The sequence below is a fragment of the Ralstonia sp. Ralssp110 genome, from assembly GCF_047325135.1.
GTDB lineage: Bacteria > Pseudomonadota > Gammaproteobacteria > Burkholderiales > Burkholderiaceae > Ralstonia > Ralstonia mojiangensis.
The window spans coordinates 1,245,323-1,300,804 of record NZ_CP168610.1 but is presented as its reverse complement, the minus strand read 5'-3'; the positions used below and the strand labels follow the sequence as shown (position 1 = coordinate 1,300,804).

Sequence of the window (55,482 nt, the reverse complement as noted above, 5' to 3'; positions counted from 1 at the left end):
TCAACGCCCCAGATAGGATTCGATCACCCGCTCATCGCGCTTGACGGCATCGAGCGTGCCTTCGGCCAGGACGCTGCCTTCAGCCAGCACGGTCACGCGCCCTTCTGCTCCCGCCAGCGCGGCGACAAACTCCATGTCGTGCTCCACGACCATGATCGAGCACGTGCCGCGCAAGCCATTGAGCAACGTTGCAAGCTGCATCGTCTCCTCATCCGTCATGCCGGCGACCGGTTCGTCAAGCAGCAGCAGTTGCGGTTGCTGCATCAGCAGCATGCCGATCTCCAGCCGCTGCTTCTGGCCGTGCGAGAGCAGCCCGGCGGGCCGATAGGCCTCCGCTTCCAGGTGGATGCGGCCGAGCGTTTCTTCGATGCGCTGGCGGCCGTCGTTCAGCAGACGCGCGCGCAGCGACACCCACCAGCGCTTGTCGGCCTTCATGGCCAGTTCCAGGTTTTCCCACACGGTGTGCTGCTCGAACACGGTCGGCTTCTGGAACTTGCGGCCGATGCCGATCTGCGCGATGCGCGGCTCGGTCAGGCGCAGCAGGTCGATGGTCTGGCCCAGGAAGACGCGGCCGGTGACGTCTGCATTGCGCGGCCCGGTCTTGCCGGTAATCACGTCCATCATCGTGGTCTTGCCCGCGCCGTTGGGCCCGATGATGCAGCGCAGTTCGCCGTGGTCGATCGACAGCGTGAGCGCGTTCAATGCGCGAAAGCCGCCGAAGCGCACCGTCACGTCTTCGAGATACAGGATGGCGCCGTGCGAGACGTCGATCGTGTCCGGCTCGACCAGGTGGCCCATGCCGGTGGCGGTGCCGGTCTCCGCGCGGTCGGGGAGTTCAGTGAACGTGCTCATGCGTGGTCTCCGGTGACGGTCGCGGCTTCATGCGCCTCGGCTGGCGTGGGCGCGCGCTTTTTCATGCGCAGCTTGCCCAGCAGCCCCAGCACGCCGTTCGGCAGATACAGCGTCACCAGCACGAAGATCGCACCGAGCACAAACAGCCAGTACTCCGGCACCCATGCGGTGAGCAACGTCTTGGCGCCGTTGACGAGGAACGCGCCGATGATCGGGCCGATCAACGTGCCGCGCCCGCCCACGGCCACCCACACGGCCATCTCGATGGAGTTGCCCGGCGACATCTCGCCTGGGTTGATGATGCCGACCTGCGGCACGTAGAGCGCGCCCGCAATGCCGCACAGCACGGCGGAGAACGTCCAGACGAACAGCTTGTAGCCGAGCGGGTTGTAGCCGGAGAACATCACGCGCGCTTCGGCATCGCGAATGGCGGTGACCACGCGGCCGAACTTGGACGTGACGATGGCGCGGCAGGCGATGAACGCCACCACGAGCGCCACGAACGTCGCCACGAACAGCACGGTGCGCGTTGGCAATGCGGAGATCGGGAAGCCCAGGATGCGCTTGAAATCCGTAAAGCCGTTGTTGCCACCGAAGCCCGTCTCGTTACGGAAGAACAGCAGCATGGCCGCGTACGTCATCGCCTGCGTGATGATCGACAGGTACACGCCCTTGACGCGTGAGCGGAACGCGAAGAAACCGAACAGCCACGCGAGCACGCCGGGCACCAGCACCACCAGCAGCGCGGCCCACGCAAAGTGCTCGGTGCCGTGCCAGAACCAGGGCAGCTCCTTCCAGTCGAGGAAGACCATGAAGTCCGGCAGATCGCTCTTGTACACGCCTTCGCGGCCGATGGAGCGCATCAGGTACATGCCCATCCCATAGCCACCCAATGCGAAGAACAGGCCGTGACCGAGGCTGAGGATGCCGCAATAGCCCCACACCAGATCGAGCGCCAGCGCCGCAAGGGCGTAGCACATGATCTTGCCGACGAGCGTGAGCGCATACGCCGACAGATGCAGCGGGCTGCCCTCCGGCACGAGCAGCGCGCACACCGGCGCGCCAATGCACACGATGAGCGACACGAGCACCAGCGCAGACCACCCGCGCCGCGACAGCAGCGGCATACGCGCCGGAATATCGAGAGAGAACTTGGTCGTCGTCATATCAGGCCTCGGCGCTGCGGCCCTTGAGGGCGAACAGGCCCTGCGGACGCTTCTGGATGAACAGCACGATCAGCACCAGCACGATGATCTTCGCCAGCACCGCGCCATAGAACGGCTCGATGAACTTGTTGATGAGGCCCAGCCCGAACGCACCGATGATCGTGCCGGCCAGCTGCCCCACCCCGCCCAGCACCACGGCCATGAACGAATCGATGATGTAGCTCTGGCCGAGGTCCGGCCCGACGTTGCCGATCTGCGAAAGCGCGCAGCCGCCCAGTCCGGCAATACCGGCACCGAATGCAAACGCGTAGCTGTCGACCTTCCAGGTGCGCACGCCAACGCAGGCGGCCATCGTGCGGTTCTGCGTGGTAGCACGCACGAACAGGCCCAGGCGCGTTCGGTTGAGCACCGCCCATGCAATCGCGACCACGGCCAACGCAAACAGCAGGATGACGAGCCGGTTATACGGCAGCACAAGGCCCTGCGTAAGCGCAACGCCACCGCTCATCCAACTCGGGTTGGCTACCTCCACGTTCTGCGCACCGAAGATCGAGCGCACTGCCTGCATCAGCAGCAGGCTGATCCCGAACGTGGCGAGCAGCGTTTCGAGCGGACGGCCATACAGGTGACGCAGCACCAGCCGCTCCAGCGCAAAGCCGACGACGGCTGCGGCCAGGAACGCTGCAGGCAGCGCTGCCGGGAGATACCAGTCAAACGCGTTCGGAAAGTAATTGCGGAAGATCGTTTGCACCACATACGTGGCATACGCGCCGATCATCAGGAACTCGCCATGCGCCATGTTGATGACGCCGATCAGGCCATAGGTGATGGCCAGCCCGAGGGCCGCGAGCAGCAGCACGGAGCCCAGGCTCAGGCCGGCAAACAGGTTGCCGATCAGTTCAGATTTGCGTTCCTGTGCGGCCAGACTATCGAGCGCTTGCTGTGCGGCGGCGCGCAGCTCGCCATCCGCCCCGCTGTCTTTCGCGAGCAGCGGTGCAATGCGTTGCCGGGTCTGCGGATTGGTGTCGCCGGCAAGCAGCTTCAGCGCTTCCAGCTTCTCGGCATGTGTGCCGTCGTCGAGTGCGAGATTGGCCCACAGCAGATGCAGCTTGCCGCGCAACTCCGGATCGGTTTCATGCTTGCGTGCGGCGTCGACAATGGGGCGCGACGCCGTCTCCGGATGTGCGAGCAGCGTATCGACGGCCTGCGCGCGCACGGCGCGATCGGGCGATTGCAGCACAAAGCCGCTCGCCGCGCTGTCCACCTGGGCACGCAAGGCATTGTTCAACGTGAGGGATTGCAGGTCATCGGCCTTGACGGTCACGGGCTGGCCAGTGATCGCATCGAGGTAGCGCTCGCCGTCCTGGCGCACCATGCCGGCGGCAGGCGCAAAGAACAGCGCGTCGTTCTGCAACGCTTGCAGAATCGGGCCGGCCTGTTCGGCAGGCGCTGCGGTGAGCGCGTTGAGCGTCTTTACCTTGGCGTCGAAATCGTCTTCGGCCAGGGGCTTGAGATCCGCCTGGGTCAAAGGTTGTCCGGCCGCCCACGCAGATACCGCGGGCATCGCAGCCAGACAGACCGCGCACAGCAGCGCGGCAAAGAATCGGGACAAGCGCATCATGGCAATCCGATACGTGGCGGCCGATGTCGAAACCGGTCCGCCACGTCGTACAGCGTCGTTCAAAGGACCGGCTACGTCAGACACATGGCCGGCCCGCCTGACCACATCACTTGCTTGCAACCATGTCAGGCTTGCCCTCGTTGCCGGGGATGTACGGGCTCCACGGCTTGGCGCGGATCACCGTCGGCGTTTTCCACACGACGTTGAACTGACCATCGCCGCGCACTTCGCCGATCATCACGGGCTTGCTCAGGTGGTGGTTGTTGTTCATCACCAGCGTGAAGCCGGACGGCGCCTTGAACTGCTGGCCGTACATCGCCTTGCGGACCTTGTCCACGTCGGTGGAACCAGCCTTTTCCACGGCCTGCTTCCACATCATGATGCCGACGTAAGTGGCTTCCATCGGGTCGTTGGTGACGCGCTTGTCACCACCCGGCAGGTTGTTGGACTTCACCCACGCAGCCCACTTCTTCTTGAAGTCATCGTTGACGGGGTTCTTGACCGACATGAAGTAGTTCCACGCTGCCAATTGGCCGGCCAGCGGCTTGGTGTCGATGCCGCGCAGTTCTTCTTCACCCACCGAGAAGGCCACCACCGGTACATCCTTAGCCTTCAGGCCAGCGTTGCCGAGTTCCTTGTAGAACGGCACGTTCGAATCGCCGTTGATGGTGGAAATGACAGCGGTTTTGCCGCCCTGCGAGAACTTCTTGATGTTGGCGACGATGGTCTGATAGTCGGAGTGACCAAACGGGGTGTAGACCTCTTCGATGTCGCTGTCTTTCACGCCTTTGCTGTGCAGGAACGCGCGCAGGATCTTGTTGGTCGTGCGCGGATAGACGTAATCGGTACCGAGCAGGAAGAAGCGCTTGGCGCCGCCGCCTTCCTTGCTCATCAGGTATTCCACCGCCGGAATGGCTTGCTGGTTGGGCGCCGCGCCGGTGTAGAAGACGTTCTTCGACATCTCTTCGCCTTCGTACTGCACCGGGTAGAACAGCAGGCCGTTCAACTCTTCATAGACCGGCAGCACCGACTTGCGCGACACCGACGTCCAGCAACCGAACGTGACGGCCACCTTGTCCTGCGTCAGCAGCCCGCGCGCCTTCTCGGCAAACAGCGGCCAGTTCGATGCCGGGTCCACCACCACCGGTTCCAGCTTGCGGCCCAGCACGCCGCCGCTCTTGTTGATCTCGTCGATCGTCATCAGCGCCACGTCTTTCAGCGACGTTTCGGAGATGGCCATGGTGCCCGACAGCGAATGCAGGATACCGACCTTGATCGGGTCCTTTGCCTGAGCAAACGCGAGGCTCGACACGGACAACAGCGTTGCGGCGGCGACGGCAGACAGCTTCAACAGCTCACGACGTTTCATTGCGGCTCCTTGGGTTTATTGGTGGCGAGAACGACTCCCCGGGGCCCAAAAGTGCAACTACCGTGCCATCGCATTTGGCTCATTCGAAGGGAAATCCGCGCCAAAACGGTGCCAAAGCCGCGCCAAGAACGCGCATTTGGCCCGCAGGATGCGCCCGCTTGGGGCGCGCGCAGACAAGCACAAAACAAGCTGAACGCAAGGGAAAGCCAAGGCAAAAGAAAGGCCGGCATTGCGCCGGCCTGGTGAACCTACGAAAAGCGAGACTCAGGAATAGCGGCGCGAAATCGATTCGGCCACGCACACCGGGCGCTCCTGCCCTTCGCGTTCGATGGTCACAGCCCAGGTCATTTGCGCGCCGGTCAAGGTGGGAGCATTGGGCAACGGCGGCAGCGCTTCCATTTCCACCAGCTTCACGCGGGCGCGCACACGGCTGCCCACCGGCACAGGTGCGGTGAATCGGACCTTGTTCAGGCCGTAGTTCACGCCCATCTTCACGTCGGACATCTCGATCGCGTTCGCCATCAGCATCGGCAGCAGCGACAGCGTCAGGAAGCCGTGCGCCACCGGCGCTCCGAACGGCGACTCGCGCTTGGCGCGCTCAACGTCCACGTGAATCCACTGGTGATCGCCCGTGGCCTCGGCAAAGAGGTTCACCTGCTGCTGCGTGATCTCTGTCCAGTCGCTCACGGCCACTTCCTGACCGATCAAGCCTTTGAGCTCGTCGAGCGATTCGATGATGCGCATCTGGGTTGTCTCCTTGTTGTGATGCGATGACGTGGAATCAAGCCTTTGGGCGACGGCCAAACAGGCCCATGCCCGTTACCGTGCAGACGAGTTCGCCGCGCTGATTGTGTGCCTCCCAGCGGTTGACGGCCACGCCGCGGTCCGGCTTCGACTGCGACGGACGCACTTCCATGCACGTGCTCGACACTGACAGCGTGTCGCCTGGATACACCGGCTTCATCCAGCGGATTTCATCCACGCCGGGCGAACCCATGCTGGCCGCCTTGCCGAGGAAGCCGGTCACCATCAACCGCATCATGATCGAGCACGTCATCCAGCCGCTCGAGATGATGCCCCCGTAGATGCTGTGCTTGGCGGCTTCCGCATCGATGTGGAACGGCTGCGGATCGTACTGCCGCGCGAAGGTCAGGATCTCTTCTTCGGTGACGGTGTAGGTACCCATCTGCAGCGTCCGGCCGACCTCGAAATCGTCGAAGTAGAACTCGTACGATCGTGGTGCTGCTGCCTTTTCGTTCTCCGCCATATCGTCTCCTCCAAATGACAACGCCCCGCACGAATGCGGGGCGTTCAGGTTTGCCGTTACGCCGCCTGCTGGAAGCCGGGCAGCGATGCGAAGCGTGCCAGGTGATGATCCACGTCACCCAGCGTCGTGTTGATCATCGTCAGCCGCTTGAACATGTGTGCGGCCGGCAGTTCGTTCGTGACGCCCATGCCGCCGTGCAACTGCACCGCTTCCTGGCCAACATCGCGCGCAGCCTGGCCGACACGTGCCTTGGCCGCCGACACATACCGCCGGCGTGCCTCGACATCGCCATCTTCAAAGTGCGCAGCGGCCAAGTACGTGATCGAACGCGCCTGCTCGCCATGGATGAACATGTCGACCATGCGATGCTGCAGCGCTTGGAAGCGCGCGATGGGCACGCCAAACTGCTGGCGGGTCTTGGTGTACTCCAGCGTTGCAGCGTTCAGCGCATCGATCAGACCGATCGCTTCAGCGCACAACAGCACGCAGCCGAGATCGGCGACGGCGTCGATGGTCTCCCACGCTTCACCGGCCTTGCCCAGCAGCGTTGCCGGCGCGTTGTCGAAGCGGATGTCCGCAGCGTGCAGGTTGTCGATCGTGCGGTAGTCCTTGACCGTCACGCCAGCGGCATCGCGGTCGACGACGAAGAGCGACAGGCCCGACGTATCACGCGCTTCGCCACCGGTGCGCGCCGAGACGATCAGCTTGTCTGCCTGCGCGCCATGCACCACAACCGCCTTCTCCCCCGTGAGCGTCCAGCCACTGCCCTGCTGCGCGGCACGCGTGGTGACATTGAAAAGCTCGTAACGCGATTGGGGCTCGCCGAATGCAATGGCCAGCTTCACGGCGCCGCCTGCGACTTCTTCAAGCAAGGCATCCTGCCCGCCTGCAAGCTTGAGCGCCTGCGCGCCAAGCACAGTCGCCTGATACGGCTCCACGACCAAGCCTCGGCCGAGCTCCTGCATCACCACCAGCAAATCCATTGCGCGGCCGTCAAAACCACCTTGTGCTTCCGGCACCGGCAACGCGGTCAAGCCAAGTTCAGCCAGCGCATCCCAATGACCCTGTGACACGCCCTCCGGCGAGTACACCACCTTGTTGCGCGCCTCAAAGCCGTAGTCCTTGTCGATGAAGCGGCGCACTGCATCAGCCAGTTGCTTCTGTTCGTCGGTGAACGAGAAATCCATGTTTATCTCCGCTATGTGTTTTGTCGCCGTTCTGCTCAGACGCCAAGGATCATCTGCGAGATGATGTTGCGCTGGATCTCGTTCGACCCGCCGTAGATCGAGGTCTTACGATAGTTGAAGTAGTACGGCGCAAGCGGCGCGGCATCGTTGTCGCCCGTCACGGCCTGCAAGGTGTCGCCTTCCAGGTAGCTCGGATCGAACGGCTGGGCATACGGCCCAACGGCCTCGACCATCAGCTCGGTCAACATCTGTTGGATCTGCGTGCCCTTGATCTTGAGCAGCGACGCCTCGGGGCCGGGGCCCTTGCCGGCGTTCTCGCTCGATACTACGCGCAGCACCGTCATCTCCAATGCCAGCAGTTCGATTTCCAGCGAGGCCACCTTGGCGCCGAATACCGGATCCTGCAGCAGCGGCTTGCCGTTCTTCTGGTGTTGCAGAGCAACGCGCTTGAGAAACGCCAGTTCGCGCTTGGAATTGCCCACACGTGCAATGCCCGTGCGCTCGTGGCCGAGCAGGTATTTGGCGTAAGTCCACCCGCGGTTCTCATCACCGATCAGGTTCTGGACGGGCACCTTGACGTTGTCGAAGAAGACTTCGTTCACCTCGTGCTCTTCGTCCAGCATGATGATCGGCCGCACGGTAATGCCCGGCGTCTTCATGTCGATCAGCAAGAACGAGATGCCTTCTTGCTTCTTCGCATCGGGGTCGGTGCGAACGAGGCAGAAGATCATGTCGGCGTGTTGGCCGAGCGTGGTCCAGGTCTTCTGACCGTTGACGATGTAGTGATCGCCTTCGCGCACGGCACGCGTCTTCACCGAGGCCAGATCAGAACCGGAACCCGGCTCCGAATAGCCCTGGCACCACCAGTCGGTGCAATCAACGATGCGCGGGAGGAAGTAGCGTTTCTGCGCTTCATTGCCGTACTTCATGATCACGGGCGCGACCATGCTAACGCCGAACGGCAGCACGCCAGGCGCGCCGACCTGCGCGCACTCTTCGTCCCAGATGTGCTTTTGGATGGGCGACCAGCCGGTGCCGCCCCACTCGACCGGCCAGTGCGGCACCGACCAGCCCTTGGCCGCGAGCGCCTTGTGCCAGCGCACAAAATCGTCGCGGTTCAGGCGGCGGTGGTTCAACACCTTGTCTTGGATGTCCTTGGGCAGATTGGCTTCCAGCCAGCCGCGGACTTCCTGGCGGAATGCTTCATCGGCCGCCGAGTAGTTCAGATCCATGCCTGTCTCCTGTGGTTGGCTCCCCACCGTGGCAAATCGGTGGAGAACGTTCTGTCGGACCGGCGCGGACCTGAATCGAGGCTGCTAGTGCACGGGCTGCTTGAGCGCGTCGGGCACCAACAGCGGCATCACGTCGATGCCTTCCTCCGCCAGTTCCTGCGCTTCCTCCCGAGACGTCGTCCCGCGAATGCCCCGCTCCGGCGCCTCGTTGTAATGCATGCGGCGCGCCTCTTCTGCAAACCGCTCGCCGACGTCCTCGGTATTGGCAAGGACATGGCGCACAGCTTTCAGGTAGAGCTGTTGCAGGGCCGCGGGCGCTCCGCCATCGCTTTCGCCCGTCTTGTCGGCACCGCTTTTCCGGGCGGTCTCCGCACGAGACGACGACAGATTCAGGCGCGGCGCACTCGGCAAGCGCTCAACCTCGTTATGGCCACAAACTGGGCACGTCAATAGCCCGCGCTCCCGCTGCGATTGCAGGTCGGCATCGGAGCCGAACCAGCCTTCGAAACGGTGGTCATTGGCACAGCGGAGGTCCAGCACTTTCATGATCGGTCCAGCGCATGGGGATGAGTGTATCCCCGATTCGAAAATTTGTGAACGGTCGTGCTAATTTTTTCGCACGACCGTTCGCCATGGTAGCGAAGACAGCAAAATCGTGTGATCAAGCGACGGCAGCAAGCGCCTCAGGCTGCACTTGGCGTCCACGTCCCAGACAGGATCTTCTCGAGCCAGAACGTGCCGATGATGGTCTTCACGTCCGAAATCTTGCCATCGCGCACCCAATCGATGAGCTGGCCAGCCGACGTGACAAAAGTCTCGAGAAATTCGCCTTCATCGAGCATCGCCTTGCCTTGCTTCAGATCCCGCGCAAGATAAATGTCGATGAATTCGGTGGAATACGAAATGACCGGGTGGATGCGTGTGAGGTAGTCCCAGCGCTCGGCCGTGTAGCCGGTTTCCTCCCGCAGTTCGCGCTTGCCGCATGCGAGCGCGCCTTCCTGCGGGTCGAGCTTGCCGGCTGGAAACTCGATCATCACCCTGTCGACTGGATAGCGAAACTGGCGCTCCATGAGCACGGTGCCATCGTCGAACAGCGGAATCATCATCACCGCACCGGGATGAACCAGATATTCGCGGCTGGCATTTCGGCCGTCAGGCAGACGGACGATGTCCTGCTTGAGCGTGAGGAATTTACCCTGGTGCATCAGCGCAGAGGCCACCCGCGTCTCGCGCAGGCCGGCATCCGAGTCCTGCGCAGTCTCAGAGGTTTCGTTCGGCGGGGTGTGATCGGACATGGCGCTCTCTCATGCCGAGACAGCGGGAACCTGCCCGGCGGGAATTAACGGGAATCGCGGGGATGGCGAACCAGGTATTGCCAAGTGAAGCCGGGAAACGCGAACACCAGCATCAGGCAAGCGGTGATCGCATAAAACTGCCAGCCTTGCGGGAACGCATTGCCCTGGCTCGATTCGATACCAAAGCCGATCAGCCCCACCACAACATACATGGCAATCAGCTCGGTGCCGCGCAGCCAGAACGGCTTGCGCGGCCAGCGTGCCGGCACCAGCGCCAGCACGCGTTGGTTGACGAACGGCAGGTTGGCACAGATCAGTGCCAACACGATGACAAACAGACCGCCCGTCGAAGTGCTCACGGTGCTCAGCTTATGAAGCCAGCGTCAGGCGGATTGCCTGATAGCACACGGCCATCAGACCGGCCGGGAAGATACCCAGCAACAACACCAACAGGCCATTGACCGACAGCAGCGAGCGCAGGCCAAAGGTGGCCTCCACGGGGCCATCGTCTGCCGGCGCATCAAAGTACATAACCTTGATGACGCGCAGGTAGTAAAACGCACCGACCAGCGAGAACAGCACGGCCACGACGGCCAGCCACGGCATACCGGCATCGACCACCGCACCCAGGACCGACAGCTTGGCGTAGAAGCCAACCGTCGGCGGCAAGCCGGCCAGCGACATCATGATGAACAGCATCAGCAGCGCAAACCACGGACTCTTTTTCGACAAGCCTTTGAGGTCGGCAATCTCTTCTGCCTCATAGCCCTTGCGTGCAAGCAGCAGGATCATGCCGAAGCCACCCAATGCGGTCAGCACGTAGGTGATCGCATAGAACATCGACGCGCTGTAGGCCTGGGCCGTCAAGTCCGGTTTGGCGGAGCTGACGCCCGACACCAAGCCCAGCAGCAGAAAGCCCATGTGCGAGACTGTGGAATAGCCCAGCAGACGCTTGAAATTGGTCTGAACAACGCCCGTGATATTGCCGATAGCCAGCGACACGACGGCCAGCACGATCAGCATGTTCTGCCAGTCAAATGCCAGCGGCAGCAAGCCTTCCACCAGAATGCGAAACGTCATTGCAAACGCAGCGACCTTCGGTGCGCCGGCAATCAGCAGCGTCACAGCCGTCGGCGAGCCTTGGTACACGTCGGGCACCCACATGTGGAACGGCGCCACACCCAGCTTGAAGCCCAGGCCAGCAACGATGAACACCACGCCGAACACGAGGATCGTCTTGTTGATCTCGCCGTTCTTGATCGCGTCAAACACCTTGCCCAGCTCCAGCGAGCCGGTCGCGCCGTACAGCATCGACATGCCGTACAGCAACAGGCCCGATGCGAGTGCGCCCAGAATGAAATACTTCATGGCCGATTCGGACGACACGTTCGAACGGCGACGCAGCGCTACCAGCGTGTACGACGCCAGCGACAGCAGTTCCAGGCCCAGATAGAGCACGAGGAAATTGTTGCCGGTGATCATCACCACCTGACCACCCAGCGTAAACAAGGCGAACATGTAGAACTCGCCTGCATACATGTCGCGGTCGGCGAGATAGCGGCGGGTGTACACCAGTGTGGCAAACAGCGTCAGCGCACAGAACGACGCCAGCACGTTGGCCATAGGATCGATCACGGCCATGTTGCCGAAGACGTAGTGGGTCTCACCGTTCGCAGCGTTCAACGCGAACCAAACGGCCAGCACCAGCGTAATCACCAACGAAACCGGATACGCCACGCTGCTTCGTTTCTGGCCGCGTGCCAAGTCAATCCAGTTGACGGCACCGATGCCTAGCGCGAGAAAAACGATTGGGGCAAAAGCCGCAATAGAGGAGGACGATTGCATAGTTTCTTCTCGCTGCTTACAGCTTCGACTGAGCCACGTGGGTCAGCAGGTTGACCACGGACGCATGCATGACATCGGTGAAGGGCTTCGGATACAGGCCCATGTACAGGGTGGCGATCGCGAGCACGCCCAACATGAAGAACTCGCGGCAATTCAGGTCCTTCAGCTCGGCCACATGCTTGTGGGTCACATCACCGAAGATCACGCGCTTGACCATCCACAGCGAATACGCTGCGCCAAAGATCAGCGCCGTGGCGGCCAACAGGCCAATCCAGAAGTTGAACTTGACCGAACCCAGGATCACCATGAATTCGCCGACGAAGCCCGAGGTTGCCGGCAGGCCGCAGTTGGCCATCGCAAAGAAGACCGACAGCGCCGCGAACTTCGGCATGGTGTTCACCACACCGCCGTAATCGGCAATCTGACGCGAGTGCACGCGGTCATACAACACGCCAATGCACAGGAACATTGCGCCTGAAATGAAGCCGTGCGAGATCATCTGAACGATACCGCCCTCGACACCGATCTCGTTGAAGATGAAGAAGCCCAGCGTGACGAAGCCCATGTGCGCGATCGACGAATATGCGACCAGCTTCTTCATGTCGGCCTGCACCAGCGCGACCAAGCCGATGTAGATCACGGCGACCAGCGAAATCGCAATGATGAATGCAGACAGGCTATGGCTGGCATCCGGGGCGATCGGCAGCGAGAACCGCAGGAAACCGTAGGCGCCCAGCTTCAGCATGATGGCGGCCAGCACCACGGAACCACCGGTCGGCGCCTCCACGTGAGCGTCCGGCAGCCACGTGTGCACCGGCCACATCGGCACCTTCACGGCGAAGGCCATGAAGAACGCGAGGAAGATCAGGATCTGCTCGTTCATCGACAGCTTGACCTGATGCCATTGCAGGATCTCGAACGTGCCGCTGTGGAAGTACAGATAAAGCAGCGCAACCAGCGTCAACAACGAGCCAAGCAGCGTGTACAGGAAGAACTTGAATGCCGCATAGACGCGGTTCGGACCGCCCCACACGCCGATGATGATGTACATCGGGATCAGCGTGGCTTCGAAGAACACGTAGAACAGCAGACCGTCGAGCGACGCAAACACGCCGATCATCAGGCCCGACAGGATCAGGAACGCGGCCATGTACTGCGCCACGCGCTCGGTGATCACTTCCCACGCGGCAATCACCACGATGACGGTGATGAATGCGGTCAGCACCACGAACCACATCGAGATGCCGTCGACACCTAGGTAGTAGCTGATGTGGAAGCGCTCGATCCACGACGATTTCTCGACGAACTGCATTGCAGCCGTCGTCTTATCGAAACGCGTGATCAGCGGCAGCGTCATCACAAAGCTGATCAGCGAGCCGATCAGCGACATCCAGCGGACATAACCGGGATTGCGGTCTGAGCCCGAGGCCAGCACCAGCACGCCGAAGAAGATCGGCAGCCAGATCGCAAAAGACAGAACCATTTTTGTAATCCCTTATTTGCCTGCCAGGAACACGAAATACGTCAGCAGCCCAACCGTGCCGATGATCATCGCGAACGCATAGTCATAGATGAAGCCGGACTGGAGCAGGCGCACGACAGTCGCGAACCAGCCCACCAGACGTGCGCTGCCATTGACGACAACACCGTCGATCACGCCCTGATCGCCGCCCTTCCACAGGCCACGGCCAAACTTGACCGCACCGTTGGCGAAGACGATCTCGTTGATCTTGTCCATGTAGTACTTGTTGTCCAGCAGCTTGTAGACACCGGAGAAGCGCTGGGCAATTGCTGCCGGAATATCCGGACGCTTGAGGTAGAAGAACCACGACAACACGACACCGGCCAGCAGCAGGATGAACGGGGCCGACGTGAAGCCGTGCAGCGCCATCTCGACCCAGCCGTGGAAGTCTTCGGCCAACACCTTCATTGCTTCGTGGTTGTCAGCATTGAAGATGACTTCCGAAAACACCACACCGTGCTTGAAGAACTCGCCGAACAGCATCGGCTGGATTGCCATTGCACCGATGATGACCGACGGAATCGCCAGCAGGACCAGCGGCACCGTCACCACCCACGGCGACTCGTGCGGCTTCTGCCCCGGGGCCAAACCGTGGTGATGGTCGGCGGTCTCTTCTTCATCCACGTGATTGCCTTCGTGATGCGAGTCTTCCTTGCCGAACCGCTCTTCACCGTGAAACACCAGGAAGTACATGCGGAACGAGTAGAACGCGGTCACGAACACACCGGCCAGTACCGCCCAGTAAGCGAAACCAGCGCCCGGCAGGTGCGATTCACGCACCGCTTCGATGATCGAGTCCTTCGAATAGAAACCTGCAAAGAACGGCGTGCCGATCAACGCCAGCGACCCCACCAGCGACGTCAGCCATGTGATCGGCATGTACTTGCGCAGGCCGCCCATGTTGCGCATGTCCTGATCGTGATGCATGCCGATAATGACCGAGCCCGCGCCGAGGAACAGCAGCGCCTTGAAAAACGCGTGCGTCATCAGGTGGAACACGGCCACTTGATAAGCCGATGCGCCCAGCGCGACGGTCATGTAGCCCAGCTGGGACAGCGTGGAGTACGCCACCACCCGCTTGATGTCGGTCTGGATGATGCCCAGGAAACCCATGAACAGCGCAGTGATGGCGCCGATGATCAGCACGAATGACAGCGCGGTGTCCGACAACTCGAACAGCGGCGACATGCGCGCGACCATGAAAATACCGGCAGTCACCATAGTGGCCGCGTGAATCAGTGCGGAAATCGGGGTCGGACCTTCCATCGAGTCCGGCAGCCATACGTGCAGCGGGAACTGCGCCGATTTACCCATCGCACCAATGAACAGGCAGATACAGGCGACCGTCAGCATGTGCCAATCGGTGCCGGGGAAGCCGACCGTGGCCAGGTTGTCGCGGGCGGCAAACACGTCGGCGTAGCTCAGGCTGCCGCTGTAGGCAAGCAGCAAGCCGATGCCGAGCACGAAGCCGAAGTCACCCACGCGGTTAACCAGGAACGCCTTCATGTTGGCGTAGATGGCCGTCGGGCGCTTGAACCAGAAGCCGATCAGCAGGTACGACACCAGACCCACCGCTTCCCAACCAAAGAACAGCTGCAGGAAGTTGTTGCTCATCACGAGCATCAACATCGAGAAGGTGAACAGAGAGATGTACGCGAAGAAACGGTTGTAGCCGTCGTCTTCCGCCATGTAGCCGATGGTGTAGATGTGCACCATCAGCGAGACGAAGGTCACCACGCACATCATCATCGCCGTAAGCGAATCGATGAGGAAGCCGACTTCCATCTTCAGCGAGCCCACCGTCATCCATTCATAGACGGTGCCGTTGTAACCGGCGCCATTGATGACGTCGGACAGCGTCAGCGCCGACAGAATGAAGGCGATCGCAACACCAAGGATGGTGACGCTGTGGGATGCCGTGCGGCCGATCTTCTCGCCAAAGAACTTGGTGCCGAACAGCCCGGCGATCGCCGCGCCGGCCAGCGGCGCGAGCGGGATCGCCAGCAGCAGGTTGGGATTGAGCGTGGTAGCCATGGAACGCTTCTTATAGGTGGATGCGGAGGTCAGCCCTTCAGGCTGTCCAGATCGTCGACGTTGATGGTGTCCAGATTACGGAACAGCACCACCAGAATGGCGAGACCAATCGCGGATTCCGCCGCGGCCACCGTCAGGATGAAAAATACGAACACCTGCCCCGCCAGATCGCCCAAGTAATGGGAGAACGCGACGAAGTTCAGGTTAACCGCCAGCAACATCAGTTCGATCGCCATCAACAGCACGATGACGTTCTTGCGGTTCAGGAAAATGCCGACGATGCTGATGGCAAACAGCACCGCGCCGAGCACGAGGTAATGGGCAAGGGATAGCGAAGACATATGAGTTCTCCCGGGGCTCAGCTCTTGGATTCAGCCGAAGCTGCGCCAGCCGACTTCTCAGACGGCATCGAGACCAGACGCACGCGGTCCTTGCGCTTCACGCGGATTTGATCGGACACGTTCTGGGCCTTGGTGTCCTTGCGGCGGCGGGCAGTCAGAGCCACTGCCGCAACAATAGCCAGCAGCAGCACTGCGCCAGCCACTTCAAAGGCATAGATGTAATCGGTATAGATAAGCTTCCCGAGCGCCTGCGTATTCGGACCGTTAAAGCCCTTCGGCAGCTCCTGCACGGGCTGTACGCGACCCATGAAGGTCTTGGTCAGCACGACGGCCATTTCCAGGATGATGACCACGCCCACGAAGGCTGCCATCGGCACGTAGGTCCAGAAATCGCGCCGCAGGTGCTCGATGTCGATATCGATCATCATCACCACGAACAGGAACAGCACCATCACTGCCCCCACGTAGACCAGCACCAGCGTGATGGCGAGGAACTCCGCCTTGAGCAGCATCCAGATCGCCGCCGCGGTAAAGAACGAGAGCACGAGGAACAGCGCCGCGTGCACCGGGTTCTTCGCGGTGATGACCTTCAGCGCTGCGAGCACCAGCACGAGCGCGAAACAGTAGAAGATGATCGTCGTGATTTCCATGATCCTGGCACGGGCCGTTTTGCGGCACGCGCTTGTCCAAAGCCGCGATGGCGTGATGCCATCGCAACTGGTTGGCTCTCGAAGAGCCGTTGTCCAACCGGGATGTCAACTGCACCGCCCGCCAACCGCACGGCGGACGTTCTGAATCAGCGGTACTTTGCGTCGGCCGCCTTGTTGGCCGCAATTTCCGGCTCGAAGCGATCACCCACGGCCAGCAGCATGTCTTTGGTGAAATACAGATCGCCGCGCTTTTCACCGTGGTATTCCAGGATGTGCGTCTCGACGATGGCGTCCACCGGGCAAGCCTCTTCACAGAAGCCGCAGAAAATACATTTGGTCAGGTCGATGTCGTAGCGCGTGGTGCGGCGAGTGCCATCGTCGCGCTGGTCCGACTCGATCGTGATGGCCAGAGCCGGGCAAACGGCTTCGCACAGCTTGCAAGCGATGCATCGTTCTTCGCCGTTCGGATAGCGACGCAGTGCATGCAGACCGCGGAAACGCGGCGACAGCGGCGTCTTCTCTTCCGGAAAGAGAACAGTGATCTTGCGCGCAAACAGGTAGCGCCCGGTCAGCGCCAGCCCCTTGAAGAGTTCCTTCAGGAGCAGGCTGTTAAAAAATTCCTTGATGGCAAGCAACATGGTGCCTTCCTATTGTCCCGTTACTTCCAGATATTCCACGGCGACACCAACCAGATGGCGACGACGACAAGCCAGCCCACAGTGAGCGGAATGAAGATCTTCCAGCCCAGACGCATGATCTGGTCATAGCGATAACGCGGGAACGATGCACGCAGCCAGATAAAGACCGACAGCAGCAGGAAAACCTTGATCAGCAGCCAGAAGAAGCCCGGAATCCAGTTCAGGACCGGTGCATCGATGGGCGAAGCCCAGCCGCCCAGGAACAGCGTCGCCGTCAGCGCCGAGATCACGATCATGTTGATGTACTCGGCCAGGAAAAACAGCGCGAACGCCATGCCCGAGTACTCGATCATGTGGCCGGCCACGATTTCGGATTCACCCTCAACCACATCGAACGGGTGGCGGTTCGTTTCAGCCACACCCGAGATGAAATAGACGCCGAACATCGGCAGCAGCGGCAGCCAGTTCCACGAAAGGATGTTGATACCGTGACCCGCAAAGAAACCGCGGTTCTGGGAGTTAACGATGTCCGACAGATTCAAGCTGCCCGTTACCATCAGCACCGTCACGAGCGCGAAGCCCATGGCGATTTCATACGAAATCATCTGCGCCGAGGCGCGCATCGCACCCAGGAACGCGTACTTGGAGTTCGAAGCCCAGCCGGCCAGAATCACGCCATACACACCCACCGAGCTGATCGCCATCACGTACAGCAGGCCGGCATTGATGTTCGACACCATGGCTTCAGCCTGGAACGGAATCACCGCCCAGATCGCCACAGCGGGCATCAGCACCATCAGCGGCGCAATGATGTACATGCCACGGCTGACCGCGCTCGGCACCATGACTTCCTTGAGCAGCAGCTTGAGCACGTCGGCAATCGGCTGCAACAGGCCCATTGGGCCCACGCGGTTCGGGCCCAGACGCACGTGCATCCAGCCGATCAGCTTGCGCTCCCACAGGATCAGGTAAGCCACGCACAGCAGCAACGGCAGAATGATGCAGACCGCGCGGACCAGCGTCCAGATCAGCGGCCACCACCCACCGAAGGTGGCGGTACCGAAAGAAGTAATCGACTCGATCATGTTGACCCTTACACCGTAGCCGCCAGCGCGGACGATTCAACCTTCTCAACGCTTACCGCGCCGAACATGGCACCCAGCTGAGCCGAAGCTTCGGTGGCAGCGGGCACCCGGATCACGCCGGAAGCCAGCGACTTGTCCAGCACGGCCGGCAGCACCACACTGCTCTGCCCTTGCGTCACGCGCACGGCGTCACCATTGGTCAGGCCCAGTTGCGCGTAAAGATCAGCCGGCAAGCCAGCACGCACGGCAGCGCGTGCTGCAGCCGTCAGTTGCAGCGAACCAGCGCGGCGGACGATCGGATCGGCGTGGTAGATCGGCACATCAGCCAGACGCTCGACGCCGGCGGTGGTGGCAGCGGGAGCAACGGTCTGCGCGATCGTCATATTCGACAAGCGGTCGGCGACCGGCTTGGCCAGAACTTCATCGCGCACCACTTCCGAGCTGTCGTATTCAAAGCCCGACACGTTCAGCAGATTGCCCAGCACGCGCAGGACCTTCCAAGCCGGACGAGAATCGCCCAGGCTACGCACAACGCCATTGAAGCTTTGCGGCAGACCTTCGCAGTTGACGAACGTGCCCGAAGTTTCCGTAAACGGTGCCGTCGGCAGCAGCACGTCGGCGTACTCGAGTGCAGCGCGGGAGGCAAACGGCGCCAGCACGATCACAGTGTCAGCTTGGTCTAGTGCTGCACGGGCCTGCACGGGATTCGCGGTATCGAACTCAGGTTCAGCGCCCAGGAGTACGTAAGCACGACGCGGCTGCGCCAGCATGGCGGCAGCGTCGAGGCCGTTGCCTTGCGGCAACGCACCGGCAATGTAGCCGCCAACGGTGTTGGCCGCTTCCGTCAGGAAGCCGAGCGTCGCGCCGGTCTGCTGCGCAACCCACTGAGCCAGCGCGTGCAGTTGCGAGAATTGCGGATGCGCCACAGCAGCGTTGCCGAGGAACACAGCCTTGCGCTCGCCCGAAGCGAGACTTGCGGCGATGCGCTTGGCAACGTCACCGGCTTCGATACCATCGGTGCCGCCCGGACGGGCAGCGTTGTTGGCAGCAGCCACGGCCACCGCCACTTGCGACAGCAGCGACAGCCATTGCGACGGTGCACCCAACAGTTGCGTGGCGGGCATCAGCAGATCTTCGCCGCCGGCACCGATCACGTTCAGTTGCGCACCCTTCTTGCCAGCCTGCCGCAAACGCGCAGCCAGCAGCGGATGATCCTTGCGCAGGAAGGCGCCCACCACCAGCGTGCGCTGCAGCAGCGACACATCGGCGATAGGCAGGCCCAGCCACGGAGCGCCCGTCGGCTTGACGGAGAAATCGGATTGGCGCAGACGGAAATCGACGTTGTCGCTGCCAATGCCACGTACCAGCTTTTGCAGCAAGAACAGCTCTTCCAGCGTGCTGTGCGGGCTGGCCAATGCACCGATCTGCTCAGCGCCGTGGTCGCGCTTGATTTCGTTCAGGCCGTTAGCAACGTATTCCAGCGCGGTGGTCCAGTCGACAGCCTTCCATTGACCGCCTTGCTTGAGCATCGGCTGCGTCAGACGGTCGTCGCTGTTCACGCCTTCATAGGCAAAGCGGTCCTTGTCGGAAAGCCAGCATTCGTTGATGGCTTCGTTGTCCAGCGGCAGAACGCGCATGACGCGCTGGTTCTTCGTCTGGACGATCACGTTCGCGCCCAGGCCGTCGTGGGGCGACACCGACTTGCGGCGTGCCAGTTCCCACGTACGGGCCGAATAGCGGAACGGCTTGCTGGTCAGCGCGCCGACCGGGCACAGGTCGATCATGTTGCCCGACAACTCGGAGTCAACGGTCTGCCCAACGAACGTCGTGATCTCGGAATGCTCGCCGCGGTTGAGCATGCCCAACTCCATCACGCCGGCAATTTCCTGACCAAAGCGGACGCAACGCGTGCAATGAATGCACCGCGTCATCTCTTCCATGGAGATCAGCGGGCCCACGTTCTTGTGGAACACCACACGCTTCTCTTCCTGGTAGCGCGATTCAGACTTGCCATAGCCCACGGCCAGATCCTGCAGTTGGCACTCGCCACCCTGGTCACAGATCGGGCAATCCAGAGGGTGGTTAATCAGCAGGAATTCCATCACGGACTTCTGCGCCTTCACGGCCTTCTCGGAGTTTGTGAAGACCTTCATGCCCGCGGTGACTGGCGTGGCGCAGGCGGGCAGCGCCTTGGGCGCCTTCTCGACTTCGACCAAGCACATCCGGCAGTTGGCCGCGACCGACAGTTTGCGGTGATAGCAAAAGTGAGGAATGTAGGTGCCCGTCTGGCGAGCCGCCTCCATCACCAGGCTGCCTTCGGCAACCTCGACTTTCTTGCCATCGATTTCGATTTCAACCATGTTCTGCCACGCTTAAATGTAGGTGGGCACCATGCACTGCTTGTGTTCGACGTGATACGCGAACTCATCCCAGTAGTGCTTGAGCATGCCGCGGACCGGCATCGCAGCGGCATCGCCGAGCGCACAGATAGTCCGGCCCATGATGTTTTCGGCCACGTTGTTCAGCAGGTCCAGGTCTTCCTGGCGGCCCTTGCCGTGCTCGATGCGGTCGACCACGCGATACAGCCAGCCGGTGCCTTCGCGGCACGGCGTGCACTGGCCGCACGACTCTTCGAAATAGAAGTACGACAGGCGCAGCAGCGACTTCACCATGCAGCGCGTTTCGTCCATCACGATCACAGCGCCCGAGCCCAGCATCGAGCCAGCCTTGGCGATCGAGTCGTAGTCCATGTCGGAGGCCATCATCAGGTCGGCCGGCACTACCGGCGCCGACGAACCACCCGGGATGACCGCCTTGAGTTTCTTGCCGCCGCGCATGCCACCGGCCAGTTCCAGCAGCTTGGAGAACGGTGTGCCGAGCGGAATCTCGTAGTTGCCCGGACGCTCCACGTCGCCGGACACAGAGAAGATCTTCGAGCCGCCGTTGTTCGGCTTGCCCATCTTCAAGTAGTTGTCCGGACCGATGGCCAGCAGGAACGGCACTGCGGCAAAGGTTTCGGTGTTGTTGATGGTGGTCGGCTTGCCGTACAGACCAAAGCTTGCCGGGAACGGCGGTTTGAAACGCGGCTGGCCCTTCTTGCCTTCCAGCGACTCAAGCAACGCGGTCTCTTCGCCGCAGATGTACGCGCCATAGCCATGGTGCGCATGCAGCTGGAAGTTGAAACCAGAACCCAGGATGTTGTCGCCCAGGAAGCCCGCAGCACGCGCTTCTTCAAGCGCCTGCTCGAAGATCTTGTATTCGTTCCAGATTTCGCCGTGGATGTAGTTGTAACCCACGGTGATGCCCATCGCGTAACCGCCGATGGCCATGCCCTCGATCAACGCGTGCGGGTTGTAACGGATGATGTCGCGATCCTTGAACGTACCCGGCTCGCCTTCGTCCGTGTTGCAGACAAGATACTTCTGGCCCGGGAACTGGCGCGGCATGAAGCTCCACTTCAGCCCAGTCGGGAAGCCTGCACCGCCACGACCGCGCAGGCCCGACGCTTTCACGTCAGCAATGACCTGTTCGGGGGTGATCTTCTCGGTAAGGATGCGCTTGAGCTGCTGATAGCCGCCACGCTTGACGTAATCTTCGAGGTGCCAGTTGTCGCCGTTCAGGCCAGCGAGAATCAACGGCTGGATATGTCGATCGTGCAGGGAGGTCATTTACTTGCCTGCTCCGTTGGTCGGCGCCTTCGACTGGAGGTCGGCGATCAGCGCGTCGAGCTTCTCGTTGCTCATGAAGCTGCACATGTGGGTATTGTTGACGATCATGACCGGCGCATCACCGCACGCGCCCATGCACTCGCCTTCCTTCAGCGTGAAGTTGCCGTCGGCCGTGGTTTCGTTGAAACCGATGCCGAGCTTCTTCTTCAGGTAATCGGCCGCGCGCTCCCCGCCCGACAGCGCGCACGGCAAGTTCGTGCACACCGACAGCTTGAAGCGGCCCACCGGCTTGGTGTCGTACATGTTGTAGAACGTCGCCACTTCCTCGACCCACACCGGCGGCATTTCGAGGTACTCGGCCACGAACTGCATGACTTCGGGCGAGACCCAGCCTTTCTCGCTCTGCGCGACCGCCAGCGCCGCCATCACGGCGGACTGCTTCTGGTCGGCGGGATATTTCGCGACCGCCCGGTCGATTTCCTTGAGAGCTTCTGCTGATAGCATGTTCGTTGCGATTGGTGCGGGACGCGGGGCGTGTTACCTAGCAGCCTTGCCCCGGCGTGCGTCCTCGTTTCACAGCCGCGCTTGCCTGCGCGTCAAACCGTTGTTTCCTGGGCGTTCAGCGGTCAATCTCGCCAAACACGATGTCCTGCGTACCGATGATCGTCACCGCATCGGCAATCATGTGACCCTTCGCCATTTCGTCGAGCGCGGCCAGATGAACGAAGCCCGGTGCGCGAATCTTCAGACGGTACGGCTTGTTGGCGCCATCGGAGATTGCATAGATGCCGAACTCACCTTTCGGGTGCTCAACGGCGGCATATGCTTCGCCTTCGGGCACGTGCATACCTTCGGTGAAGAGCTTGAAGTGGTGAATCAGCTCTTCCATGTTGGTCTTCATGTCCACGCGCGACGGCGGCGCCACCTTGTGGTTATCGGTGATCACCGGACCCGGATTCTTGCGCAGCCACTCGATGCACTGACGGATGATGCGATTGCTCTGGCGCATTTCTTCCACGCGTACCAGATAACGGTCGTAGCAATCGCCGTTCACGCCGACTGGGATATCGAAATCGATGCGGTCGTACACCTCGTACGGCTGCTTCTTGCGCACATCCCATTCGATGCCCGAACCACGCAGCATCGCACCGGAGAAACCCTTGTTCAGTGCGCGCTCCGGGCTTACCACGCCGATACCCACCAGACGTTGCTTCCAAATCCGGTTATCGGTCAGCAGCGTTTCGTACTCATCAACGTACTTCGGGAAGCGGTGGGTGAAGTCTTCAATGAAGTCCAGCAGCGAACCCGAACGCGTTTCGTTCAGGGCGGCCAGGGCCTTCTCGTTGCGCACCTTGGATGCCTTGTATTGCGGCATCGTGTCAGGCAGGTCGCGGTAGACCCCGCCCGGGCGGTAGTAGGCTGCGTGCATGCGCGCGCCCGAAACCGCCTCGTACATATCGAACAGGTCTTCGCGTTCGCGGAAGGCGTACAGGAACACCGCCATGGCACCCACGTCCAGCGCGTGCGAACCGATCCACATCAGGTGGTTCATGATCCGCGTGATTTCGTCGAACATGACGCGGATGTACTGCGCACGCAGCGGCACTTCGAGACCCAGCAGGCGCTCGATTGCCATCACATAGGCGTGCTCGTTGACCATCATCGACACGTAGTCGAGGCGGTCCATGTACGGCACGCTCTGAATCCAGGTCTTTTGCTCGGCGAGCTTTTCAGTCGCGCGGTGCAGCAGGCCGATGTGCGGGTCGGCACGTTGAATGACTTCGCCGTCCAGCTCAAGCACAAGGCGCAGCACGCCGTGCGCGGCCGGATGTTGCGGACCGAAGTTCAGGGTGTAGTTCTTGATATCTGCCATGATCGGGCGCCCTTCAGTGCTTCAGACCACCGTATTGATCCTCGCGGATCACACGCGGCGTAATCTCGCGCGGCTCGATGGTTACCGGCTGATAGACCACGCGGCGCTGCACCGGGTCGTAACGCATTTCAACGTAACCCGACACGGGGAAGTCCTTGCGGAACGGGTGGCCGATGAAGCCATAGTCGGTCAGGATGCGACGCAGATCCGGATGGCCTTCGAAGACCAGACCATAGAGGTCGAACGCCTCACGCTCGAACCAGTCAGCGGAACTCCAGATCGTGGTCACAGACGACACCACCGGCAGGTCGTCGTCCGGCGCAAACACGCGAACGCGAACGCGCCAGTTGTGCGTGATCGATAGCAGATGGGACACAGCGGCAAAACGCGGGCCGTTCCAGGCACCGTCACCGTAGTCTGCGTAATCGACGCCACACAAGTCCATGAGCTGTTCGAACTTGAGCGAAGCGTCATCGCGCAAGGTGCGCATGACCTCGTGGTAATCGGCAGCCTTCACCACGAGGGTGAGTTCTCCGACCGATTCGGTCAGGCTTTGAACGCGACTGCCCAGCGCCTTTTCCAGCGCGGCCTTCAGGGTGGCAAGCTTGTCGGTCATGTCAGGCCTTGCGCGCGATGGTATTGGTGCGGCGGATCTTAGCCTGCAGCTGGATGATGCCGTAGATCAGTGCTTCAGCCGTGGGCGGGCAGCCCGGCACGTACACGTCGACCGGCACGATGCGATCGCAGCCACGCACAACGGAATACGAGTAGTGGTAATAACCGCCGCCGTTCGCGCAGGAACCCATCGAGATGACCCACCGAGGTTCGGCCATCTGGTCGTACACCTTGCGCAGCGCAGGCGCCATCTTGTTGCACAGCGTGCCGGCCACGATCATGACGTCAGACTGACGCGGCGACGGGCGAAACACCACGCCGAAACGGTCCAGGTCATAACGCGATGCGCCGGCGTGCATCATTTCCACAGCACAGCAGGCCAAGCCGAACGTCATCGGCCAGAGTGACCCGGTACGGGTCCAGTTGATCAGCTTGTCAGCGGTGGTCGTGACAAAGCCTTCGTTGAGTACGCCTTCGATCGCCATTTCACATCACTCCCAATCGAGCGCGCCTTTTTTCCAGATGTAGACGAAGCCCACGAGAAACTCGAGAAGAAACACGCCCATCGCAAAGAACCCCGGCCAACCAATCTCACGCAGCGCCACGCCCCAAGGAAAGAGGAACGCAGTCTCCAGATCGAACAGGATGAACAGGATGGCGATGAGGTAATAGCGCACGTCGAACTTCATGCGCGCATCTTCGAATGCTTCGAAGCCGCACTCGTACGGCGAGAGCTTGTCAGGATCGGGATTGTTCGGACCGAGGACTCGGCCGATGGTCATCAGAGCAAGGCCGAGGCCAACGCCGACAACGATGAACAACAGTACGGGGAAATAGGCTTCGAGGTTCAAGGGACGCCCGCCTTTTTGAATGGTTGCAACAGCACAGCCCGCAGGCGGCGCCTTGTCGCCCCATCGAAGGCGCCGGGTCCGCAGCCTTACGACGCTTCAACTGCGCGTCGTCTTGCGGAGGGGCCTGCGCGGAACATCCCGTTGAACAGACCCCGAATTTGATTGGTGCCGACGGCGAGACTCGAACTCGCACAGCTTTCGCCACTACCCCCTCAAGATAGCGTGTCTACCAATTTCACCACGTCGGCTGGGGGAAGAAACTCTATCAGGAACCCGGTTGAGACTTAACGCCCTTGCCGTTCCCCGTGTTGTTTCAAGCCTTGCATTCTACCGCAAAGCAACGCTTTTGTTCAATGCACAAACAAAAATCTTATGCCTCGCGACGCACCGGAAAACGTCAACGGCACGCCGCGATCGTTACATCAAATTACTTGGGCACAGCCGGCGCCGAAGCCGCGCCCGGAGCGGCAGCAGGAGCCGAAGCCGCAGGAGCGGAGGCCGTAGACGTGACAGGCGCGACTGAACCCATCACACCCGCTGACACGCTGCCCTTGCTGGTGCCGATCAACGTCAACGCCAGCGTGGCAATGAAGAATACAGTGGCCAGCACAGCAGTCGTGCGCGACAGGAAGTTTGCTGAACCGGTGGCGCCAAACAGGCTACCCGATGCGCCGGAGCCGAACGCCGCTCCCACGTCCGCGCCCTTGCCGTGCTGCAAGAGCACCAGGCCGATCACGCCGAGCGCGCTCAGAATTTGCGCCACCAGCAGCAGAGTCTTCAGAATTGCCATTTCGTTTCTCTCAATAATATGTTGCAGTCGCACATGGGGGACATGGCAACTCGATCCGTCGCTTATGCGCGACCGATCGCCAAGAAATCTTCGGCCTTCAGCGATGCGCCGCCAATCAAGCCGCCATCGATGTCCGCCATTGCAAACAACTCGCCGGCATTGTCCGGCTTGACGCTGCCGCCGTACAGAATCGCCAGGCGCTGCGCCACGCCAGCGTCGCGGGCAGCAACACGTGCGCGTAGGAATGCGTGCACAGCCTGCGCCTGCTCGCTGCTGGCAGTCTTGCCCGTGCCGATCGCCCAAACCGGTTCATACGCCACGACGATACGACCCAGTTGCTCGACCGACAGCGCTTCCAGCACCGCATCCAGTTGGCGGCCGACCACCTGCTCGGTCTCACCAGCCTCGCGCTGTGCGAGCGTTTCGCCCACACAGACGATCGGCGTGATGCCATGTTCCAATGCGCGCAGCGCCTTGGTCGCCACTTGCGCGTCAGTTTCGCCGTGGTACGAGCGACGCTCGGAGTGACCGACAATCACGTAGCCGCAGCCGAATTCCGACAGCATCGACGCCGCGACTTCGCCGGTGAAAGCGCCTCGCGTTTCAGCCGACACATCCTGCGCACCCCAGCCCACCACAGAACCCATGAGCAAGGACTGGCACTGCGCCAAGTATGGGAATGGCGCACATACGGCCAGCGTGGCGTTGGTTTTACCTGCCGCCTTGATCTGCTCAAGCAGCGCGGCGTTCGCGCTCAGGCTGCCATGTAGTTTCCAGTTGCCCACCACCAGCTTCGGTCTTGCGTTCACGTTTTGCCCGGTCGACTGTCAAATAAACCCGGCATTCTACCGCGGTGGCAAAAACAGGGTCAATTTCGACGTCTTGGAATCAATCCCAAACCAACATGATCTTGCCGATATGGGCGCTTGATTCCATCAACGCATGCGCCTGCCCCGCTTGTGCGGCTGGCATGACCTCGTGGACGACCGGCTTGATGCGCCCGGACGTCAACAAAGGCCAGACCGTTTTATACAGATTGGCCGCGATGGCCGCCTTGAACGCGACCGGACGCGGGCGCAGCGTCGAACCGGTGAGCGTAATGCGACGGCGAAGGATGTCGCCAAGGGGCACCTCGGCTTTGGCACCACCCAGCAACGCAATCAATACGATGCGGCCGTCATCAGCAGTGCAGGCAATTTCGCGCGCGACATAGCTGCCGCCGACCATGTCGAGCACCACGTCGGCGCCACGCCCTGTCTCAGCCTTGACGATCTCGACGAAATCTTCGGTCTTGTAGTTGATGGCGCGCGTGGCCCCGAGGTCGACACAGGCCTTGCACTTGTCGGCGCTGCCCGCGGTGGCGAACACGCGGTGACCCAATGCAGACGCGATCTGAATCGCAGTCGTGCCGATGCCGCTGGAGCCACCCTGCACGAGTAGCGTTTCGTCGGCGCCGTGCGCGCCCTGCCCCAGCAAGCCGCGGTCGAACACGTTTGACCATACGGTGAAATAGTTCTCGGGCAATGCTGCGGCCTCGACATCGGACAAGCCGGCCGGCACGGGCAGCACTTGGCCCAGCGGCGCTGTGCAGAACTCCGCATAGCCGCCGCCTTGCACCAGCGCACAAACGCGATCGCCCACCTTCAAGCCGAAGCGATTGTCGGCGTGCGCCAGATCGCCACTGACAATCTCGCCAGCAACTTCAAGCCCCGGAATATCGGAGGCACCTGGCGGTACCGGATAGTTGCCCGTGCGCTGGAACACATCGGGCCGGTTCACACCCGCCGCACGCACGCGGATCAGCACCTCGCCAGCCTTTACCTCCGGCGTCGGGCGCTCGCCAAGCTTCAAGACTTCGGGGCCACCGTATTGGGTGATTTCAATCGCTTTCATGGGAATCGGATCGATGGGGGTTAAGACGCTGTGCGCGCGTTACGAGACGCTACGCTTCGGTTCGACAAAGTGCTGCGGAATGCCGCGCGTGGTCTCGCGCATGATTTCTTGTTTGCCGTGGACGATGCCGTCGGCGATCTTGCCGATATGCAACTTGAGCCACATCTCCGTCGGCGAGCCGGCGCGATAATCGGCCGGGCCGAGCATGTCGACGCGGTCATCGGCACGCAAGTTGTCGGCCTGCTCGAACGAGCGAGGGCTCTCCGGGTTGTAGACCGCATAGGTGCGCCCCCCGCCCTTGCGGGCGACCGAAAACGCCGGAATATCGCTCGGCCCGTCAGCCACGTAGATCATGTTGGCGAACGGCACGCGGCGTTCGTCCTCGGCAATCGACGAATTCACACTCACTGCTTCCGGGTGTTTGTTGACGCCCTTGTTGATCTCAAACAGTGCGCGCGTCTTGGTGGTGTTGTCGATGGCGTAGATGATTTCCGAGACGACCGCCCGGCCATCCGCGTTGGCGTCGGGCGCCTCCAGGAATTCGCAGCCCCACACGCCATCGATGTATGGGGCGATGGGCGAGCCCTTGATCATCTCCGTCAGACCTGTGCTGACGATGTAGTGCTCAAGCTTGATGTCGAACGCTTGGTAGGTTGCGTTGTCGCGCACCCACGCCTTGCTGCGCTCGAAGAAATCGGTCACGCCGGGGAAGAACTCGAGTTCGGCGCCCAGTTCGCGCAGCGTGGCGTTGTCGAGCCCCCCTATGCGGCCGTCGCGCACATGGCGCAGCAGCACATTGAGGTAGAACGTTTCGTGGTTGACCTTCTGGCCGCGCGATTCAATTTCGCGCGAGCCTGCAGCCACTTCGTCCCAGAAAGCCTGCTCGGAGATGTTGAAACGATCGAACAGCGGCACTTGCATGTAGCGCGGAATCAGCGTCTTGTCGAAATCCCAGACGATGGCGATGCGGTTTTGCTCGAACAGGCGGCTCATGATGGGGCGCGAAGAGGCAGTGGGAGGAACTCGCGACGCAGTGTAAACAAAAAAACGGCTGGACATCGTCCAGCCGTTTTTCATAGCGAAAACCCCTCGCTTACTGCTGTTGTTGCTGCTGTTGCTGCGAGGCAGCGTCGCCAGCACCCGGTGCTTGCGGTGCGGCGGCCGGCACGTCACCCTCTTCAGCCTTGGCAGCCTTGATCGACAGACGCATGCGGCCCTTCTCGTCGGTGCTCAGCAGCTTCACGCGCACAGCCTGGCCTTCCTTCACATAGTCGGAAACCTGGTTCACGCGCTCGTTGGCGATTTCCGAGATGTGCAGCAGACCGTCCTTGCCCGGCAGAATGTTCACAATTGCGCCGAAATCCAGCAGCTTGAGCACAGTGCCGTTGTAGATCTTGCCCACTTCGGCTTCTGCCGTGATGCCCTCGATGCGGCGCTTGGCTTCTGCCATGCCTTCCGACGACGTCGACGCGATGGTGATCGTGCCGTCTTCCTGAATGTCGATCGTGCAGCCGGTTTCCTTGGTCAGCGCCTGGATGGTCGAACCGCCCTTGCCGATCACGTCGCGGATCTTCTCCGGGTTGATCTTGACCGTGATCATGCGCGGAGCGTGTTCCGACAGTTCGGTACGTGCGCCGCCCATGGCAGCCTGCATCTTGCCCAGGATGTGCAGACGGCCTTCCTTGGCTTGTGCCAGTGCCACCTGCATGATTTCCTTGGTGATGCCTTGCACCTTGATGTCCATCTGCAGCGCGGTGATACCAGCGTCGGTACCAGCAACCTTGAAGTCCATGTCACCCAGGTGATCTTCATCACCCAGGATGTCGGTCAGCACAGCGAACTTGTTGCCTTCCAGGATCAGGCCCATGGCCACGCCAGCCACGTGCGCCTTGATGGGCACGCCAGCATCCATCAGCGACAGCGAGCCACCGCACACCGAAGCCATCGAGGACGAACCGTTCGACTCGGTGATTTCGGACACCAGACGGATCGTGTAAGCGAATTCGTCATCCTTCGGCAGCACCGGGATCAGCGCGCGCTTGGCCAGACGACCGTGGCCGACTTCGCGGCGCTTCGGGCTGCCCACGCGACCCGTTTCGCCCGTGGCGAACGGCGGCATGTTGTAGTGAAGCATGAAGCGGTCACGGTACTCGCCTTGCAGCGCATCGATGATCTGCTCGTCGCTCTTGGTGCCCAGAGTGGCCACCACCAGCGCTTGCGTTTCACCACGCGTGAACAGGGCCGAACCGTGCGCACGCGGCAGCACCGACGAACGGATCTCGATCGGGCGCACCGTGCGGGTGTCGCGGCCGTCGATACGCGGTTCGCCGTTCAGGATCTGGCCGCGCACGATCTTCGATTCGAGCTCGAACAGAATGTTGTCGACTTCCACGCCGTCGGCTTCCACGCCGGCTTCGGCCAGCTTGGCGGCGACCGACTTGTAGACTTCCTTCAGCTTCTGGCTGCGGGCCGACTTCTGGCGCAGTTGGTAAGCGGCTTGCAGATCGGCCAGGCCCAGCTCCGACACCTTGGCGGTCAGCGTTTCGTTCTTCGGAGCAGCTTGCCAATCCCACTCAGGCTTGCCGCCATCGCGCACCAGCTCATGGATCGCGTTGATGGCGATCTGCATCTGCTCGTGGCCGTACACCACGGCGCCCAGCATGACTTCTTCCGACAGTTGCTGAGCTTCGGATTCGACCATCAGCACGGCACGCTCGGTACCGGCCACAACCAGATCCAGATCCGAGTGCGCCAGTTGCGCACGGTTCGGGTTCAGCAGGTATTGGCCATCCTTGTAACCCACGCGGGCAGCACCCACCGGGCCGTTGAACGGCAAACCCGACACAGCCAGCGCAGCCGAAGCAGCGACCAGCGCCGGGATATCGGCCGGCACTTCCGGGTTGATCGACAGCACGTGGATGACGACCTGGACTTCGTTGTAGAAGCCTTCCGGGAACAGCGGACGCAGCGGGCGATCGATCAGGCGCGAGGTCAGCGTTTCGTTTTCTGACGGACGGCCTTCACGCTTGAAGAAGCCACCCGGAATCTTGCCGGCAGCGTAGGTCTTCTCGAGGTAATCGACGGTCAGCGGGAAGAAGTCTTGACCCGGCTTCGGGTTCTTGGCGCCCACCACGGTAGCGAGCACGACGGTGTCGTCCATGTCGAGCAGCACAGCGCCGCTCGCTTGGCGGGCGATCTCACCCGTTTCCATGCGGACCTTATGGCCGCCCCACTGGAATTCTTTGACGATCTTGTTGAACATGTTTTCTCCTGTTCGGTATTCGCAGCACCGACGATTCAAAGTCGATTTCATTACGCCGCGACAAACACGTTCCGGAAGACGGTGCGGTTGCAGAGGTGTGTTTTATGCCATTCCAGCGCAGCGCTGGCACCAACGCCGCGCTGGAATGACACAAGGCCCCGCTCCCTGCCGTCTCCGGTCCATGGCAGCCGCTTCATCTTGAAGTGGCCGGCTGCCATCACTCACCGGTTGCCCGGCGCGGCCACAAACACGGCCGCCAAAAACAAAATGCCTGCATCAGCACGCTGACGCAGGCACTTTTCATCACGCGCAGTGCGTGATACCCACCATTACTTACGCAGACCCAGCTTCGCAACCAGCGCGGTGTAACGGTCAGCGTCCTTGCTCTTGAGGTAGTCCAGCAGACGGCGGCGACGGCTCACCATGCGGAGCAGGCCGCGACGGCTGTGGTGATCCTTCATGTGCGCCTTGAAGTGCGGCTGCAGTTCGTTGATGCGGGCGGTCAGCAGTGCAACCTGCACTTCCGGGCTACCCGTGTCGTTGGCGCTGCGGCCGTTATCTTTGACGATGTCTTGCTTCTTGATGTCAGCGACGGACATTTTGATTCCTTTGACTTGCGGACACTGCAGCGCCTGAACAGCCGCCGTTGGTGCCGTGTTGAACAATGATCTTGCCGCCCCATCCAAAAGCGGGCTGGACAGCAAGACCGCGATTATAGCCCAGAACCCCGCCATGACGACAGTTCTGTGTCACCGCTGCTCAGTGGCGCTCCATTTTGCACGTGGTCGGCAAAGCGGTTTGCGACGCTGGAATCACTTTAAGCGTGCGAAAGCCGTAGCCTGAGCCCTCAATATCAAAGGGCACACCGGGCGTGCCCGCCCGCTCCATCTGCGTGACGATAAGCGGCTGGATGGCCTGGTGATCCTCGGCCCGCAGCGTGATGCGGTGGAAGCCGTTGTCGAGTGATGCGCCTTCCAGCGCACGTGCCACGGCCGCAGCTTCCGTAGAGCCGGCCCGCTCGATGGCCGCGGCCAGCATGGTCACCATCATCTGGTCGCGCAGTAGCGGATAATCGTCGGCGGGCGCCGGGTAACGAGCGCGGAAGGCCTTGTAGAACGCATCGGACTTCACTCCACCCAGGTTCGGATGCCACTCCGCCACAGCCACCACACGACCGACGCCGGCTTCGCCCATCGCGCCTGGTGCGCCGAGCGAGTTGCCGTAGAACGTAAAGAAGCGCGCTTTTAGCCCGACATCCCGTGCGGCCTTGACGAGCAGCGTCAGATCGTTACCCCAGTTGCCGGTGACGACCGTATCCGCACTCGATGCGGCGATGCGCGCCACATATGGCGCAAAATCTTTCACTTTACCGATCGGGTGCAGCACCTCACCAACGATCGCTATGTCCGGCCGCTTCTCGCTCAACTGCTGACGCGCCGATTGCGCCACTTGGCGACCGAACGCGTAGTCTTGCCCAATCAGGTAGACCTTTTTGATGGTCTTGTCCGCACGGATCACTTCGGTCAGCGCGTGCATGCGCATGTCGGCCGACGCGTCGAAGCGGAAATGCCAGAAGCTGCATGCCTCGTTGGTCAGCGCCGGATCGACGGCGGCGTAGTTCAGGAACAGCACGCGCGCGTCCGGATGACGGTCGTTGTAGCGCGAAATCGACGTCGACAACGCCGCCGCGGCCGCTGAACTGTTGCCCTGCAGAACGAAACGGATACCCGCATCCGTTGCGGCCTGCAATTGCAGCAACGATTCGTCGACGGTGTTCTTGCTATCGAAGCGCACGAGCGCAAGCGGATGACGGCCATCGGGCAGCTTCACACCGCCGCGCGCATTGACGTTCTCAATGGCCATGCGCAGATTGCGATCCACTGCCTCGCCCGCATTGGCAAACGGGCCTGACAGCCCTTCAATCAGCGCCAGCCGGATTGGCGCGGCTTCAGGTTGGGCAGTTGCCCCGCCACACAATCCTACAGCCGCCAGCGCGGCCAAAAACCAACGAAACACCATGGCAAATCTCCGTGAACCGCGGATGGTAAAGCGCCGTTGCATGTCGGCACAAGCCAGCACCACTCGCATGGGCTCCTACACTGAAAGCCCCGGGAGAATCATTGTGAGCATTCGATCGATGTGGCGGAGCGCGACGCTCCTCGCTGTAGCGCTCATATCCATGTGCGCGTGTACCGTGCTGGCGCCCGTGCAAACGGGCGAAGCGCTGCTCGGCCAACCCGCTTCGGCCGTGGAAGCCCGCTTTGGCAAACCACCCGAACGGTATCCGCGTGCGGATGGCGGCACGCGCTGGCTATATCCGACGCAGCCCTATGGACAATTCACGTATGCCGCTGACTTCGATGCGAGCGGCAAGCTCATCTCGTTCCGGCAGATTCTGACCACGATGGATTTTGCGCAGATCCGCGTCGGCACAGCGACGCAGAATGATGTGTTGCAGACGTTCGGCAAGCCGGAGGAGACCGCCTATTTCCGGCTCATGCATCGGCAGGTGTGGTCGTATCGCTTTAGGCACGAGGGCGTGTGGCCATCGCTAATGAACTTCTATTTCGATCGCGACGGCACTGTGCGCCTCACGCAGATCAGCCCAGATCCAATGTACGACCACGATCACGATGCCAGCCGGTAAGCCAGCGCTCAACGCCAGAACGGCAACATCCACGCGAGGCGCATCGCCTGGCGTGGACATTCGGGTCGGCTATGCCGTGGATCGCACAGACATCGCTCTCAAAGACGGCTGGCATGGCGCACGCTCCTGACGTGCCCGGTGCCGCCGCACCCGCTTCGCGTTCCGGTGGATAACCGGGTGCGCGCTCAGTGGTGATCGTGTTGGGGTCTGGGCTGACTCCTGCGTGTGTTGGTAGAACCCGCGATCAGATCTGCGGGTTGAGTTTTTCGCTGCTCTTGTCCTGCAGCTTGTTCAGTGCAGCAAGGTAAGCCTTGGCCGAAGCCGCAACGATGTCCGGATCGGTACCCACACCGTTGACGATGCGACCCGACTTGGACAGCCGCACCGTCACTTCGCCCTGCGCCTGAGTGCCTGTCGTGATGGCGTTAACCGAATACAGCAGCTGCTCGGCGCCACTGGCGACCTTGCTCTCAATCGCATTGAGCGTCGCGTCAACCGGGCCATTGCCCTCCGCTTCGCCCGTCACTTCCTTGCCGTCTGCAACGAAGACGATGCGCGCGTGCGGACGCTCACCAGTTTCCGAACGTTGGGCCAGCGACACGAACCGGAAATGCTCGCCCTCGCTGTGCTGTGCTTCGTTCGAAACGATGGCGACGATGTCCTCGTCAAAGATCTCAGCCTTCTGATCAGCCAGTTCCTTGAAACGGGTGAAGGCCGCATTCAGCTCGGCTTCTGAATCGAGCTCAATGCCCAGCTCCTGCAGACGCTGCTTGAACGCATTGCGACCCGAGAGTTTGCCCAGGACGATCTTGTTGGCTGTCCAGCCCACGTCTTCGGCACGCATGATTTCGTATGTGTCGCGTGCCTTGAGCACGCCATCCTGGTGGATGCCCGAAGCGTGCGCAAACGCGTTGGCGCCCACGACCGCCTTGTTCGGCTGCACGACGAAACCGGTGATCTGCGAAACCAGCTTGGACGCCGGCACGATCTGCGTGGTATCGACACCGACGTCGAGATTGAAGTAGTCGCGACGCGTCTTCACTGCCATCACCACCTCTTCGAGGCTGGTGTTGCCGGCACGCTCACCCAGGCCGTTGATCGTGCATTCGATCTGGCGTGCCCCGCCCAGTTTGACAGCGGCCAGGGAGTTGGCGACCGCCATGCCCAGGTCGTTATGGCAGTGCACCGACCAGACCGCCTTGTCGGAATTCGGGATGCGCTCGCGCACCGAGCGGATCAGCGCGGCATAACCTTCCGGCACCGCGTAGCCCACCGTATCTGGCAGGTTGATGGTCGTGGCGCCCTCGGCGATCACGCCTTCCAAGACGCGGCACAGGAAATCCATGTCGGAGCGGCTACCATCTTCCGGCGAGAATTCGATGTCGTCGGTGAATTGGCGCGCGAAGCGCACCGCCAGGCGCGCCTGCTCGTACACCTGATCCGGCGACATGCGCAGCTTCTTCTCCATGTGCAACGCCGACGTGGCGATAAACGTATGGATACGGAACTGGCCGGCCGGCTTGAGCGCCTCCGCAGCGCGGGAGATATCGCGATCGTTCGCACGGGCCAGCGAGCAAATGCGCGAATCCTTGACCGACTGCGCAATCGCGCGGATCGCCTCGAAGTCACCATTGGAGCTGGCCGCGAAGCCGGCTTCGATCACGTCCACCTTGAGCCGCTCAAGCTGCTTGGCAATGCGGATCTTCTCTTCCTTGGTCATCGACGCCCCAGGGGACTGTTCGCCGTCGCGCAAGGTGGTATCGAAAATGATGAGTTTGTCGCTCATGGCGGCTCCTTGGTGGGGGTGACGTTTTTGGCGTCGGTCTTAGTGGGTGTCTCGAATGTTTTTTTGCGGCGCAGAATGCAAAACGCCCCGGCGTGCATGGTTGCAGGCCGGGGCGCCGGGAATTCTGGTTCGCGAAAACTTGGCGGTTTCTGCTTGCCTTGTCTTGCGATTTCCTATGCGCGTGTCCCGACCTGACGACCTAGTAGGCCATCAATCGAGACTAGCGTAATCAGAATGGAAATCGGGTGCGAAAGCATGCGAATGACTATAGACGAAATCAAAAATCGGCGCAAGCGCACATTGGTGCAGCGCATCGGTCACTCATGTGCGTCGCCGGACGCCTGTTTCGGCAAGCGCGGGCTCCCTTGTTGCCCATGCAGAGCACGCCAGCCCCAGAGCAGATAGCCCGATACCGCGTAACCAACAAACAGGCCGAAAAGCGCGACTGGCGGATCGCTCGATATCACAACGAACAGCACCAAGACGAGCACCATCACGCCAAATGGCACGCGGTGACGAACGTCGAGCGCCTTGCCGCTGTAGAACGGCGCGTTCGACACCATCGAGAGCCCCGCATATAGCGTCAGCCCGAAGGCCACCCACGGCATCCACAGTTCTTTGACCGGCAGCTTGTTGTCGATCGCCAGCCAGACAAAACCCGCGATGAGCGCTGCGGCTGCTGGGCTCGGCATGCCTTGGAAGAAGCGCTTGTCGACCGACCCGATGTTCGTATTGAAGCGCGCGAGGCGCAGCGCAGCGCCAGCGCAATACACGAACGCCGCAAGCCAACCCCACTTGCCCAGGTCGCGCAGAATCCATTCGTACATGACCAATGCCGGCGCAACGCCAAATGACACCATGTCCGACAGCGAATCGTATTGCTCGCCGAACGCGCTTTGCGTATTGGTGATGCGAGCGACACGGCCGTCCATGCCGTCGAGCACCATCGCCGCGAAGATCGCGATCGCAGCCGTCTCAAAGTTCAGGTTCATCGCCTGCACGATGGCGAAGAAGCCGGCGAAGAGCGCCGCGGTCGTGAACGCGTTGGGCAACAGATAGATGCCGCGACGGCGCGGACGCACGATCTCAAGATCGTCGTCATCCGAGCGCGGCTGATTGTGCCGCAGCGGACGCAAGTGCGTCACGTTGCCGGCGGTAAAACGCTTCTTGCGTCGGTTGAACGCGGGCATGGCGGCCTCCGGATCAGTCCAGCTCTGCAAGCACCGTAAGCGTGGCGGATACTTTCTCGCCGATGGTCACGCGCGGGCGCGCCGTCAGCGGCAAGTACACGTCAACGCGCGAGCCAAAGCGGATGAAGCCATAACGCTGGCCGCGCGTGAGCGCTTCGCCTGCCTTGGTATAGCAAAGGATGCGTCGCGCGATCAATCCGGCCACCTGCACCGAAGTGACGAGCTGGCCATCAGCGCGGCGTAGCACAATGGCGTTGCGCTCGTTCTCAAGCGACGCCTTGTCCAGGTCCGCATTGACGAACCTGCCCGGGAAGTACTGCACCTGCTGCACAGTGCCGTCGACCGGCGCACGGTTCGAGTGCACGTTGAACACATTCATGAACACGCTGATCTTCAGCGAGTCGCGATCGGCATACGGGTCACGCACCTGCTCGACGGCGACGATGCGACCATCAGCCGGCGACAGAATCGCATTGGCCTGCGTTGGCACGACGCGGGCCGGATCTCGAAAAAACTGCAGCACAAACAGCGTCAGCACCCAGAACGGCCAAGCCCAGCCGAAGCCGGCGGCGGCCTGCACGATGAGCGTGACGATGAAAATCCCGCCCAGGTACGGCCAACCCTCGCGGGCAATGATGGGATGCGGATACGTGTTGTTCAAATCAGACCTCGACAGCGTCTTGAAGGAAATGCGGCATTCTAGCCGACACGGGGCCGCGCCAGCACTTGAAACAATGTTTGGCGCCCTGGAATCAGCATAAAAAAAAGCCAGCCCGAAGGCCGGCTTTCTTGCACAGGATGCAACCGATCAGTTCTTCGTCTGGTCAACCAGCTTGTTCTTGGCGATCCAGGGCATCATCGCGCGCAGCTTGGCGCCAACTTGCTCGATCTGGTGCTCTTCGGTCAGGCGGCGGCGCGAGATCAGCGTCGGCTGGCCTGCCTTGTACTCCAGCAGGAAGCTCTTGGCGTATTCGCCGGTCTGGATGTCCTTCAGGCATTGCTTCATGGCCTTCTTGGTCTCTTCCGTCACGACGCGCGGGCCAGTGACGTACTCGCCGTATTCGGCGTTGTTCGAGATCGAGTAGTTCATGTTGGCGATGCCGCCTTCATAGATCAGGTCGACGATCAGCTTCAGCTCGTGCAGGCACTCGAAGTACGCCATTTCCGGAGCGTAACCAGCCTCGACCAGCGTCTCGAAACCAGCCTTGATCAGTTCGACGGTACCGCCGCACAGCACGGCCTGTTCGCCGAACAGGTCGGTTTCGGTTTCTTCGCGGAAGTTCGTCTCGATGATGCCGGCACGGCCGCCGCCGTTGGCGGTAGCGTACGACAGAGCGATATCACGCGCAGCGCCCGACTTGTCCTGGTGCACGGCAATCAGATGCGGCACGCCGCCGCCTTGCGTGTACGTGCCACGCACGGTGTGGCCCGGAGCCTTCGGGGCGATCATGATGACGTCCAGGTCGGCGCGCGGGATCACGGCACCGTAGTGCACGTTGAAACCGTGGGCGAATGCCAGTGCGGCGCCCTGCTTGATGTTGCCGTGCACTTCGTTCTTGTACACGTCGGCGATCTGCTCGTCCGGCAGCAGGATCATGACAACGTCGGCTTCCTTCACAGCTTCGGCCACTTCCTTGACCTGCAGGCCGGCGTTGACGGCCTTGTTCCACGACGCGCCGTTCTTGCGCAGACCGACCGTCACCTTCACACCCGAGTCGTTCAGGTTCAGGGCGTGGGCGTGGCCTTGCGAGCCGTAGCCGATGATGGTGACGTTCTTGCCCTTGATCAGGGAGAGGTCGGCGTCCTTGTCGTAAAACACTTTCATGGTGATGTCCTAATTTTCAAATATCGATGGAGTCCGGCAGCACGCACGCGCCGGTTCAAACCTTCAGAATGCGCTCGCCGCGGCCGATGCCCGAGCCGCCCGTACGGACGGTCTCAAGAATGGCAGTGCGATCGATGGCATCGAGAAACGCGTCGAGCTTGCTGCCGTTGCCGGTCAGCTCGATCGTGTAGGTCTTCTCGGTCACGTCGATGATGCGGCCGCGGAAGATGTCCGCGGTACGCTTCATCTCCTCGCGTTCCTTGCCGACTGCGCGCACCTTCACGAGCATCAGCTCGCGCTCGATGTGCGCACCCTCGGTCAGGTCGACGACCTTGACGACTTCCACCAAGCGGTTCAGGTGCTTGGTGATCTGCTCGATGATGTCGTCAGAGCCGGTCGTGACGATCGTCATGCGCGACAGCGAAGCGTCTTCAGTCGGGGCGACCGTCAGCGTCTCGATGTTGTAGCCGCGTGCAGAGAACAGGCCGACCACGCGTGACAACGCGCCCGGTTCGTTTTCCAGCAGGACGGAAATGATGTGGCGCATTAGAGGTCCTCCGCGCCGAGCAGCATTTCAGAAATACCCTTGCCTGCCTGGACCATCGGCCAGACGTTTTCTGTCGGGTCGGTCTGGAAGTCGAGGAACACGGTGCGGTCCTTGAGTCGGAAGGCTTCGCGCAACGCGGGTTCGACGTCGGACGTCTTCTCGATGCGCATGCCAACGTGGCCATACGATTCGGCCAGCTTCACGAAGTCAGGCAGCGCTTGCATGTAGGAATGCGAGTAACGGTTGTCGTACTCGATTTCCTGCCACTGGCGCACCATGCCCAGATAGCCGTTGTTGAGCGAGCAGATTTTCACCGGCGTGTCGTACTGCAGGCACGTCGACAGCTCCTGGATGCACATCTGGATCGAGCCCTCACCGGTGATGGTGACGACCTCCTTGTCCGGGAATGCCTTCTTGATGCCCATTGCGTACGGCAAGCCCACGCCCATCGTGCCGAGCCCGCCGGAGTTGATCCAGCGGCGCGGCTCGTTGAACTTGTAGAACTGCGCGGCCCACATCTGGTGCTGACCGACGTCGGAGCAGACGAAGGCGTCACCATTGGTCAGTTCCCAGATTTTCTCGACCACGTACTGGGGCTTGATGATCTCGGACGTGCGGTCGTACTTCAGGCAATCGACGCTGCGCCACTGCTCGATCTGTTCCCACCACTTGGCCAGCGCCGCCTTGTTGGGCTTGGCTTCGCCAGATTGGATCTGGGCGATCATCTCTTGCAGCACGTCCTTGACGTTGCCGACGATGGGGATGTCGACCTTCACGCGCTTGGAGATGGACGACGGATCGATGTCGATGTGGATGATCTTGCGCGGCTGCGACGAGAAGTGTGCCGGGCTGCCAATCACGCGATCATCAAAACGCGCGCCGATGGCAATCAGAACGTCACAGTTCTGCATTGCCATATTGGCTTCGTACGTGCCGTGCATGCCCAGCATGCCCACGAACTGCTTGCTGGTACCCGGGAAAGCGCCCAGACCCATCAGCGTGTTCGTCACGGGATAACCCGTCAGCGCAGCCAGTTGGCGCAGTTCTTCGCTGGCCTCGGCAAGCACAACGCCGCCACCCGAATAGATGTACGGACGCTCGGCCTGCAGCAGCAGACTTACCGCCTTGCGGATCTGGCCCGAATGGCCCTTGTTGACCGGGCTGTACGAGCGCATCTCGATGGTCTTCGGATACTCGTACTTGCAAAGTTCACGCGAGACATCCTTGGGGATATCCACCACCACCGGGCCCGGACGGCCCGTTGCGGCGATGTAGAACGCCTTCTTGATGGTCGAGGCGAGATTGCGCACGTCCTTGACCAGGAAGTTGTGCTTGACGATCGGGCGGGTAATGCCGACGGTGTCGCACTCCTGGAAGGCATCCTGGCCGATGGCGTGCGTTGGCACGTTGCCAGTGATGATCACCATCGGGATCGAATCCAGGTAAGCGGTGGCGATGCCGGTCACGGCATTGGTCACGCCCGGGCCGGAGGTCACCAGGGCGACACCGACCTTGCCCGTGGCACGCGCATAGCCGTCAGCCGCATGGACTGCCGCCTGTTCATGGCGCACCAGGATGTGTTCGATCTTGTTTTGCTTGTAGAACGCGTCGTAGATATAGAGCACCGCGCCGCCGGGGTAACCCCAGACGAACTCGACGCCCTCTGCCGCGAGCGCATTGACGAGGATGTCAGCCCCCATCATGTCGGCAGATGAACCGCTATTGGCGTGGGAAAATTCCGCGCTTGGCATATTCATGTCAGTCCTTTGCAATTTTCGGCAAAAAATTGTTTGGATGCTCTCTACCGGGCTTGTGGCGCGGATTTGAGCGGTGCGCGTCTGCATGGATGGTCCGCCTGATGGGCGGCCAGATGAGACAAACCACAGATGTTGTGAACCGGGGATAATACTGCAATGCCGCATGGCGGTCCAGCACCGGCGCGATTCCCAGTTCTTGGCGGCCCGCCCGCCAGTCGGACTGTCCGTAGAGCCGCATTTTTGCTAGCATCGCAACATTTTTCACGGCCAAGGCCGTTGACGCCACGCGGCGTGATCATCACATCTTGAGTATGTGAATTTTCGCGCGGCTGCCTCACAGGATTCGCACCCGCCGTTGTATGGCCTCTGAACAGGAATTGTCGGCCTTTCTTCTAAGCGTCGAGAAACGCGCCTTCAAGCAGGCGGTCTTCGCGGTGCGCGACGACGATGCCGCGCTCGACGTCGTGCAGGACGCCATGATCAAGCTGGCCGAGAAATACGGCGACAAGCCAAGCGCCGAGCTGCCTCTGCTGTTTCAGCGCATTCTGCAGAACACGATTCACGACTGGTTTCGCCGCTCCAAGGTACGCAACACGTGGGTGAGCCTGTTCTCAAGCTTTCGCGCGGACGCTGAGGGTGACGACACGGACCCGCTTGAACTCATAGAAAGCGAAGCCGGCACCACAGCGGCGGAGAGCAGCGCCGACAAAGTCGAGCGCTCGCAGATGCTGGAAATCCTGGAGCGCGAAATTGAGAAGCTGCCCACGCGTCAACGGGAGGCCTTCCTGATGCGTTACTGGGAGGACATGGATGTTGCCGAGACAGCTCAGGCGATGGGCTGTTCCGAGGGCAGCGTAAAAACGCACTGCTCGCGGGCAACACACGCCCTGGCCCAAGCGCTGCGGGCGCGAGGGATCCGACTATGAACAAGGTAGAACTCCGAGAACGCCGTTTTGTGCATGCCGTCCGAACCGCTCTGAACGAGTCGGCAGGACAGTTGCCGCCCGACGTGCGCGACCGCCTTGCAGCGGCGCGCCGGACGGCGCTTGCGCACAAGAAAGCGGAAGTGCCGAGCACGGTGCGCTCGCCTGCCTTGGCAATGCCGGGCGTCGGCTCGGTGTCCTTCGACACGGAAGGCGAAGCACCGTCGCCGCTGCAGCGCGCCGCCGCAGTCCTGCGCCGCCTTGGCCTGTTGTGGCCGACCATCGCGCTGGTGGCGGGGCTCGCGGGCATCTATCAGTGGCAACAGCAGCAACGCGTGGACGAACTCGCCGAGGTCGACGCCGCGATGCTGCTCGACGATCTGCCGCTGGCCGCTTACGCCGATCAAGGCTTCCATCAGTACCTCAAGCACGATCAGTGAAAGGCTGATCGATGAGCAACTTCCAGCACACCCACGGCCAATCACCGCGAGGCGCAAAGACCGTGTGCCTACGCGCCAGCATCGTTGCGTTGGTCGGCGCAGCCGGTCTGATGGCGGGACTTGCGATCGCGCAGGTTCCTACCGCTTCGGCACCTGCCGCGGCACCGGCCGTGACAGTCAATGCGCCGGTTGATCTGCCGACACCGCCCGCGACCAATCCGCTGCCCGCTGTCCACCCGAACTGGGCCGAATTGACCATCGTGCAGCAGCGCATCTTCGCGCCGCTGGCGCCGGAATGGAATGGCCTGCCGGAACTGGCCCGCAAAAAATGGCTGCAGATCGCCCGGGCGTATCCGAAGTACACACCGGCTCAGCAGCAGCGCCTGCAAACGCGCATGGCGGATTGGGTCAAGCTCACCCCGGAGCAACGTCACCGCGCGCGTGAAAATTTCCAGACCACCAAGTCGCTCCCGGTGCAGAAGAAGAGCGAGGCTTGGCAGAGTTACCAGCAGCTGACGGAAGAGCAGAAAAAAGCGCTGGCGGCCGCGGCCAAGGCGCAAAAGCACCCGTCTGCAGTGACGGCGCTGCCGGGCGGCGCAGGCTTGGCGAAAGACGCGGCCAAATCGATCCATCACGGTGCGCGCACCAAGCCCGGCACGACCAAATCGACGCCGACGGGCAAGCCGACCGCCACCGCATCCGCACCGGCCGCAACTCCCGCGCCCGAATCCGCCACTGCCGCACCTGCACCTGCAAGCGCGCCAGTCACTCCCGCGCACCCCGTTGCACCGCCCACCACCAGCGGCGGGGAATCGGGCAATCCGCCGCCCTCCACGGTGCTGGGCGGCTGAGGCCGGCAAACCGTTTGGCATAATCCGAACCACGTGCCGCGCGACCCTGTGCGCCGGCACATGATGGACTGCGCCGACGGCGCTCACACTCTGTTCGATGGCCACCTCCGTTTCCTCGCCTTCCCCCGCTGCGGCGCCTGATCCGCGTGCTGCGCCCACGCTGCGCCGCCGTCTTGCTGCGATGCTCTACGAGGGCCTGCTGCTGTTTGGCGTGATGTTTGGCGCCACGGCTGTCTTTCTGCTGCTGCGCCTGATCGTGCCACCGCTGGCGCGCACAGGCGATGTAGGGCTGCAGGTGTGGGGTTTTCTGGCACTTGGTCTGTACTTCGTCTGGTTTTGGCGCAAACGCGGCCAGACGCTAGCGATGCAGACCTGGCGCATGCGCGTAGTCAACGCCGATGGATCACGTATTTCGTTGGGCCGCGCCGTTGCGCGCTATGTGCTGGCGTGGGTATGGGTGGTCGCGGCAGTCGGCGTGATCCACCTGAGCGGGGCGTCCCGTTGGGCCGGCGCGGGAGTCGCTTTGGCGTGCCTGCTGGCCTGGGGCGCGCTGGCGTGGCTCGATCCGCAGCGCCAATTCCTGCACGATCGCCTGGCCGGCACCCGGCTGGTGCGCGACTGATCGGCTGCACGCTCGGCGGCGACCTCCACCATGACGCGCGCCGATCTTCCCTCCTCCCCTGTTCCCTTCGCCTCCCTGACCGCGGCCACAGCGCGCCGCATTGCCGTGGTGCTGCAATGTGCGGCGACGCTGGCGGTTGGCTGGGCGGCACATCGGTGGGGCAGATGGAGTTGGCCGGCGGCGAGTGGGCTCGCGGGCGTGGCGTTGGTGCTCGGGTATCTCGTTTCGATCGGGTGGGCGTTCCTGGTGTCGCTGAAGAGCCTGGGCACGGCGGTACCGGACGACCCCATGTGGGACCGCATGCCCGTGCCGTGCGAACAGCGCGTCGGCATCGCCGGCTTTATCGCATGCTGGTTCCGCGAGTGCGTATCCGTCGCTTGGATGTTCAACGTGCTGCAACCCTTCCAGGCGCATGCCACGTTCGATGCGCCCGCCGATGAGGGCAAGCGCGTGCCTGTGCTGATGATTCACGGCTACGGGTGCAATCGCGCCGTGTGGCTGCCGATGCAGCGCCATTTGGCCGCCGCCGGACACCCGACCGATGCCATCGATCTCATGCCGCTGCTGGGCGATATCGACGACTACGCCCGCGACATTGCGGCCGCCGTCGCGCGCCTGACGCGCATGCATGGCCGTGCGCCCGTCCTGCTCTGCCACAGCATGGGTGGGCTCGCCGCCCGAGCTCTGCTGCGCCAATCGGAGCCCTGCCTTGTTGCCCACGTCATCACACTCGGCACGCCGCATCGGGGCACGGCAATGGCGCGGACGGGACGCGGTCACAACGTGCGCCAGATGGCCTGGGCGAGCCCTTGGCTGCGCCAGCTTGCCGCGTCCGAAACGCCAGCCGTGCGAGCGCGCATCACGTCGATTTTTTCGTGGCACGACTCCATCGTCGGCCCGGCTGGTGCCTCCTGCCTGCAAGGCGCGCGTCACATCTCGTTCGCGGGCATCGGCCATGTGTCGCTGCTATGCGACGCACGCGTGCGCGACGCTGTGCTGACGGAACTCGCACACATTGAAGGCATCTCCGCGATCCCATCAGCCTGAAATGCGCGCCCGGCGCAGGTCTTGGGCGCACGCCTGCCCCTTTCTCGGCAATCACGTCATGTGACGGTCATGTTTCTGACACGGCTTTTTCATGCAGCGATGGCGAAATCCGTCCAACGCAGCCTCTGTTGCCGACATGGTCCTGCCAAATCTGCCATCGCGCCCTGGTTTCCTCCGCCGCCTCGCGCAACGCTTTCGCGCTGCTCCCCTCACCGGTTCCGACTGGAACGCTCCACCGCCGCTGATGCAAATGGCCGCCGGACTCGCCGCCGCGGGTGCGCTGGGCTCGGCTGTACCGGCAGGTCGGGGCGATGTGCGCGAACACGAAGCACCGGTCGCCACGCCGGCGTCGACGTTGGCGCCCGATCGATCGGCCGACACGGACACTGATCCGCCTGCCGAAAAAATCCAGCGTTACCGCACGATCTGGCTGTCGGACATCCACCTCGGCACGCCGGGCTGCCAGGCCGACTACCTGCTCGACTTTCTCAAGCACCACGAATCGGACACGCTGTACCTGGTGGGCGACATCGTTGACGGCTGGCAACTGCGCAAGGGCTGGTACTGGCCGCAGGCACACAACGATGTGGTGCAGAAGGTGCTGCGCCGCGCGCGCAAAGGCACACGCGTCGTCTTCATCCCGGGCAACCACGACGAGATGGCGCGCCAGTTCCACGGGCTGAACTTTGGCGATATCGAAGTCGCTGAAGACGCGGTGCACGTGACGGCCACGGGCAAGCGCCTGTGGGTCGTGCACGGCGACCTGTTCGACGGCGTGATGCAGCACGCCCGCTGGCTGGCCTACGTCGGCGACTCGCTCTACACCTTCATCCTGGCGATGAACCGGCACTTCAACCGGATCCGCGTGCGGTTGGGTTTTCCGTACTGGTCTTTGTCGCAATACCTGAAGCATCAGGTCAAGAACGCAGTCAACTTCATCAATTCGTTCGAGCGCGTGATGACGGACGAAGCGCGGCGCCGCGGCTGCGACGGCGTGGTCTGCGGTCATATCCACAAAGCCGAGATCCGCGAGATCGACGGCCAGCTCTACTGCAACGACGGCGACTGGGTGGAGAGTCTCTCTGCCCTGGTCGAAACCATGGAAGGCGAACTGCAGATCGTCTACTGGACGCATCTGCTCGATGCGCCGCGCACCTCCCGCCGCGCACGCCGTGCCGCTGCGACCGCCGCCTGATGGAAGCCTCTATGACCCACCCCAGCATCGACCTCGTGCAGCCCGCTGCCGCCCAACCTACCCCCCAAGGAGAGCCCGTGAAAGTCATGATCGTCACCGATGCCTGGGAACCGCAGGTCAACGGCGTCGTCCGCACCCTCACCCAGACGCGTCGCGAGCTGGAGGCCATGGGGCACATCGTCGACATGATCACGCCGCTGGAATTCAAGACGGTGCCGTGCCCGACGTATCCGGAAATCCGCCTGTCGATCCTGCCGGCCAAGCGCGTGCGCGAGCGCATCGAGAAGTTCGCCCCGCAGGCGCTGCACATCGCCACCGAAGGCCCGCTGGGCCTGGCCGCACGCGCCTATGCGCTGCGCCACAAGCTGCCCTATACGACTGCGTACCACACCCGTTTTCCGGAGTATGTGCAGGCGCGCTTCGGCATTCCGCTGGCGTGGACGTATCGCTTTCTGCGCTGGTTCCACAGCCCTGCGCAGGCCGTGATGGCGCCGACGCCCGTGGTGCTTAAAGACCTTGCCGACTACGGCATCACCAACGGCGTGCTGTGGACGCGCGGCGTCGATCTGGACATCTTCACCGCCCAGCGCAGCAACGTGCTCAACACGGCGCACCCGATCTTCCTGTATGTCGGCCGTGTGGCGGTGGAGAAGAACGTCGAAGCTTTCCTGGAGCTGGATCTGCCGGGGTCCAAGTGGGTGGTCGGTGAGGGCCCCGCGCTGGCCGGGTTGAAAGCGAAGTACCCGAATGCCAGCTACCTCGGCGTGCTCAAGCAGCCGGAGCTGGCCAAGGTGTATGCCTCGGCCGATGTGTTCGTCTTCCCGAGCCGCACCGACACGTTCGGCTTGGTATTGCTGGAAGCACTTGCCAGCGGCCTGCCGGTGGCAGCGTATCCGGTGACGGGCCCGATCGACGTGCTGGGCGATTCACCGGCCGGTGCGTTGCGCGAAGACCTGCGGGAAGCCTGCCTGGAAGCGCTGCGCATCGACCGCGTCACGGCGCGTGCGCATGCCGAGAAGTTCTCGTGGCGCGCCGCCTCGGAGCAATTCCTCGCGCACCTGCGTCCGATGCCCGTAGCCTCCGCCGACAACACCAAGGCCGCCGAGCCGTCCACCGCCGCGGGTGCCTGAGTCTTGCGTTCCATGAAGCCCACCACCCCGCCGGATCGGCGACTGGAAGATCCGCCTGCACCGCCAGCAGCAGGCGCGTACTCGCCTGCCGACAACCCGCATAAAGGCAATCGCGGCATCACGCGGGCGTGGTTTGCGCTCAAGAACTCCATCAGCGGCATCCGCTTCGCCATCGACGAGGAAAGCGCGTTCCGCCAGGAATTGACGCTGTGCGCGATCCTGCTACCGTGCGCGTTCGTCATTCCCGCCACGGTGGTCGAGCGCATTCTGATGCTGGGCACGCTGGTCCTGGTGCTCATCGTCGAGCTGCTCAATTCGAGCGTGGAAGCGGCGGTCGACCGCATCTCGCTCGAGCAGCACGGGCTTTCCAAGCGTGCCAAGGATTTCGGCAGCGCGGCCGTCATGCTGGCCCTGCTGCTGTGCGTGGGGACGTGGGTAGCGATCACCTGGCCGTGGGTGGCGTCGCTGTTGCATTAGGAACACCAGCGAAAAGCCGGCGACAACGTTTGGCAATGTCTGCCCCGCAGCATGTGGGGGTCGTTGCACAAGCACGATCTCTTATAATCCGGGCACCAATACGCCACGGAGACAGGGCCACCGGCCTTGGCAGTCAATGGAAACCAAGCAGCATTCCACCGGCCCGCGCCGCACGCGCGATCGCATCCTCGAAGTGTCGCTGCGCCTGTTCAACGAACTGGGCGAGCCCAACGTCACCACCACGACGATCGCCGAAGAGCTGGAGATCAGCCCGGGCAACCTGTACTACCACTTCCGCAACAAGGACGACATCATCAACTCGATCTTCGTGCAGTTCGAGCAGGAGATCGCGCGTCGCCTGAAGCTGCCGGACGACCACAAGGCCACACTCGACGAGACGTGGGGCTACCTGCAGTACATGTCGGAGTTCCTGTGGAACTACCGCTTCCTGTACCGCGACATCAACGATCTGCTCGCGCGCAACCGCATGCTTGAACTGAACTTCAAGCGCATCGTCGAGCAAAAGCGCCACTTCGCTATGGACATCTGCCACCAGTTCATCGAAGACGGCGAAATGGAAGCCACGGCCGAGCAAGTCGATGTCATCTGCACCAACATCGTCGTGATTGCCACCTACTGGCTGTCGTTCCAGTTCGTGCAGCACCCGCGCCAGTACAACGACCAGAACGCGATCCGTGACCACCTGCACGGCGCGAGCTACCACATCCTGTCGATCCTCGCGCCTTACCTGCGCGGCAAGCCGCGGCGGGCGTTTGATTTGCTGGCGGTGAGCCGCAGCAACGATCCGCCTATCGGCACCGGCACCCCCAGCAACAACATGCCTGCTCAATGAAATCGATCTGCGTCTATTGCGGTTCCAGCCCGGGCGACCGCCCGGAATACAAAGCCAACGCCATCGCGCTGGGCAACGAGATGGTCAAGCGCGACCTGACGCTCGTCTACGGCGGCGGCAACGTTGGCTTGATGGGCATAGTGGCCGACGCCGTGCTGCAAGGCGGCACCCCGGTGATCGGCATCATCCCGAAATCGCTCGTGCGCAAGGAGGTCGGGCATAAAGACCTGACCGAGCTGCACATCGTCGACAGCATGCACCAGCGCAAGCAGATGATGGCTGACCGTGCAGATGCCTTCATCGCCATGCCTGGCGGCGTCGGGACGTACGAAGAACTCTTCGAGACCTTCACGTGGCTGCAGCTCGGCTATCACAACAAGCCGATCGGCCTGCTGAACGTGGCGGGCTTCTACGACAAGCTCCTCGCCTTCATCGACCACGCCGTGCAGGAAGGCTTCCTCAAGCGCCACCACGCTGACCTGCTGCACGTGAGCGACGACCCTGCCGCGTTGATCGACATGCTGGCGCGTGCCCCGCGCGAGACGGTCGACAAGTGGTCGGAACGTCGCGAGCGCACGTAGGGCGACATGCAAGATTCGTTGCTTACGATGGCGCTGTGCGCGTCGCTGGTGCTGATCATGCCGGGGCCGACGAACACGCTGCTGCTCTCGTCCGGCCTCAAGGTGGGCGTGCGGCGGACGAGCCCGCTCATTGCCGCTGAGGCGCTGGGCTATGTCACTTCAATCTCGCTGTGGGGATTCTTTCTGACCGCGCTGTCGGTCAGTCAGCCGTGGCTGGTAGCCGTCGTCAAGCTGCTGAGTTCCGTGTACATCCTCTACTTGGCCGCAAAGATCTGGCGACAAAGCGGGGCGCTGCAGCACGTTGCGGCGAATCCTGTCAGCTTGCGCGACATGTTCGTCACCACGTTGATGAACCCGAAGGCGCTGCTGTTTGCAAGCACGCTCTTTCCGCTCGCAGCATTCCAGTCCGCAGCCGATTTTGGGCGGACCATCGCCACGTTCCTGGTTGTCTTGGTGCCCATTGCCATCGGCTGGTCGTATCTGGGCATGCTGCTCACGGCACGGCGCACGTGGGCGTCTCACACGCCCAAACTGTTGCGCGGCGCAGCGCTGGTACTGCTCACCTTCTCGGGAACGCTGATGTATTCGGTGCTGAGCCGTTGAGCGGAAAGGCGCCGTTGGCCTAAAACGACGACCCTGGCTGGGTCAGAAACGCAACTTCCTCGGGTGTGGAAACGCGCCCGAGGGCTTCGTTGCGATGTGGAAAACGCCCGAAGCGCGCCACGATCTCGCGGTGCTTCTCCGCCCAGATGAGCGGGTCCGCATCGCCTTCCTGATCGCGCAGGCGTGTGTAGAGGCGAATCGATTCGTTCTGCGCAGACATCGCCTCGCTGTGCTCGAAAGGCAGGTAGCAGAACACACGGTGATGGCGCGTCGGCAATTGCGCATCCCACCCTGCGGCCACGACGATCTGCGCGGTGTGCAACGCTGCCGCGTCGCTCGCAAAAGCGCGCGCACTGCCGCGAAACATGTTGCGCGAGAACTGATCTAGCACGACGATGCGCGCGATGGCTTCGAGCGGCGTATCCATCCAGGTGTCGGCGTCGCCCGTGGAAAGCGCTTCCCACAACGGCAAGAAGCGCGCGCGGATCTCGGCATCGAACGCGTCGGATTTGGTGAACCACTCCGGCCGTGCGTCGACCAGCGGCGCGTTGCCGAACCAGAACGCGAGCACGTCGTCGGCGGTGGGCAAACCGATCATCGGGGTCTCCTCAAATTTATTCTTGAAGGTGCGCTTTAGCGCGGCACCTTAGCGCTGCACGTTCCGCATCCAGTCGGCGGTCTGCCAGAAGGCCTGCATCAAGCGCATCTGCAGTGCTTCGTCCAAGCCGATGTCTTGCATGGCGAGTGCCATGCAGCGCATCCACTGATCACGCTCCTGCGTGCCGATCTCGAACGGCATATGGCGCGCGCGCAAGCGCGGATGGCCAAAGCGCTCGATGAAATGATTCGGGCCGCCCAGCCAGCCGCACAGGAACCAGAACAGCTTGTCGCGCGATCCATCCAGACTTTGCGGGTGCAGCGAGCGCAGCACGGCAAACTCAGGCTCCAGATCCATCTGGTCGTAGAAACGGTCAACGAGTTCGCGCACACGCGCTTCGCCGCCAATGAGGTCAAACGCCAGGGGTTCCTGGCCGGAAGTTGCGTCAGTCATACAGCGTCAGTCACATCAAAAAATTCGGGCGTCGTCATGCGTCACGAAGCGTTGCCATGGCCGGGCGACGCAGCACGTCGCGCAAGCCCAGCCAGCCGCCGATGAAGGCGCACGCCATGCCGCTCACGATGCCCACCGGCAGGATCGCCGGGTTGAAACGATACGGAAAATCGAACACGTGCGCCGAGAGCACCCAGCCGATGGCGATTGCACCCACGCCGGCCATCAGCCCGGCCAGGCCGCCAACGATCAGCACTTCTGCATATTGCGTCTGGCGTACCACCCCGGAGCCCGCGCCAAGCGCGCGCAGCACGCCGGCGTCGCGCAAGCGCTCGTCGCGCGAGCCGGAGAGCGCGGCATAGAGGACCAGCACACCCGCCGCCAACGTAAAGACGAAGAGGAATTCCACCGCCGCCGTTACCTGATCCAGCACGCCCTGCACCTGCTGCAAGATCAGTTCGGTATCGACCACCGTGAGGTTCGGAAACTCACGCACGAGCTTGGCCGGCAGATCAGCTTGGCCGGCGGGAATGCGGAACGCGGTCACATACGTCTGCGGCATGTCGTGCAGCGCCACGGGCGGCAGGATCACGAAGAAATTCACGCGCATCGAGCTCCAGTCGAGCTTGCGCAATGACGTGATGGGCGCATCCACCGTCTGCCCGGCGATGTCGAAACGCAGTACGTCGCCCAGGTGCAGGTTGAGCGTCTTGGCGATGCCCTCTTCCACTGAGGCCTCAGGCTTCTGCCCGCTGAACCATTGGCCGGAAACGATGCGATTTTCAGGCGGCTGCCCGGTGGCGTACGACAGGTTGAATTCGCGTTCGACTAGATTGCGGGCGCGCGATTCGGCATAGGTCTGGCGATCGATCACCTGGCCATTCACTTGCGTCAGGCGCCCCCGCACCATCGGGTAGAGCTTCGGATCCGCCACGCCAGCTTGGGCGAGCGCCTGCGCCACCGCCTGCATCTGGTCAGGCTGGATATTGATGATGAAACGGTTGGGCGCATCGGCCGGAGTGGCGTTGTGCCAGGAGCGGATCAGGTCATTGCGCGTCATGGCAAGCAACAGCAGCGCCATCAGGCCGACCGCAAGCGCTACGGTCTGCAGCACACTGACGCCGCGACGGCGCTCCAGCACGGCCAGCGCAAAGCGCCAGCCCACACTCAAGGCACGGCCTCGGCCCAGCGACACCGCCAGCGCGCGCAATCCGCCTGCAGCAAGCAGCGCAAATACGACGATGGCGGCGGCAAACCCGGCGGCGGTCAGCGCCCCAAGCTTCACGTCGCGCGCAGACACGACCAGCAGGGCAAAGAACGCCGCAGCACCCAGCGCGTAGCCGATCCATGCGGCAACCGCGCGCTCTGCCACATCGCGCCGCAGTACGCGAAGCGGCGCCACGCGCACGAGGCTCAGCAACGGCGGCACGGCAAAACCAATGAGCAACACCAGCCCCGCCGTTACACCCACGACCGCAGGCCAGATGGATGGCGCGGGCAATGTCACCGTGACCAGGTCGCCGAGCGACGCCAGCAATAGCCAGTGCGCGCCATAACCCAGCGCCACGCCGACGGCCGAACCCAGCACGCCGATCAGCAAGAACTCCAGCGCGAACGTGCCGAGAATCTGTCCCTGCTTGAGACCCAGGCATTTGATGACGGCCACCGCATCCGTATGCCGCGCGGTGTAGCGGCGCGCGGCCATGGTGATTGCCACGGCGGCAATCATCGCGGCCAGCAAGGCGACGAGCGAGAGAAAGCGCTCAGCGCGGTCCAGCGTTTCGCGCATCTGCGGCTGGCCGTTTTGCAACGATTCAACGCGCACGCCACGCAGCTGGCGCGTTTTCGCTTCGTTCTCGGCCCAGGTGTGGAACGCGTTGGCAGCGGCGTCAGGGCCCGCCACCAGCAAGCGATACGTGACCCGGCTGCCGTAGGTGACTAGGCCCGTCGAACCCAGGTCCGACATCGGCAGCATCACCCGAGGGGCGAAATTCATGAAGCCGGCGCCGCGATCGAGTTCCTGGGTGATGACATGGGCGACCTTGAAGGTACGCGTGCCCAGGCGCATCGCATCGCCCACGCGAATGCCGAGCGCTTCGAGCAGCGGTGCGTCCACCCACACCGTGCCTGCGGCAGGAATGCCCTGGAAGGGCGCGCCCACGGTATCGCGCCCGTCATCGCTCACTTTGAGGGTGCCGCGCAGCGGGTAGCCGACGTCGACGGCTTTGATGGCGGCGAGTTGCGATACCGGTTCGCCCGAGGCGCCCTTGGCCAACGTGCTCGCCATGCTGGGGAAGGTGGCGGTATGCGTGACCTGTAGGCCGCTCGCGCGCGCATGCGCCTCGATGTCGGGCGGCAGCGGCTGGTCGGACACGACAAGCACATCCGCGCCGATCAACTGGCGCGCGTCGCGCTCCAGGCCGGCGTGCATGCGATCGGCGAGGAAACTGACCGACGCCAGCGCGGCCACAGCCAGCACCAGCGCGACGAGCAGAAGGTTCAGTTCACCGGCGCGCCAGTCGCGGCGCAGCATGCGCAGGGCTTGGGTCCAGACGGAGAAACGTGACATGGGGGGAACATGGACGAGGCGCGCAACGGCGCAAACCCCGCCATGTTCGCACGACTTCAGCGGGCCAGCGCGCGGGCCTCGTCAGCGTGCCAGGGCAGTGCCTGCTCTGCGGTGAGCAGCGAAACGTGCTCGGTCGGCCGGTAGCCGGCGAGATGGCCCAGACCTTCGCGGAAGGCCGGCTGCCCGATGCGCTCGATCAGCTCGCGCACCCATGGCGACAGCGCGTCATTGCGGCGCACCGCCAGGTAGTACGTTTCGCGCGTCAGCGGCACAAAATGCAGGCCATGGGCTTCTGCGCCAGGGCGCAGGCCGAAGCCGACGTCCGCCCGCCCTTCCTGCACGGCCACGGCGATCTTATCGCTAGAGAATTCCTGCTCGTCATACCCGTTGATCTGATCGGGATACAGCCCGGCCGCCACCAACAACTGATCGAACAGCAAACGCGTGCCCGAACTGCGCTGGCGATTGATGAAGCGCGCCTGCGTGCGCGCAAGATCGCCCAATGACTGCACCCGCCCGGCCCATTCGCCCGACATCATCAACCCCTGCTCGCGATCGGCCAGGGCGATCAGGCGCACGGCGGTCGGTCGCAACCACTTACGCAAGGTCTGGTGCGCGATCGAGCCTGCACCCTGCTGCGGTGCCACATAGAAGCCGGCCACCTCGCATTGCTTTTCCTGCAGGCAAATCAGCCCTTCAACAGCGCTGCAGAACACGGTATCGATGTGGGCGCCGTGGCTTTGTCGCGCGAACGTCTCGGCCAGCACTTCCACGGCCGGGTCGTGGCTGCCCGAGAAACGGATGCGCGCCTGCGACTGGGATGCATCTTCCAGCTCGGAGAGGAACTGCCCCATGGCTTGGTGCAGCGCCGGATCGAGTTGCTCACGCAAGCGCATCTCGGCGCGCAGCATGCGCTCACCAAAGAGCGTGAGCGACGCCCCCCGGCCGCGCTCCATGTCGAGCAGCGAGCGGCCAAGCATCTCTTCCCACGACCGCATCACCCCCCAGGCATGCCGGTACGACAACCCCACCTGTTTGGCCGCGCGGTGCAGCGACCCCGTCTCGCGCACCGCCCGCAGCAACTGAAACACCTTGCCGTTGGCACGCGGGTTGTCGTCCGGCCCCACTACCGGAAACACTTCGAACTGGAATGTCATTATGTTTATGGTTTCCTATTTACTTCTGCCGTGACCCGGGAGAACAATCGTGCTCATCCCCGGGGGGCGGGCACATCGTGGCCGCTGTCCGCCCCGACGTTGCCGCCATCATGCAGCATCCGACATAAAGCGTCCACGCCTTCCCGCCAACCCCACAACATGCCCGGATTGTCCCTAACCCTTCGGCTGCCCGCTGTCATCTGTATGACACTCGCGGTCGCCACCGCTGCATATGCTGGCGATCTCCGCATGGCTACCACCACCAGCACAGAAAATTCAGGCCTGCTGAAAGTCCTGCTACCGAAGTTCGAAGCAGCCACCGGCATCCATGTGCACGTGATTGCCGTTGGCACCGGCAAGGCAGTCAAGCTGGGGGAATCGGGGGATGTGGACGTAGTGCTCGTTCACGCGCGCCCACTGGAAGACGCCTTCGTCGCCTCGGGCGGCGGCATCGACCGCCGCGACGTGATGTACAACGATTTCATCCTCGTGGGCCCTGAGGCAGACCCCGCCCGCGTGCGCGGCCAGAGGAACGTCATCCAAGGGATGGAGACCATCGCCGCGGCAGGCGAAAAAGCCGGCGCCAAGTTCATCTCGCGCGGTGACAACTCCGGCACCGACGTCATGGAAAAGGCTTACTGGAAAACAGCCAACATCGATCCGAAGGGCAAGCCGTGGTACGTCAGCGCGGGGCTCGGAATGGGCGAAGTGCTGAACATGGCCGCGCAGATGAACGCCTACACGCTCTCGGACCGCGCAACCTACGGCGCCTACCGCGCCAAGACGGGTCTCGACATCGTGCTGGCCGGAGACCCGCGCATGTTCAATCCCTACGGCATCATCGCGGTCAACCCGAAGAAATACCCCAGCGTCAACTACACCGATGCGACCAAGTTGATCGAATGGATCACGTCAACGGCCGGTCAGCAGGTGATCGCGGACTTCAAGGTCAACGGGGAACAGGTGTTTTTCCCTGATTACGGGAAGGCCGTCGCAAGCGGAAAGTAACGCCGCCCGGCGGCATGGCAAAGCAGCGGCGGTGCAGCTTCAGGCCACCGCCGATTCCAACTGCGAATGCTGCGGCAGCTCGGCCGCCACCTCGCCGATCATGCGGCGCAGCCACATCACATCGGGCGCGGCATGGCTGCGTTCATGCCAGAGCTGGTAGAAGCGCA

56 protein-coding genes and 1 tRNA gene (1 of these 57 running past the window's edge) are annotated in these 55,482 nt (G+C 62.3%); 13 read left to right on the top strand and 44 right to left on the bottom strand.

The genetic code is table 11. The features are described 5' to 3' along the window. From urtD to ACEN9T_RS14740, 33 genes are all read right to left on the bottom strand, one after another. A complete protein-coding gene (gene urtD, locus ACEN9T_RS14900) occupies positions 1 to 852 on the bottom strand; it encodes an urea ABC transporter ATP-binding protein UrtD (RefSeq protein WP_009241045.1) in 852 nt (283 codons plus the stop codon). Further along, positions 849 to 2,018, bottom strand: a complete 1,170-nt coding sequence (gene urtC / locus ACEN9T_RS14895) for an urea ABC transporter permease subunit UrtC (protein WP_413708128.1) — start codon at positions 2,016 to 2,018, stop codon at positions 849 to 851. The genes urtD and urtC overlap by 4 nt, the downstream gene beginning before the upstream one ends. A gap of 1 nt (position 2,019) precedes the next feature. Then, entirely contained in the window at positions 2,020 to 3,639 is a 1,620-nt protein-coding gene (urtB, locus tag ACEN9T_RS14890) for an urea ABC transporter permease subunit UrtB (protein WP_413708127.1), read from the bottom strand. A gap of 106 nt (positions 3,640 to 3,745) precedes the next feature. Then, positions 3,746 to 5,008, bottom strand: coding sequence for an urea ABC transporter substrate-binding protein (gene urtA, locus ACEN9T_RS14885; protein WP_413708126.1), 1,263 nt, complete (start codon positions 5,006 to 5,008; stop codon positions 3,746 to 3,748). Between the two features lie 264 nt (positions 5,009 to 5,272). Continuing rightward, positions 5,273 to 5,752, bottom strand: a complete 480-nt coding sequence (locus ACEN9T_RS14880) for a MaoC family dehydratase (protein WP_260779918.1) — start codon at positions 5,750 to 5,752, stop codon at positions 5,273 to 5,275. Between the two features lie 37 nt (positions 5,753 to 5,789). Beyond that, complete coding sequence (locus ACEN9T_RS14875; RefSeq protein WP_413708125.1) at positions 5,790 to 6,275, bottom strand: MaoC family dehydratase; 486 nt, start codon at positions 6,273 to 6,275, stop codon at positions 5,790 to 5,792. 56 nt (positions 6,276 to 6,331) lie between these two features. After that, positions 6,332 to 7,462: an acyl-CoA dehydrogenase family protein gene (locus ACEN9T_RS14870; protein WP_413708124.1), complete on the bottom strand. Its 1,131-nt coding sequence runs from the start codon at positions 7,460 to 7,462 to the stop codon at positions 6,332 to 6,334. 35 nt (positions 7,463 to 7,497) lie between these two features. Next, positions 7,498 to 8,694, bottom strand: coding sequence for an acyl-CoA dehydrogenase family protein (locus ACEN9T_RS14865; RefSeq protein WP_252691175.1), 1,197 nt, complete (start codon positions 8,692 to 8,694; stop codon positions 7,498 to 7,500). An 84-nt stretch (positions 8,695 to 8,778) separates the two neighbouring features. Continuing rightward, positions 8,779 to 9,240, bottom strand: coding sequence for a DUF1178 family protein (locus ACEN9T_RS14860; protein WP_413708123.1), 462 nt, complete (start codon positions 9,238 to 9,240; stop codon positions 8,779 to 8,781). 137 nt (positions 9,241 to 9,377) lie between these two features. Beyond that, positions 9,378 to 9,989, bottom strand: a complete 612-nt coding sequence (locus tag ACEN9T_RS14855; protein ID WP_413708122.1) for an NUDIX domain-containing protein — start codon at positions 9,987 to 9,989, stop codon at positions 9,378 to 9,380. A gap of 44 nt (positions 9,990 to 10,033) precedes the next feature. Continuing rightward, complete coding sequence (locus ACEN9T_RS14850) at positions 10,034 to 10,348, bottom strand: DUF2818 family protein (protein ID WP_092969578.1); 315 nt, start codon at positions 10,346 to 10,348, stop codon at positions 10,034 to 10,036. 10 nt (positions 10,349 to 10,358) lie between these two features. Further along, complete coding sequence (gene nuoN / locus ACEN9T_RS14845) at positions 10,359 to 11,834, bottom strand: NADH-quinone oxidoreductase subunit NuoN (RefSeq protein ID WP_413708121.1); 1,476 nt, start codon at positions 11,832 to 11,834, stop codon at positions 10,359 to 10,361. 16 nt (positions 11,835 to 11,850) lie between these two features. Then, positions 11,851 to 13,317, bottom strand: a complete 1,467-nt coding sequence (locus ACEN9T_RS14840) for an NADH-quinone oxidoreductase subunit M (protein WP_024975298.1) — start codon at positions 13,315 to 13,317, stop codon at positions 11,851 to 11,853. 12 nt (positions 13,318 to 13,329) lie between these two features. Then, complete coding sequence (nuoL, locus tag ACEN9T_RS14835) at positions 13,330 to 15,390, bottom strand: NADH-quinone oxidoreductase subunit L (protein ID WP_413708120.1); 2,061 nt, start codon at positions 15,388 to 15,390, stop codon at positions 13,330 to 13,332. Between the two features lie 29 nt (positions 15,391 to 15,419). Then, entirely contained in the window at positions 15,420 to 15,731 is a 312-nt protein-coding gene (gene nuoK / locus ACEN9T_RS14830; protein WP_004630788.1) for an NADH-quinone oxidoreductase subunit NuoK, read from the bottom strand. A gap of 17 nt (positions 15,732 to 15,748) precedes the next feature. Continuing rightward, a complete protein-coding gene (locus tag ACEN9T_RS14825) occupies positions 15,749 to 16,381 on the bottom strand; it encodes an NADH-quinone oxidoreductase subunit J (RefSeq protein ID WP_092969570.1) in 633 nt (210 codons plus the stop codon). Between the two features lie 146 nt (positions 16,382 to 16,527). Continuing rightward, entirely contained in the window at positions 16,528 to 17,019 is a 492-nt protein-coding gene (nuoI, locus tag ACEN9T_RS14820; protein ID WP_003261939.1) for an NADH-quinone oxidoreductase subunit NuoI, read from the bottom strand. Between the two features lie 20 nt (positions 17,020 to 17,039). Then, positions 17,040 to 18,104, bottom strand: a complete 1,065-nt coding sequence (gene nuoH, locus ACEN9T_RS14815) for an NADH-quinone oxidoreductase subunit NuoH (protein WP_009241059.1) — start codon at positions 18,102 to 18,104, stop codon at positions 17,040 to 17,042. A gap of 8 nt (positions 18,105 to 18,112) precedes the next feature. After that, the gene (gene nuoG / locus ACEN9T_RS14810; RefSeq protein WP_413708119.1) at positions 18,113 to 20,464 is read right to left on the bottom strand and encodes an NADH-quinone oxidoreductase subunit NuoG; all 2,352 of its coding nucleotides are present in this window, start codon (positions 20,462 to 20,464) and stop codon (positions 18,113 to 18,115) included. 12 nt (positions 20,465 to 20,476) lie between these two features. Further along, on the bottom strand, positions 20,477 to 21,772 hold the full coding sequence (gene nuoF / locus ACEN9T_RS14805) for an NADH-quinone oxidoreductase subunit NuoF (protein ID WP_004630799.1): 1,296 nt from the start codon (positions 21,770 to 21,772) through the stop codon (positions 20,477 to 20,479). Further along, complete coding sequence (nuoE, locus tag ACEN9T_RS14800; RefSeq protein ID WP_004630801.1) at positions 21,773 to 22,276, bottom strand: NADH-quinone oxidoreductase subunit NuoE; 504 nt, start codon at positions 22,274 to 22,276, stop codon at positions 21,773 to 21,775. Between the two features lie 115 nt (positions 22,277 to 22,391). Further along, positions 22,392 to 23,645 carry an NADH-quinone oxidoreductase subunit D gene (locus ACEN9T_RS14795; protein WP_413708118.1) on the bottom strand — a complete coding sequence of 418 codons (1,254 nt, stop codon included), beginning with the start codon at positions 23,643 to 23,645 and terminating at the stop codon, positions 22,392 to 22,394. Positions 23,646 to 23,658: 13 nt separating this feature from the next. Continuing rightward, positions 23,659 to 24,261, bottom strand: a complete 603-nt coding sequence (locus tag ACEN9T_RS14790) for an NADH-quinone oxidoreductase subunit C (RefSeq protein ID WP_092969564.1) — start codon at positions 24,259 to 24,261, stop codon at positions 23,659 to 23,661. A gap of 1 nt (position 24,262) precedes the next feature. Beyond that, positions 24,263 to 24,745: a NuoB/complex I 20 kDa subunit family protein gene (locus tag ACEN9T_RS14785; protein WP_004630808.1), complete on the bottom strand. Its 483-nt coding sequence runs from the start codon at positions 24,743 to 24,745 to the stop codon at positions 24,263 to 24,265. A 6-nt stretch (positions 24,746 to 24,751) separates the two neighbouring features. Continuing rightward, positions 24,752 to 25,111 carry an NADH-quinone oxidoreductase subunit A gene (locus ACEN9T_RS14780; RefSeq protein ID WP_004630810.1) on the bottom strand — a complete coding sequence of 120 codons (360 nt, stop codon included), beginning with the start codon at positions 25,109 to 25,111 and terminating at the stop codon, positions 24,752 to 24,754. Between the two features lie 163 nt (positions 25,112 to 25,274). Then, positions 25,275 to 25,359: transfer RNA gene (locus ACEN9T_RS14775), tRNA-Leu, on the bottom strand. Between the two features lie 179 nt (positions 25,360 to 25,538). Further along, the gene (gene secG / locus ACEN9T_RS14770) at positions 25,539 to 25,901 is read right to left on the bottom strand and encodes a preprotein translocase subunit SecG (protein WP_092969562.1); all 363 of its coding nucleotides are present in this window, start codon (positions 25,899 to 25,901) and stop codon (positions 25,539 to 25,541) included. 62 nt (positions 25,902 to 25,963) lie between these two features. Beyond that, positions 25,964 to 26,710: a triose-phosphate isomerase gene (gene tpiA / locus ACEN9T_RS14765; RefSeq protein WP_092969560.1), complete on the bottom strand. Its 747-nt coding sequence runs from the start codon at positions 26,708 to 26,710 to the stop codon at positions 25,964 to 25,966. A 79-nt stretch (positions 26,711 to 26,789) separates the two neighbouring features. Continuing rightward, the gene (locus ACEN9T_RS14760) at positions 26,790 to 27,794 is read right to left on the bottom strand and encodes an NAD(P)H-quinone oxidoreductase (protein WP_413708117.1); all 1,005 of its coding nucleotides are present in this window, start codon (positions 27,792 to 27,794) and stop codon (positions 26,790 to 26,792) included. A gap of 39 nt (positions 27,795 to 27,833) precedes the next feature. Next, positions 27,834 to 28,787: an HAD family hydrolase gene (locus ACEN9T_RS14755; protein WP_092969556.1), complete on the bottom strand. Its 954-nt coding sequence runs from the start codon at positions 28,785 to 28,787 to the stop codon at positions 27,834 to 27,836. Positions 28,788 to 28,887: 100 nt separating this feature from the next. After that, positions 28,888 to 31,056 (bottom strand): polyribonucleotide nucleotidyltransferase, encoded by a 2,169-nt coding sequence (gene pnp / locus ACEN9T_RS14750; protein ID WP_092969555.1) that lies wholly within the window; start codon positions 31,054 to 31,056, stop codon positions 28,888 to 28,890. A 329-nt stretch (positions 31,057 to 31,385) separates the two neighbouring features. Continuing rightward, on the bottom strand, positions 31,386 to 31,655 hold the full coding sequence (rpsO, locus tag ACEN9T_RS14745) for a 30S ribosomal protein S15 (RefSeq protein ID WP_012436069.1): 270 nt from the start codon (positions 31,653 to 31,655) through the stop codon (positions 31,386 to 31,388). A gap of 160 nt (positions 31,656 to 31,815) precedes the next feature. After that, positions 31,816 to 33,075 carry a branched-chain amino acid ABC transporter substrate-binding protein gene (locus tag ACEN9T_RS14740; RefSeq protein WP_413708116.1) on the bottom strand — a complete coding sequence of 420 codons (1,260 nt, stop codon included), beginning with the start codon at positions 33,073 to 33,075 and terminating at the stop codon, positions 31,816 to 31,818. Between the two features lie 118 nt (positions 33,076 to 33,193). Between ACEN9T_RS14740 and ACEN9T_RS14735 the strand changes: the two genes are divergently transcribed. Next, the gene (locus tag ACEN9T_RS14735) at positions 33,194 to 33,703 is read left to right on the top strand and encodes a hypothetical protein (RefSeq protein ID WP_413708454.1); all 510 of its coding nucleotides are present in this window, start codon (positions 33,194 to 33,196) and stop codon (positions 33,701 to 33,703) included. A gap of 244 nt (positions 33,704 to 33,947) precedes the next feature. Here the strand turns inward: ACEN9T_RS14735 and ACEN9T_RS14730 are convergent, their stop codons facing one another. From ACEN9T_RS14730 to ACEN9T_RS14705, 6 genes are all read right to left on the bottom strand, one after another. Next, entirely contained in the window at positions 33,948 to 35,489 is a 1,542-nt protein-coding gene (locus tag ACEN9T_RS14730) for a 2-isopropylmalate synthase (protein ID WP_004630827.1), read from the bottom strand. Between the two features lie 317 nt (positions 35,490 to 35,806). Beyond that, entirely contained in the window at positions 35,807 to 36,679 is an 873-nt protein-coding gene (gene pssA / locus ACEN9T_RS14725; protein WP_024975283.1) for a CDP-diacylglycerol--serine O-phosphatidyltransferase, read from the bottom strand. A gap of 13 nt (positions 36,680 to 36,692) precedes the next feature. After that, positions 36,693 to 37,340 carry a phosphatidylserine decarboxylase gene (locus tag ACEN9T_RS14720; protein WP_413708115.1) on the bottom strand — a complete coding sequence of 216 codons (648 nt, stop codon included), beginning with the start codon at positions 37,338 to 37,340 and terminating at the stop codon, positions 36,693 to 36,695. Between the two features lie 147 nt (positions 37,341 to 37,487). Further along, positions 37,488 to 38,504 carry a ketol-acid reductoisomerase gene (gene ilvC / locus ACEN9T_RS14715; protein ID WP_004630832.1) on the bottom strand — a complete coding sequence of 339 codons (1,017 nt, stop codon included), beginning with the start codon at positions 38,502 to 38,504 and terminating at the stop codon, positions 37,488 to 37,490. A 55-nt stretch (positions 38,505 to 38,559) separates the two neighbouring features. After that, on the bottom strand, positions 38,560 to 39,051 hold the full coding sequence (gene ilvN / locus ACEN9T_RS14710) for an acetolactate synthase small subunit (RefSeq protein WP_004630835.1): 492 nt from the start codon (positions 39,049 to 39,051) through the stop codon (positions 38,560 to 38,562). Beyond that, the gene (locus ACEN9T_RS14705) at positions 39,051 to 40,808 is read right to left on the bottom strand and encodes an acetolactate synthase 3 catalytic subunit (RefSeq protein WP_092969547.1); all 1,758 of its coding nucleotides are present in this window, start codon (positions 40,806 to 40,808) and stop codon (positions 39,051 to 39,053) included. Before ACEN9T_RS14705 ends, ilvN begins: the two co-directional genes overlap by 1 nt. Positions 40,809 to 41,167: 359 nt before the next feature. On the opposite strand from ACEN9T_RS14705, the gene ACEN9T_RS14700 reads away from it, so the two are divergent. The 11 genes from ACEN9T_RS14700 (at position 41,168) to ACEN9T_RS14650 (ending at position 49,530) form a co-directional block, all read left to right on the top strand. Beyond that, complete coding sequence (locus ACEN9T_RS14700; protein ID WP_413708114.1) at positions 41,168 to 41,734, top strand: RNA polymerase sigma factor; 567 nt, start codon at positions 41,168 to 41,170, stop codon at positions 41,732 to 41,734. Beyond that, on the top strand, positions 41,731 to 42,171 hold the full coding sequence (locus tag ACEN9T_RS14695; protein WP_092969543.1) for a DUF3619 family protein: 441 nt from the start codon (positions 41,731 to 41,733) through the stop codon (positions 42,169 to 42,171). Before ACEN9T_RS14700 ends, ACEN9T_RS14695 begins: the two co-directional genes overlap by 4 nt. 11 nt (positions 42,172 to 42,182) lie before the next feature. Next, positions 42,183 to 43,022 (top strand): DUF3106 domain-containing protein, encoded by an 840-nt coding sequence (locus ACEN9T_RS14690; protein WP_092969541.1) that lies wholly within the window; start codon positions 42,183 to 42,185, stop codon positions 43,020 to 43,022. Positions 43,023 to 43,119: 97 nt separating this feature from the next. Further along, positions 43,120 to 43,644 carry an RDD family protein gene (locus tag ACEN9T_RS14685; protein ID WP_092969539.1) on the top strand — a complete coding sequence of 175 codons (525 nt, stop codon included), beginning with the start codon at positions 43,120 to 43,122 and terminating at the stop codon, positions 43,642 to 43,644. Positions 43,645 to 43,674: 30 nt separating this feature from the next. Continuing rightward, positions 43,675 to 44,691, top strand: coding sequence for an esterase/lipase family protein (locus tag ACEN9T_RS14680; protein ID WP_413708113.1), 1,017 nt, complete (start codon positions 43,675 to 43,677; stop codon positions 44,689 to 44,691). Positions 44,692 to 44,935: 244 nt separating this feature from the next. Then, the gene (locus tag ACEN9T_RS14675; RefSeq protein ID WP_413708453.1) at positions 44,936 to 45,886 is read left to right on the top strand and encodes a UDP-2,3-diacylglucosamine diphosphatase; all 951 of its coding nucleotides are present in this window, start codon (positions 44,936 to 44,938) and stop codon (positions 45,884 to 45,886) included. Between the two features lie 86 nt (positions 45,887 to 45,972). Beyond that, the gene (locus tag ACEN9T_RS14670) at positions 45,973 to 47,016 is read left to right on the top strand and encodes a glycosyltransferase family 4 protein (protein WP_413708452.1); all 1,044 of its coding nucleotides are present in this window, start codon (positions 45,973 to 45,975) and stop codon (positions 47,014 to 47,016) included. Positions 47,017 to 47,028: 12 nt separating this feature from the next. Then, positions 47,029 to 47,493 carry a diacylglycerol kinase gene (locus ACEN9T_RS14665; protein WP_413708112.1) on the top strand — a complete coding sequence of 155 codons (465 nt, stop codon included), beginning with the start codon at positions 47,029 to 47,031 and terminating at the stop codon, positions 47,491 to 47,493. A gap of 136 nt (positions 47,494 to 47,629) precedes the next feature. Then, positions 47,630 to 48,346, top strand: a complete 717-nt coding sequence (locus tag ACEN9T_RS14660; protein ID WP_413708111.1) for a TetR/AcrR family transcriptional regulator — start codon at positions 47,630 to 47,632, stop codon at positions 48,344 to 48,346. Next, complete coding sequence (locus ACEN9T_RS14655) at positions 48,343 to 48,927, top strand: TIGR00730 family Rossman fold protein (RefSeq protein ID WP_413708110.1); 585 nt, start codon at positions 48,343 to 48,345, stop codon at positions 48,925 to 48,927. Before ACEN9T_RS14660 ends, ACEN9T_RS14655 begins: the two co-directional genes overlap by 4 nt. 6 nt (positions 48,928 to 48,933) lie before the next feature. Further along, positions 48,934 to 49,530 carry a LysE family translocator gene (locus tag ACEN9T_RS14650; RefSeq protein ID WP_413708109.1) on the top strand — a complete coding sequence of 199 codons (597 nt, stop codon included), beginning with the start codon at positions 48,934 to 48,936 and terminating at the stop codon, positions 49,528 to 49,530. Between the two features lie 19 nt (positions 49,531 to 49,549). Here the strand turns inward: ACEN9T_RS14650 and ACEN9T_RS14645 are convergent, their stop codons facing one another. From ACEN9T_RS14645 to ACEN9T_RS14630, 4 genes are read right to left on the bottom strand one after another with little or no spacing between them, the layout of a single operon-like run. Continuing rightward, a complete protein-coding gene (locus tag ACEN9T_RS14645; RefSeq protein WP_092969527.1) occupies positions 49,550 to 50,128 on the bottom strand; it encodes a DUF924 family protein in 579 nt (192 codons plus the stop codon). Positions 50,129 to 50,176: 48 nt separating this feature from the next. After that, complete coding sequence (locus tag ACEN9T_RS14640) at positions 50,177 to 50,581, bottom strand: group II truncated hemoglobin (protein WP_092969525.1); 405 nt, start codon at positions 50,579 to 50,581, stop codon at positions 50,177 to 50,179. Positions 50,582 to 50,615: 34 nt separating this feature from the next. Next, on the bottom strand, positions 50,616 to 53,150 hold the full coding sequence (locus tag ACEN9T_RS14635) for an ABC transporter permease (protein WP_413708108.1): 2,535 nt from the start codon (positions 53,148 to 53,150) through the stop codon (positions 50,616 to 50,618). 56 nt (positions 53,151 to 53,206) lie between these two features. Further along, complete coding sequence (locus ACEN9T_RS14630; protein WP_092969521.1) at positions 53,207 to 54,307, bottom strand: substrate-binding domain-containing protein; 1,101 nt, start codon at positions 54,305 to 54,307, stop codon at positions 53,207 to 53,209. Positions 54,308 to 54,466: 159 nt separating this feature from the next. Here ACEN9T_RS14630 and ACEN9T_RS14625 point away from each other — a divergent pair, with 159 nt between their 5' ends. Beyond that, positions 54,467 to 55,315, top strand: a complete 849-nt coding sequence (locus ACEN9T_RS14625; RefSeq protein WP_413708107.1) for a substrate-binding domain-containing protein — start codon at positions 54,467 to 54,469, stop codon at positions 55,313 to 55,315. A 39-nt stretch (positions 55,316 to 55,354) separates the two neighbouring features. On the opposite strand, the gene ACEN9T_RS14620 is transcribed toward ACEN9T_RS14625, so the two are convergent. Further along, positions 55,355 to 55,482 carry the end of a LysR substrate-binding domain-containing protein gene (locus tag ACEN9T_RS14620; protein WP_024975264.1) on the bottom strand. It continues 820 nt past the right edge of the window, so only the last 128 of its 948 coding nucleotides appear in the window; its start codon lies off the right edge, out of view; it ends in the stop codon at positions 55,355 to 55,357.

What these genes read in the sequence shown, in the direction of transcription:
- urtD (WP_009241045.1), bottom strand. Translation starts at nt 852, where the DNA reads ATGAGCACGTTCACTGAACTCCCCGACCGCGCGGAGACCGGCACCGCC.
- urtC (WP_413708128.1), bottom strand. Translation starts at nt 2,018, where the DNA reads ATGACGACGACCAAGTTCTCTCTCGATATTCCGGCGCGTATGCCGCTG.
- urtB (WP_413708127.1), bottom strand. Translation starts at nt 3,639, where the DNA reads ATGATGCGCTTGTCCCGATTCTTTGCCGCGCTGCTGTGCGCGGTCTGT.
- urtA (WP_413708126.1), bottom strand. Translation starts at nt 5,008, where the DNA reads ATGAAACGTCGTGAGCTGTTGAAGCTGTCTGCCGTCGCCGCCGCAACG.
- ACEN9T_RS14880 (WP_260779918.1), bottom strand. Translation starts at nt 5,752, where the DNA reads ATGCGCATCATCGAATCGCTCGACGAGCTCAAAGGCTTGATCGGTCAG.
- ACEN9T_RS14875 (WP_413708125.1), bottom strand. Translation starts at nt 6,275, where the DNA reads ATGGCGGAGAACGAAAAGGCAGCAGCACCACGATCGTACGAGTTCTAC.
- ACEN9T_RS14870 (WP_413708124.1), bottom strand. Translation starts at nt 7,462, where the DNA reads ATGGATTTCTCGTTCACCGACGAACAGAAGCAACTGGCTGATGCAGTG.
- ACEN9T_RS14865 (WP_252691175.1), bottom strand. Translation starts at nt 8,694, where the DNA reads ATGGATCTGAACTACTCGGCGGCCGATGAAGCATTCCGCCAGGAAGTC.
- ACEN9T_RS14860 (WP_413708123.1), bottom strand. Translation starts at nt 9,240, where the DNA reads ATGAAAGTGCTGGACCTCCGCTGTGCCAATGACCACCGTTTCGAAGGC.
- ACEN9T_RS14855 (WP_413708122.1), bottom strand. Translation starts at nt 9,989, where the DNA reads ATGTCCGATCACACCCCGCCGAACGAAACCTCTGAGACTGCGCAGGAC.
- nuoN (WP_413708121.1), bottom strand. Translation starts at nt 11,834, where the DNA reads ATGCAATCGTCCTCCTCTATTGCGGCTTTTGCCCCAATCGTTTTTCTC.
- ACEN9T_RS14840 (WP_024975298.1), bottom strand. Translation starts at nt 13,317, where the DNA reads ATGGTTCTGTCTTTTGCGATCTGGCTGCCGATCTTCTTCGGCGTGCTG.
- nuoL (WP_413708120.1), bottom strand. Translation starts at nt 15,390, where the DNA reads ATGGCTACCACGCTCAATCCCAACCTGCTGCTGGCGATCCCGCTCGCG.
- nuoK (WP_004630788.1), bottom strand. Translation starts at nt 15,731, where the DNA reads ATGTCTTCGCTATCCCTTGCCCATTACCTCGTGCTCGGCGCGGTGCTG.
- ACEN9T_RS14825 (WP_092969570.1), bottom strand. Translation starts at nt 16,381, where the DNA reads ATGGAAATCACGACGATCATCTTCTACTGTTTCGCGCTCGTGCTGGTG.
- nuoI (WP_003261939.1), bottom strand. Translation starts at nt 17,019, where the DNA reads ATGTTGCTTGCCATCAAGGAATTTTTTAACAGCCTGCTCCTGAAGGAA.
- nuoH (WP_009241059.1), bottom strand. Translation starts at nt 18,104, where the DNA reads ATGATCGAGTCGATTACTTCTTTCGGTACCGCCACCTTCGGTGGGTGG.
- nuoG (WP_413708119.1), bottom strand. Translation starts at nt 20,464, where the DNA reads ATGGTTGAAATCGAAATCGATGGCAAGAAAGTCGAGGTTGCCGAAGGC.
- nuoF (WP_004630799.1), bottom strand. Translation starts at nt 21,772, where the DNA reads ATGACCTCCCTGCACGATCGACATATCCAGCCGTTGATTCTCGCTGGC.
- nuoE (WP_004630801.1), bottom strand. Translation starts at nt 22,276, where the DNA reads ATGCTATCAGCAGAAGCTCTCAAGGAAATCGACCGGGCGGTCGCGAAA.
- ACEN9T_RS14795 (WP_413708118.1), bottom strand. Translation starts at nt 23,645, where the DNA reads ATGGCAGATATCAAGAACTACACCCTGAACTTCGGTCCGCAACATCCG.
- ACEN9T_RS14790 (WP_092969564.1), bottom strand. Translation starts at nt 24,261, where the DNA reads ATGACCGACAAGCTTGCCACCCTGAAGGCCGCGCTGGAAAAGGCGCTG.
- ACEN9T_RS14785 (WP_004630808.1), bottom strand. Translation starts at nt 24,745, where the DNA reads ATGGCGATCGAAGGCGTACTCAACGAAGGCTTTGTCACGACCACCGCT.
- secG (WP_092969562.1), bottom strand. Translation starts at nt 25,901, where the DNA reads ATGGCAATTCTGAAGACTCTGCTGCTGGTGGCGCAAATTCTGAGCGCG.
- ACEN9T_RS14760 (WP_413708117.1), bottom strand. Translation starts at nt 27,794, where the DNA reads ATGAAAGCGATTGAAATCACCCAATACGGTGGCCCCGAAGTCTTGAAG.
- ACEN9T_RS14755 (WP_092969556.1), bottom strand. Translation starts at nt 28,787, where the DNA reads ATGAGCCGCCTGTTCGAGCAAAACCGCATCGCCATCGTCTGGGATTTC.
- pnp (WP_092969555.1), bottom strand. Translation starts at nt 31,056, where the DNA reads ATGTTCAACAAGATCGTCAAAGAATTCCAGTGGGGCGGCCATAAGGTC.
- rpsO (WP_012436069.1), bottom strand. Translation starts at nt 31,655, where the DNA reads ATGTCCGTCGCTGACATCAAGAAGCAAGACATCGTCAAAGATAACGGC.
- ACEN9T_RS14740 (WP_413708116.1), bottom strand. Translation starts at nt 33,075, where the DNA reads ATGGTGTTTCGTTGGTTTTTGGCCGCGCTGGCGGCTGTAGGATTGTGT.
- ACEN9T_RS14735 (WP_413708454.1), top strand. Translation starts at nt 33,194, where the DNA reads ATGTGGCGGAGCGCGACGCTCCTCGCTGTAGCGCTCATATCCATGTGC.
- ACEN9T_RS14730 (WP_004630827.1), bottom strand. Translation starts at nt 35,489, where the DNA reads ATGAGCGACAAACTCATCATTTTCGATACCACCTTGCGCGACGGCGAA.
- pssA (WP_024975283.1), bottom strand. Translation starts at nt 36,679, where the DNA reads ATGCCCGCGTTCAACCGACGCAAGAAGCGTTTTACCGCCGGCAACGTG.
- ilvC (WP_004630832.1), bottom strand. Translation starts at nt 38,504, where the DNA reads ATGAAAGTGTTTTACGACAAGGACGCCGACCTCTCCCTGATCAAGGGC.
- ilvN (WP_004630835.1), bottom strand. Translation starts at nt 39,051, where the DNA reads ATGCGCCACATCATTTCCGTCCTGCTGGAAAACGAACCGGGCGCGTTG.
- ACEN9T_RS14705 (WP_092969547.1), bottom strand. Translation starts at nt 40,808, where the DNA reads ATGAATATGCCAAGCGCGGAATTTTCCCACGCCAATAGCGGTTCATCT.
- ACEN9T_RS14700 (WP_413708114.1), top strand. Translation starts at nt 41,168, where the DNA reads ATGGCCTCTGAACAGGAATTGTCGGCCTTTCTTCTAAGCGTCGAGAAA.
- ACEN9T_RS14695 (WP_092969543.1), top strand. Translation starts at nt 41,731, where the DNA reads ATGAACAAGGTAGAACTCCGAGAACGCCGTTTTGTGCATGCCGTCCGA.
- ACEN9T_RS14690 (WP_092969541.1), top strand. Translation starts at nt 42,183, where the DNA reads ATGAGCAACTTCCAGCACACCCACGGCCAATCACCGCGAGGCGCAAAG.
- ACEN9T_RS14685 (WP_092969539.1), top strand. Translation starts at nt 43,120, where the DNA reads ATGGCCACCTCCGTTTCCTCGCCTTCCCCCGCTGCGGCGCCTGATCCG.
- ACEN9T_RS14680 (WP_413708113.1), top strand. Translation starts at nt 43,675, where the DNA reads ATGACGCGCGCCGATCTTCCCTCCTCCCCTGTTCCCTTCGCCTCCCTG.
- ACEN9T_RS14675 (WP_413708453.1), top strand. Translation starts at nt 44,936, where the DNA reads ATGCAAATGGCCGCCGGACTCGCCGCCGCGGGTGCGCTGGGCTCGGCT.
- ACEN9T_RS14670 (WP_413708452.1), top strand. Translation starts at nt 45,973, where the DNA reads ATGATCGTCACCGATGCCTGGGAACCGCAGGTCAACGGCGTCGTCCGC.
- ACEN9T_RS14665 (WP_413708112.1), top strand. Translation starts at nt 47,029, where the DNA reads ATGAAGCCCACCACCCCGCCGGATCGGCGACTGGAAGATCCGCCTGCA.
- ACEN9T_RS14660 (WP_413708111.1), top strand. Translation starts at nt 47,630, where the DNA reads ATGGAAACCAAGCAGCATTCCACCGGCCCGCGCCGCACGCGCGATCGC.
- ACEN9T_RS14655 (WP_413708110.1), top strand. Translation starts at nt 48,343, where the DNA reads ATGAAATCGATCTGCGTCTATTGCGGTTCCAGCCCGGGCGACCGCCCG.
- ACEN9T_RS14650 (WP_413708109.1), top strand. Translation starts at nt 48,934, where the DNA reads ATGCAAGATTCGTTGCTTACGATGGCGCTGTGCGCGTCGCTGGTGCTG.
- ACEN9T_RS14645 (WP_092969527.1), bottom strand. Translation starts at nt 50,128, where the DNA reads ATGATCGGTTTGCCCACCGCCGACGACGTGCTCGCGTTCTGGTTCGGC.
- ACEN9T_RS14640 (WP_092969525.1), bottom strand. Translation starts at nt 50,581, where the DNA reads ATGACTGACGCAACTTCCGGCCAGGAACCCCTGGCGTTTGACCTCATT.
- ACEN9T_RS14635 (WP_413708108.1), bottom strand. Translation starts at nt 53,150, where the DNA reads ATGTCACGTTTCTCCGTCTGGACCCAAGCCCTGCGCATGCTGCGCCGC.
- ACEN9T_RS14630 (WP_092969521.1), bottom strand. Translation starts at nt 54,307, where the DNA reads ATGACATTCCAGTTCGAAGTGTTTCCGGTAGTGGGGCCGGACGACAAC.
- ACEN9T_RS14625 (WP_413708107.1), top strand. Translation starts at nt 54,467, where the DNA reads ATGCCCGGATTGTCCCTAACCCTTCGGCTGCCCGCTGTCATCTGTATG.